This is a genomic window from Duganella sp. Root1480D1 (genome assembly GCF_001427305.1).
Taxonomy (GTDB): domain Bacteria; phylum Pseudomonadota; class Gammaproteobacteria; order Burkholderiales; family Burkholderiaceae_D; genus Rugamonas.
In genome coordinates this window covers 1-56117 of record NZ_LMFZ01000049.1, presented here as the reverse complement: position 1 = coordinate 56117, position 56117 = coordinate 1, and the positions used below count along the sequence as shown (strand labels likewise).

The following is a 56117-nucleotide window of genomic DNA, read 5'->3' as shown; positions in this document are numbered from 1 at the left end:
AACGAGAAAATCATGAACAACATCGCAGAACCAACCGTACAGTTTGACGCAGAGCTGATCAACCGCTTGAGCACTTCCGGCCCGCGCTACACCTCGTATCCGACGGCCGACCGCTTCAAGCCGGACTTCGGCTACTCCAGCTTCATCGAGGCGCAAGCCAACCTGCGCATGCGCGGCGCGCGTGCACCGCTGTCGCTGTACGTCCATATCCCGTTCTGCAACGTGGTCTGCTACTACTGCGCCTGCAACAAGGTGGTGACCAAGGACCGCAGCAAGGCAGTAACCTATCTCGGCTACCTGAAGCAGGAAATCGATATGCAGGGCAAGCTGTTCGCCGGCATGAACCGCGTGGAGCAGCTGCACTTCGGCGGCGGCACCCCGACCTACCTGAGCGATGAGCAAATGGGCGAGCTGCTGGCGCACATGCGCAAGCACTTCGAGTTCGCACCGGACGAAGAGGGCGAGTACTCGATCGAGATCGATCCGCGCACCGTCGATGCGGAGCGTATCCATACGCTGCGCAAGCAAGGCTTCAACCGCGTCAGCATGGGCGTGCAGGACTTCGATCCCGAGGTGCAGAAGGCCGTCAACCGCATCCAGCCTGCCGAGGAAACCCTGGCGGTGATCCAGGCGGCGCGCGACGCCGGCTTCCGCTCCATCAGCGTGGACCTGATCTACGGCTTGCCGAAGCAAAGCATGACCACCATGCAGGCCACCATGGACAAGGTGATCGAGGCCAATCCCGACCGCATCGCGCTGTACAACTACGCGCACATGCCGCACCTGTTCAAGCCGCAGCGCCGCATCGCGGAAGACGAGCTGCCAACGCCGGCCGTGAAGCTGGACATGCTGGCCCTGTGCATCGAGCGACTGACCAAGGCTGGTTATGTCTACATCGGCATGGACCATTTCGCCAAGCCGAATGACGACCTGGCCGTGGCACAGCGCCAGGGCCGCCTGCACCGCAACTTCCAGGGCTACTCGACCCACGCCGAGACTGACCTGGTGGCGCTGGGCGTGTCGGCCATCAGCTCGGTGAACGGCACCTACAGCCAGAATGAGAAAACGCTGGACGAATACTATGCGCGACTGGATGAAGGCCGACTGCCGATCGCACGCGGCTATGCCATGGACAACGACGACCTGCTGCGCCGCATGGTGATCCAGAACCTGATGTGCAATTTCGAGCTGTCGATCTCGGCGCTGGAACTGGGCTACCCGATCCGCTTCAAGCAGTACTTCGCCAAGGAACTGGAAAAGCTGCGCGAGTTCGAGCGCGATGGCTTGCTGGCGATCGAGGATGACTGGATCTCCGTCACGCCGAAGGGCCGCCTGCTGATCCGCAATATCTGCATGGTGTTCGACCGCCACCTGGCTGCCGACCGCGCGGCAGGGACGGCGCCGGGGCAGGTGCATACGCTGCGCTTCTCGCGCACCATTTGAGGAGTCCATGAACCTGCTGCCCATCCTGATTGCCGGCCTGGCCGGCAGTGTGCATTGCGCCGGCATGTGCGGCGGCATCGTCAGCGCGTTCAGCGTTGGCGGTCCGTCCGCCGCGCCGGCGCGCACGCGCGTGATCCCGATCGCGCGCGTGGGCGCGGGTGGTACTGCCACCATGGCATGGGCCGGCGCAAACGCGGCCGAAGTTGTCCACGTGCTGGCCTATAACACCGGCCGTATCGGCAGCTACATGCTGGCTGGCGCGATCGCCGGCGGCATCGCTGGCAGCATCGCCGGCCTGGCGCAAATGGCATCGGCACAGTTGGCGGCCTACTGGATGGCCAACCTAATGCTGGTTGCCATGGGCCTTTACCTGATGGATGCCTGGCGCGGCCTGGCCCGCCTGGAGGCGGCGGGCGGCATCCTGTGGCGCCGCGTACAGCCTTTGGTCAAACCGCTGCTGCCAATGGATACGCCGCTGAAGGCGCTGGCCCTGGGCGGCCTGTGGGGCTGGGTGCCTTGCGGCATGGTCTACAGCATGCTGCTGACCGCCATGCTCTCCAGCTCCGCCCTGGATGGCGCACTGGTCATGGGCGCCTTCGGCCTTGGCACGCTGCCTATGCTGCTGGCGATGGGCATGGCCGGCGCCAAATTGCGCAGGTACCTGCAACAGCGCTCGGTGCGCGTTGCCTGCGGCCTGCTGGTGTTGGGCTTCGGCGTGCTGGGATTAGCCCGCGCTGCCAGCGGCGGCCAGCATGCATGGTTCGACGTACTTTGCCTGACGGTGCAGCCATGATGATGAATGAGATTGCGGCCTGCTTCCATTGCGGCCAGCCGGTAGCCGCAAGCGCCAACTGGCATGTGAACATTGAAGGCGTGGAACGTGCAATGTGCTGTCCTGGCTGCGCGGCTGTCGCGCAAACCATCGTCGATATCGGCCAGGCGAGTTATTACCGCGAGCGAAACGGGCTCGCGGCGCCGGCAGGCACATCGACACTGGTGCCGGCCGCCCTGGCCCTGCCGGAAGACGATCCGAACATCGTCAACGATGGCGATGCCCGCGAAACCACCTTGCTGGTGGAAGGCATCCGATGCGCCGCCTGCGTGTGGCTGATCGAGCACCGGCTGCGCCAGGTCGAAGGCGTACAACAGGCCAACCTGAACGTCGCCACCGAGAAGCTGTTCATCCGCTGGCACAAGGACAAGACCACGGCTGCGGCGCTGCTGGAAGCGGTGCGCAGCATCGGCTACAACGCCTGGCCTTACGACGCCACCCGTCACGATGCGCAGTTGCAGAAAGCTAGCCGCACGCTGGGCCGCCAGCTTTTCGTAGCCGGCCTGTCGATGATGCAGGTGATGATGTACGTGGCTCCCGAATACATGGCTGGCGACGACGGAACGCTGGATGCCAGCATGGCAAGCCTGATGCGCTGGGCCAGCCTGCTCCTGACGCTGCCCGCCATTGCCTATTCCGCCCAACCATTCCTGAAAGGCGCCTGGGCCAGCCTGAAGGCGCGCGTGCTCGGCATGGATGTGCCAGTGGCGCTGGGCATCCTGGCGGCCTTCATCGGTAGCGCGGTATCGACCTTCCGTGGTCATGGCGAGGTGTATTACGACTCCGTCACCATGTTCATTTTCCTGCTGCTGGCCAGCCGCTACCTGGAAATGGTAGCGCGCCGCAAGGCAGCCAGCGCCTTGTCGCGCCTGCGCCATGGCGTGCCGGAGATGGCACAGCGCCTGGCCGCGTGGCCGGACCTGCGCGATGCAGCCCCCGTGCCAGCCAGCGCGCTGGTGGCCGGCGACCATATCGTCGTCAAAGGCGGCGAAGGCGTGGCGGCCGATTGCGTCGTGGTGGAAGGCAGCACGGCTGTCGATCTCTCGCTGCTGACCGGCGAGAGTGCCCCGCAGCGCAAGGCTGTCGGCGACACAATCCCCGGTGGCGCCGTGAACGCCGGCAGCCCGGTCGTGCTGCGTGTCGAGAAGCCAGCCCGCGAAAGCACGCTTGCCGGCTTGCTCAAGCTGATCGAACGTGCCGGCAGCGCCAAGCCGCAGATTGCGCAGTGGGCGGATCGTGCTGCCTCCTGGTTTGTCGCCGCGCTGCTGCTGTTTGCTGCGGCCAGCTTTGGGTTCTGGACCTGGCACGATGCAGCGCGCGCGTGGCCGGTGGCGATAGCGGTGCTGGTGGTGTCCTGCCCATGCGCCTTGTCGCTGGCAACGCCGTCGGCACTGGCCGCGGCAACTGACTGCCTGCTCGGCAAAGGGGCGCTGGTCGTCCAGCCGCATGTCCTGGAGACCCTGCATCGCGCTACCCATATCGTGTTCGACAAGACCGGTACGCTGACCGAAGGCCGGCCGACCGTGCAGAGTGTCGATGCGGTCGACGGTGCGAGGATCATCGGCATCTTGCGCGTGGCGGCGGCGCTGGAAGCCGGCAGCGCTCACCCGATTGCGCGGGCCATCAGCAATGCCGCCGACGCGCATGGCGCCGGCGCGGCTGGCGCCACCTGCCTGCAGGAGCTGGCAGGGCAGGGCATGGAAGGCATGGTCAACGGCGTGCGCTACCGCCTTGGCACCGCAGCCTACGTGGCCGGCATTGCAGGTAGCCCAGTGCCGCCGTTGGGCCGGGCTGTGGCGGAAGGGGCGCCGATGACGACGGTCTGGCTGGGGATGCATGGCCGTTGGCTGGGCCGCTTCCTGATCTCCGATGCGCTGCGGCCGGATGCGCGGCGGACGGTTGAATTCTTCCAACGGCTCGGCAAGGAGGTAGTGCTGCTGAGTGGCGACCAGCAAGCGCTGGCTGAAAACGTGGCAGCGCAGTTGGGCATCAAGGAAGCCATCGGCGACTGCCTGCCCGACGAAAAACTGGCCTATGTGCAGGCCCTGCAAGCGCGCGGCGGCGTGGTGGCGATGGTCGGCGACGGCATCAACGACGCCGCCGTGCTGAGCGCCGCCGATGTCTCTTTCGCAATGGGCAGCGGTGCAACGTTGGCACAAGTGCACGCCGACTGCGTGCTGCTCGACGCGCGCCTGCCGCTGCTGACGGACACCGCCCGCAGTGCAGACAAAACCATGCGCGTGATCCGCCAGAACCTGGCCTGGGCCACGCTGTACAACATCGTTGCCATTCCGGCAGCAGCCTTCGGTGTTTTGAACCCCTGGCTGTCCGGCGTTGGCATGGCGGCCAGTTCCGCCATCGTCGTTCTGAATGCGCTTCGGCTGCGCAGGAATTGATAAGGAAACTGAGAAATGGAATCGCTTTACCTGCTCATACCCCTCAGCGTCGGCCTGGTTTTTGGCGCGCTGTGGCTGTTTTTCAAGGCCTCGGACGACGGCCAATTCGACGATCTTGTAGGTCCTGCAATCCGAGTTTTACAGGACAACGACCGGATTTGATCCACGTCATGTTTTTTTGAAGTGCTCCTCGGTAACCTTTGACATATCTCATCAAAGTGTCTGCCTGGAGAATTCAAAGTGGATCAATCACTGGACTACAACTACAAGGTCGTGAAGCAATTCGCGATCGCCACCATATTGTGGGGCGTTGTGGGCATGCTGGTCGGCGTCATCATCGCCGCCCAACTTGCCTGGCCCGCCCTGAACCTGGACATTCCCTGGCTGACCTACGGCCGCCTGCGTCCCCTGCACACCAATGCAGTGATCTTCGCCTTCGGCATCAGCGGCCTGTTCGCCACTTCGTACTACGTGGTCCAGCGCACCTGCCAGGTCCGTTTATTCTCCGACAAGCTGGCAGCCTTTACGTTCTGGGGCTGGCAGGCCGTGATCCTGGCCGCCGTGGTCACCCTGCCAATGGGGCTCACCCGCGGCAAGGAATACGCTGAACTGGAATGGCCGATCTCGATCCTGATCGCCGTGGTGTGGATCGCCTACGCGACGGTGTTCTTCGGCACCATCATCAAGCGCAAGGTCAAGCACATCTACGTCGCCAACTGGTTCTTCGGCGGCTACATCCTGGCAGTGACCATCCTGCACGTGGTGAACGGCATGAGCATGCCGGCTTCGCTGTTCAAGTCCTACTCGATGTACACCGGTGTGCAGGACGCGATGATCCAGTGGTGGTACGGCCACAATGCGGTGGGCTTCATCCTGACCGCAGGCTACCTGGGCATGGTGTACTACTTCATCCCCAAACAGGCCGAGCGCCCTGTGTATTCCTACAAGCTGTCGATCGTGCACTTCTGGGCGCTGATCTTCACCTATATGTGGGCCGGCCCGCACCACCTGCACTACACCGCGCTGCCTGACTGGGCGCAATCGCTGGGCATGGTGTTCTCCCTGATCCTGCTGGCGCCAAGCTGGGGCGGCATGATCAACGGCATGATGACCCTCTCCGGCGCATGGCACAAGCTGCGCACCGACCCGATCCTGAAGCTGATGATCGTTTCCCTGTCCTTCTACGGCATGGCCACCTTCGAGGGTCCGATGATGTCGATCAAGACGGTGAACGCACTGTCGCACTACACCGACTGGGGCATCGCCCACGTTCACGGCGGCGCGCTGGGCTGGGTGGGCTTCATCACCATGGGTTCGATCTACTACCTGATCCCACGCATGGCCGGACAGACCAGGATGTACAGCACCAAGCTGATCGACCTGCACTTCTGGGTCGCCACCATCGGCATCGTCCTGTATATCGCCGCAATGTGGATTGCCGGCGTGATGCAAGGCCTGATGTGGCGCGCAGTGAATCCGGACGGCACCCTGACCTACACCTTCGTGGAAGGCGTGAAGGCAACCTACCCGTACTACGTGGTGCGCTTCCTGGGTGGCGTGCTGTACCTGGCCGGCATGTGCATCATGGCCTACAACACCTGGATGACCTTGAAGGGCCGCGAAACGACGCGTGCGCGCATCCCTGAAATGAGCCTCGCGGCCTAATGCAGCATATCGGAGCAGAAGATGAAATTTTCCCATGAATGGATTGAGAAGAACCCCTGGCTGCTGATCGCACTGGTCACGCTGGTGGTGTCGGTGGGCGGCGCGGTGGAAATCATCCCGCTGTTTTTCCAGAAGTCGACCACGGAGCCGGTGGCGGGCCTGAAGCCTTATTCCGCGCTGCGCCTGACTGGCCGCGACATCTACGTGCGTGAAGGCTGCTACACCTGCCACTCGCAGATGATCCGCCCGTTCCGCGCCGAGACCGAACGTTACGGCCACTACTCGGTGGCGGGCGAGTTTGTGTATGACCGTCCGTTCCAGTGGGGCTCCAAGCGCACCGGCCCGGACCTGGCGCGCGTTGGAGGCCGCTACAGCGACGAATGGCACCGCACCCACCTGAACAATCCGCGCGACGTGGTGCCGGAATCGAACATGCCCAACTACCCGTGGCTGGCCCAGACCAAGCTGAAGCCGGAAGACGTGGTGCCGAAGATGCGCGCACTGAAACGCATGGGCGACCCGTACACGGAAGAAGAAATCGCCGCCGCACCGGCCGAACTGGCCAACAAGACGGAAGAGGATGCACTGGTGGCTTACCTGCAAGGCCTGGGCACCCTGATCAAGACGAGGAACTGAAATGGAAAACTTTTTTGGCAACGCGAGCAATGTGATGACGGTGATTTCCTTCCTCACCTTCCTCGCGATCGTATGGTGGGCCCAACGCGGTAACTGGGAAGAAGCGGCCAAGCTGCCTTTCGCGGACGAGGAGAAGGACCATGGCTGATTTCACCAGCGAATTCTGGAACCTGTACGTCGTCGTACTGACCGTCATCGGCATCGTCGGCTGCGGCGTGCTGCTGTGGTCCCAGTCGTCCGTTAAAGGTTCGGCCCTGAAGTCGGTGGACGGCAAAGTCGGCACCACCGGCCATATCTGGGATGAAGACCTGACCGAGCTGAATACCCCCATGCCGCGCTGGTGGATGTGGCTGTTCTACCTGACCATCGCCTTCGCCATCGGCTACCTGTGGCTGTATCCGGGCCTGGGCAGCTACCAGGGCTCGCTGGGCTGGACTTCCGCCAAGGAGCACAAGGAAGAACTGGCCAAGGCCGAGAAGGACTACGGCCCGCTGTTCGACAAGTACAAGGGCCAGGACCTGAAGGCCGTTGCGGCAGATCCGCAGGCGCACGCCATCGGCGAACGCCTGTTCCTGACCTACTGCGCACAGTGCCACGGTTCCGATGCGCGCGGCAACAAGGGCTTCCCGAACCTGACTGACAAGGACTGGCTGCACGGCGGCGATCCCGACACCATCAAGCTGACGATCATGAAAGGCCGTCATGGCGTGATGCCTCCGATGGGAGCGGCAGTTGGCTCGGAGAAGGATATCGAGAACGTCGCGCAGTACGTCCTGAGCCTGTCGGACAGCACGCACGACCCGATCAAGTCCGTGATGGGCAAGTCGAAGTTCAGCGCCTGCATGGCCTGCCACGGCGCCGGCGGCAAAGGCAACCCGATGCTGGGCGCGCCTAACCTGAGCGACAAGGTCTGGCTCTACGGCGGCAGTTCCGAAACCATCATGGAAACCATCCGCAAGGGCCGCAACAACACCATGCCTGCATTCGAGGACTTCCTCGGCGAAAGCAAGGTGCACGTGCTGGCCGCCTACGTATGGGGCCTGTCCAACCCTCCAGTCACAGCAATGAAATAGCAGCAAGGTTGTCTTATGAATGCCCCCGCACCACAAGTCATCAAGATGTACGCCAAGCGCGAGGATATTTTCCCGCGCGAGGTGAAAGGCCATTACACCAATCTGCGCTGGATCTGCCTGATCCTGACGCAACTGGTCTTCTACGGAGCGCCCTGGCTGCAATGGAACGGCCGCCAAGCTATCCTGTTCGACCTGGTGTCGCGCAAGTTCTACATCTTCGGCCTGGTCTTGTGGCCGCAGGACTTCATCTACCTGGCGGCAATGCTGATCGCCTGTGCCTGGGGCCTGTTCCTGGTCACGGCGGTCGCCGGCCGCGTGTGGTGCGGCTTCTCTTGCCCGCAAACGGTCTACACGGAGATGTTCCTGTGGATCGAGCGTAAATTCGAAGGTTCGCGCAGCGCGCAGATGCGCCTGGCGAAAGAACCGATGTCGTTCAATAAGGCCTGGCGCAAGGGCGGCAAGCACCTGGCATGGCTGACGCTTTCGCTGTGGACCGGCTTTACCTTCGTCAGCTATTTCTCGCCACTGCACAACCTTGCCGAAGCGGCGCAGACCTTCAACTTCGGCCCATGGGAAACGTTCTGGGTGCTGTTCTACAGCCTTGCCACCTACGGCAATGCCGGCTGGCTGCGCGAGCAGGTGTGCAAATACATGTGCCCCTACGCCCGCTTCCAGAGCGCGATGTTCGACCGCGACACCCTGATCATCACCTACGATGAGAAGCGCGGCGAACCACGCGGCCCGAAATCGGAAGGCTCCTGCATCGACTGCTCATTGTGCGTGCAGGTTTGCCCGACCGGCATCGATATCCGCAAAGGCTTGCAATACGAGTGCATTGGCTGCGCGGCCTGCATCGACGCCTGCGATATCGTGATGGACAAGATCGAACAGCCGCGCGGCTTGATCCGCTACAGCACCGACCGCGCCATGCAGCTGGGCCTGAGCGCGAAAGAGATCCGCAAGCGCGTGATGCGTCCGCGCGTGCTGTTGTACACCGGCGGCCTGCTGCTGTTCATCGTCGCCGTGTTCGCCACCCTGGCCCTGCGCACGCCGCTGAAGATGGACGTGATCCGCGACCGCGGCTCGATGGGCCGTGAAGTGGAGAACGGCATGATCGAAAACGTGTATCGCCTGCAAATCATGAACACCGGCGAACAAGGCCATACCTACCGCATCCGTGCCAGCGGCATCGATACGCTGCAAGTTGCGGTGCCGGATACTGTGGAGGTGGGTCCGACCGAAACCCGCGCTGTACCGATCCGCCTGCGTGTCGATCACGGCCAGGGTACTACCGGTTCCAACAAGATTGCGATTGAACTGACGGCGCTGGACGATCCATCGCTGGCCGTCAAGGAAAAAGCGGTATTTATCGTGCCACGCTGAGGAGTGAGAAATGAATGCTACCGTTGCCGCCCCTGCCGATGCTGCCCCCTGGTACACCCACCGTTGGCCGTGGCTCCTGATGCTCGGCCCCGCCGTCGTGGCCGTGGCAGGCATCGCCACCAGCTACGTCGCTTTCACCAGCCAGGATGCGCTGGTGGTAGGCGACTACTACAAGCAAGGCAAGGCGATCAACCAGGACTTGCGCCGCGACCGCGCCGCTGCGGCCCTGGGCCTGTCGATTGACTTTCGGTACGACGCTGCGGAGGGACTGCTGCACGGCCACGTCGGCAGCGCCAAACCGCTGGTGGATGAAACACTGTCGGTGCGCCTGCAGCACGCCACCCAGCCGAATCGCGATATGGTGCTGATGGCCCGGCCGGACGCGGCAGGCAACTTCAGCGTGACCTTGCCGATGCTGGAACGCTCGCGCTGGCAAGTGCTGGTCGAAGGCAAGCAGCGCGACTGGCGCCTGGAAGGCGCGTGGCAGTGGCCGGCCGAGCGCGAAGTCGCGATCCGCGCGGACGCCGGCACGCCCGGTGCGGCGCGCTAGCCGACCAGGTATTCCCGCGCCAGCGCACGCGCCCGATGCAGGCGGCTCTTGGCAGCCGCCGTCGTCAGCCCCAGCTCCTGCGCGATCTCCGCAATGCTCAACTCCTCGAAATCGCGCAGCAGTACGATCTGCAGGTAATCGCGCGGCAGCGATTCCAGCGCCTGCACCAACTCTGTCCGCAGGACCGCGTCATCCTGCGACGCCAGCCATTGCTCCGCACGCTCCTCGTCATACGGGTCGTAATTCAGGGCGCGCCGGCCCAACCGGCGGCATTCGCGCTGCACCACTTTGAACAGCCACCCGGAAAACGCCGCCAGCACTTTCAGCGACGACAGGCGGCGCGACATCACCAGCAGCACCTCCTGTACCGCATCGTCCACGTCGCTGATCAGGCAATTGCGCTGGGCATAGCGGCGGATATCCGGCTGGCATACGGCCAGCAGCTTGGCCAGCGCCTGATGGTCGCCGCTGTGGGCTGCCCGCAGCACCGGCTGGTGCTGTTCAAGAAGTGCCATTTACCGTCTCGCCTTATTCAGTTTGCGGCCCACCATGGCGCAGGCAGGGCAGAAGCCGAAAAGCCCGGACAGGACGATGCCCGCAGCCGAAAGCGCCAGTACCGTGCCCCACAGTCCGCCCAGGGCCAACACGCTCCACGCCACCACGGCCAGGCCGACGATCACGCGCAAGGCGCGCTCCCAGGTTGGTACATTTTTAACATAGAACATATTGCACTCCTTTTCGTAATTGGAGGGGAATTCCTCACCTGCTAAGAGGAGTCGATGCGGCATTTGGATTCGCGGTTACAAAAATAAATTACACTAACCAGCAGCCCCCTCGCCCAAAGGACGTCAATGAAGCCTCTCGGGATCAATGTGAAGGTCGCCCTTGCCACCAGCATCACGTCCATCGTGATGATCGCCGTGGTGACCGTCTTGCAGGCGCAACGCCTGCGCGAGGACTTCACCAAGGTACTGTTTGCGCAGCAGGACGCCCTGATCACCCGCACGGCCGAAGACCTGGACGACAAGCTGACCGCCCTGCTGGACGTGATCGCCCAGTCGGCGCGCAAGCAGCCGCCCGCCTTGATGAACGACGCCGCCGCCCTGCGCAACTGGTACGAGGAGCGCGCGATGCTGTCGATGTTCGACGACGTTATCGTGATCGACGCCGCCGGCAATGTGGTGGCCGACGTACCGCGTATCGCCGGCAGGGAAAAAGTCTCTGTGGCGGACCGCGAATACTTCAAGAAGGTGCTCGATACCCGCAAGCCCCTGATAGCGGGCCCGATCAAGAGTCGCGTCAGCGGCCAGCCGATCGTGCAGATGGTGGCGCCGATCATGGACGACCATGGCAAGGTGGTCGGCGTGCTGGCCGGCGTGCTGCGGCTGTACAAGGACAATATGCTGGGCCACCTGCGCACCGCCAAGGTCGGCAAGACCGGCTATTACTTTGCCGTGACGCTCAACGAACCGTCGATCTATGTGGTGCATCCCGACGCCAGCCGCATCCTGCAGCCGCGCGCGACTAACTCCAATCCTGCCACCACGCGCGCCATGCGGCAGGGCTTCGAAGGCACGGTGCTCAGTACCAGCGCCACCGGGGTGCCGGGCGTGAGCAGCTACCGGCGACTGAAGTCCACCGACTGGCTGCTTGCTTCCATTTTGCCGGTGCATGAGGCGTTCGAGCCTTTTGAAGGCGTTCAGCTACACCTGCTGGCCTGGGGTGTGGCCGCATCGGTCATCTCCGCGCTCCTGATCGGCTGGATCACGCTCTACCTGCTGGCGCCTGTGGCCAGACTGCGGAACGCGATCCAGGATTTGCGCGCGAAACCGGGCGAGTTCACCCCGATCCCCGTGACGCGCAAAGATGAAATCGGCGAACTGACGGATGCCTTCAATAGCCTGATGCAGGAACGGCAGGCGGCCGAAACCCACTCGCTGTCCCTGATGGCGGAGGCCGACCTGCGGGCGGCAGAACTGGAGCAGGAACGCGATCGCGCTGAAGCGGCCAACCGGGCCAAGAGCGATTTCGTGGCCAATATGAGCCATGAGATCCGCACGCCGATGAACGCGGTGCTGGGCATGGTGTATTTGCTGGGGAATACCACGCTCAGCGCGCAGCAGCGCAAGTACCTCACCATGATCCGCACTTCGGGCCAGTCTTTGCTGGGCATCCTGAACGACGTGCTGGACTTTTCCAAGATCGAAGCGCGCCGCATGGAGCTGGCGCCAATCGATTTCGACCTGGACGAGGCAATGGCGACCCTGGCCACCACCATGACCATGAATGCCGGCGACAAGGAACTGGAACTGGCGATCGTGGTGGCGCCCGACGTGCCCACCCTGCTGCATGGCGACGCGTTGCGCTTGCAACAGATTCTGACCAACCTGGCCAGTAATGCGATCAAGTTCACCGAGCAGGGTGAAGTGGTGGTCTCCGTGTGCACGGCCGTGCGGGTGGCGGACCGTGTGCTGCTGTGCTTTGAGGTGCGCGATACCGGCATCGGCATGACCGAGCAGCAAACCACGCAATTGTTCAACGCCTTCTCGCAGGGCGACGAGAGCATCACCCGCCGCTTTGGCGGCACTGGCCTTGGCCTGGCCATCACGCGCCGCCTGGTGGAGCTGATGGGAGGGCAAGTACAGCTCCAGACGGTGCCGGGCAACGGCAGCACCTTCTCCTTCGAGCTGTGGTTCGGCGTGCTGCCGGAGCGCAGCGAGGCACGGCGCCTGCCGTCCATCGGCCCGCTGAACGTGCTGGTGGCCGACGACAACAGCACCAGCCGCAATATGATCGCCGGACTGCTGCGCGCCTGGGGCTGGGATGCGGACGAAGTCGACTCGGGCGAAGCGGCACTGCAGCGCTTCCGCGAACGACTGGCCGGCCCGCATCCTTACGACGTGGTGTTGACCGACTGGCATATGCCGGGCTCGGACGGTTATGCCTCGGCACGCGAGATACGGCTCGCCGCCGAAGGCCATCGCCAGCCCATCGTGGTGACCATCAATGCCTTCGCTCGCGCCCAGGTCGACGACATCGCCAGTACGCAGGAAGCGGACGTGGTGCTGGTCAAGCCAATCACTGCATCGAGCCTGTTCGACGCCATGCACCAGGCGCTGGCAGCGACCAGCGGCGGCGAAGACAGCTCGGCATCCGCTTCCACACTTGGCAATCGCCTGCACGGCGTGCATTTCCTGCTGGTGGAAGACAACCTGCTGAACCAGGCCGTCGCGCGCGGCATCCTGGAACTTGCCGGGGCCACGCTCGACGTCGTGGGTGATGGCCAGCAGGCTGTAGACGCCCTGCGAGCCAGCGCCAGCCGCTATGACATCGTCTTGATGGATATGCAGATGCCGGTGCTCGATGGCTTCAGCGCCACGCGCATGATCCGCGATGAATTGAGCCTGGACCTGCCGGTGATAGCCATGACTGCAGGCGTGCTCGCCTCCGAGCGCCACCGCTGTACCGAGGCCGGCATCACGGACTTTATCGCCAAGCCGGTGGTGATCGAAGAGATGATGGCAGTTATCGAGCGCAATTTGCGCCGCCACTCGGGCCAAGCGCCTGCCGCGAACGACGCTTCGCAGCCGGCTTTGGAGCCAGCGCCAGCCGAACAGGTGTTCAGCATGGACAGCTTGATGCGTGTGATGGGCAAGGACCAGAAGGGCCGTGCGGTAATGTTCAAGATGGTGCGCGGTGCACTGGAAGGCGGGCTGCAGCCGATGGACGATGCCGATGCCGCAGTGCGCGCGGGCCGGCCCGGCGAGGCCGCGCGCATCCTGCATGGCTTGCGCGGCGCAGTCGGCGTGTTGGGTGCAAAGCGGCTGGTGAAGGCGACACTGGATGCCGAGTCGGCGATACGGGTCGGCAATCCGGACAAGCTGCCCGGCATGCTGGCTGCCGTGCGCTACGAACTGGAACAGGTCCTGGCACACGGGCGCCGCTGGCTGGAGCAGGAGGACCGCTAGCTCTCGTGCCGGTTCAGGTAGGCGCCAGCGGCCAGGCCGACGCCGAAAGCAGCGTAAACCATCAGCAGTGAAGGCCGCGACAGGCGTTCTTCGAAGCCTGGCCGCAGCCGCGGCGGTGTCAGTTGGTAATCGGTGAAGCAGGCGACTGCGCTGGCCGCCGCCGCAACCGTGGCGGTGGCGGCGGCGTCCTTCTTGTCGAGCGTCCTGCAGCAGGATTTCTCAAATAGCGCAGCCCAGAACATCGAAGCGCCGTGGTGGATCAGGTAACCCACCAGCGTGTGCTTGAGCGAAGGGCGGTCGGCGCGCGTGGCCTTGTCACCCCAGAGCCAGTGGCTGACGGCATTCACCCCCGCGAACATGCTGCCGGTCTCGCGTTTGCCGCAGGCCGCCAGCACCAGCATCGAAGCAAGGCTGGCTAGCGCGCCGGGCAATACGCTTTGTTTAAGCGCTCTGCTCCAAGTGTCCATGGCGATTTTCCCTTTTCGTGTAATGTCGGATGGCGGGAGGAGAAGCCGATGCTGGTGCTGCTGACCGGTGCTACAGGGTTTATCGGGTCGCACGTTGCTGCGGCCCTGCTGGCGCGCGGTCATCAAGTGATTGCTGCCGGGCGGCATCCCGGCAGCAATCCCCGCTTGGGCTTTGTTCCTGCCGACTTTGCCCACGATACCGAAAAAGCCGTGTGGGTGGCGCGCCTCAAGGGCGTGGATGTTGTGGTGAATGCGGTCGGGATTTTTCGCGCCGGCGGCGATGCGTCGTTTGCGGCTGTGCATGACGCGGCGCCGCGTGCTTTGTTTGCTGCTTGCGCAGAGGCCGGGGTCCGCTATGTGGTGCAGGTGTCTGCGCTCGGAGCGGATGCTGGTGCGCGGTCGGCTTTTCACGCGAGCAAGAAGGCGGCTGATGATGCGTTGGCCGCCTTGCCGCTGGCCGGATGCATTGTCCAGCCATCACTGGTGTACGGCGCGGACGGCGCCAGTGCGCGGATGTTCCGCATGCTGGCAACCATGCCACTGGCGGTGCAATTGGGCAGCGCACAGCAAATGGTGCAGCCGGTCCATATTGACGACGTAACGGCCGCGATCCTTGCACTCGTCGAGCAGGGCGTGGCGGCGCATCGTGGCGGAGTTTCGCGGCTTGCGCTGGTGGGGCCGGATGCCATGCCATTTGTGGACTACCTGCGCGGACTGCGGTTGGCGATGGGCCTTGGGCGCTGGCGGTTGCCCGTGCTGCGGCTGCCGGACTGGATGGCGCGTGGGCTCGCGGCTATCGGCGGGATGCTTCCGGGTAGCCCTCTCGACCGCGATGCGCTGGACATGCTTGCTCGGGGGAACACCGACGACGCTGCACCCCTAGCCAGCTTACTCGGCCGCCCACTACGCGCGGTGCGCAACTTTATCGCGCAGCCCGGCGCGGCGCGCATCCAGGCACAACTCGACTGGTTAGTCCCCTTGCTGCGCCTGAGCATTGCCGTCGTGTGGATATGGACCGCCATCGTCTCCGCTGGCCTATACCCGGTCGCGGACAGTTACAGCTTACTGACCCGCACCGGCGTGCCGCAAATCCTGGCGCCGCTGATGCTGTATGGCGCATCCGCACTCGACCTGGCTTTCGGCATCGCATCGCTGGCCTGGCCCCGCCGCAGCCGCCGTTGGTTGTGGCTTGCGCAGATCGCATTGATTGCCTTCTATAGCGTCGTCATCGCCTGGCGCTTGCCCGAATTCCTGCTCCACCCCTACGGCCCAATCAGCAAGAACCTGCCCATGCTGGCGGCGCTGTGGATGCTCTACGAACTGGAGAAGCCCCCATGGAATACCTGATCGTCAAATGGCTGCATATCCTCTCTTCAACCCTGTTGTTCGGCACAGGCATCGGCTCTGCGTGGTACCTGCTGTTCGCGGTAATCAGCAAGAATGTGCAGGCGATCGCGGTCGTCACCCGCATCCTGGTCATTGCCGACTGGCTGTTCACCGGCGTCACCATGCTCGTCCAGCCGGCGACGGGTTTTTACCTGATCCACCTCGCCGGCTTCCCACTGAATACGCCATGGATCAAATGGTCCATCGTGCTATTCGTGATTGCCTTGCTATGCTGGCTGCCCGTGGTATGGCTGCAGATGAAGATGCGCGACATTGCTGCTGCAGCGATGCAGCAGGCGGCTGCGTTGCCGGACCAGTTCTGGCGCTACTTCCGGGCCTGGGTCGTGCTTGGGATTCCGGCATTCTTCGCCTTCATCGGCGTGTTCTACTTGATGGTCGTGAAGCCGGCCTGGGGATGAATCGCCTCGCCTCGCTCCAGCATGGCGACGAATTCGCCGATGCGCTTGGCCCGCGTCTCCGCGCGCTTGGCCTGGTGGGTGCGGAACAGGATCGCATAGCGGTTTTGCGAGCTGAGTGCTGCGAACTTGGCCGAGGCCTTGGCGCTGGCATCCAGCGCGGCCCGCAGGTCGGGCGGTACTTCCGCCGCGCTCCAGGAATCGTAGGCCGCGTCCCAGCGTCCATCCTGCTTGGCACGTTCGACTTCCGCCAGCCCGGCAGGCTGCATCAGTCCCTTCTCGACCAGCGCAGCCACCTTTTCCCGGTTGACCTTGGACCAGATGCTGCGCTTCGCGCGTGGCGTGAACTTTTGCAGCCAGTATTGTTCGTCGATGCTTTTCTTCTGCCCGTCGATCCAGCCAAAGCACAACGCCGCATCCAGTGCCTCGGGATACTGTACCGACGATTCGGGCGCACCTTTCTTGGCGATCTTCATCCACACCCCGGGCGAGGCGGCGTGCTGCTTCTGCAGCCACGTCCACCATGCCTTGCCGGTGGCGAACAGGCGCTGTTCCAGTTCCGCTTTAACGCTCATAGCCTGACCTTTCGTGCGACTTCGACAAATGCCTTGGCGGCCGGCGACGCCTGCGCCAGGTTACGCAATGCCAGCCCGACGCGGCGCCGCACTGGCGGCGAGAACGGCCGCACTGCGATATTCGGATGGCTGGACGCGAGATCGACCGGCAGCGCCAGCTCCGCCATGCCGGATACGCCATCGCCGCGCCCCACCATGCCCAGCACCGTCAGCACCTGCGACATGCGGTAGCGCACCTGCGGGCACAGGCCTTGCGCGGAGAAAAGAGGTTCGATCAGGCTCGAACAGCCCGCATCCGGCATGATGAACGGCTCATTCGCCAGGTCATGCGCGCTGACCGACTTCCTGGCGGCCAGATGATGGCCGGCCGGCAGCAACGCCACCATCTGGTCTTCCACCAGGTCGACCGTGTCGAAGCGGTCGTCGGGCTGCTGGATAAAGCCGATGTCGACGCGCCGATCGAGGATCCATTGCAGCGTATCGTCGTCGGTGCCCTCGTCGATACGTACTTCAATGCCCGGGTAGCGCTTCTGGAACACGTCGAGGATGGCGGGAATCAGCTTGAGCGAGGAAGTAGGGCCGAAGGAGCCGATGCGCAGCAAGCCTTTATTCAGACCGCTGGCCGCCGAGACTTCCTGCCGCATCGATTCCGCCAGGCCGAGAATTTCGCGGGCGCGCACCAGCAGGCGCTGGCCCAGCTCCGTCACGTCGGCTGTGGCGCCCTGGCGCTCGATGAGCTGTACGCCCAATTCCTGTTCCAGCGACTTGATGGCATGGGAGATGGCGGACTGGCTTACGCCCAGGCGCATGGCGGCGGCGGTGAAGCCGCGCAATTCAGCCACCAGGGCGAAGATCTCCAACTGTGTGAATGTCATAAGTTCCTCATGAGCTTTTCCTCATTTCTCTATGAGTAAGGATTAGCATTAATGTATAACTTCCTTCACTGACACGCAAGGCCCACTGCCATGATCTACCTGAAACTGATCGCCTGCACCCTGATCTGGGGCGGCACCTTCATCGCCGGCCATATTGTCTCGAATGCATTGCCGCCGCTGACGGCAGCCTCCATCCGCTTCTCGATCGCGGCGGCGCTGCTGCTGGTGCTGGCCTGGAAGCGCGAAGGCGGCTTGCCGAAACTCTCATTGCAGCAATTAGGCGCCACGGCGGCGCTGGGGTTGACCGGTATTTTCCTGTACAACTTCTTCTTCTTTTCCGCGCTGGGGAAAATGGAAGCCAGCCGCTCGGCGCTGTTCATCGCGATGAACCCAATCGTGACGGCGCTGGCGGCCGCCGCCGTGCTGCGCGAGCGCCTGAACTGGCAGAAATGGGCGGGCATCGGCATCGCCTTCGTCGGCGCCACCGTGCTGATCACACGCGGCGAGCCGATGGCAGCGCTGCATGACATCAGCCAGTCGATCGGCATCGGCGAACTGATGATGCTGGGCGCCGCTTCTTGCTGGGCTGCCTACACCCTGGTGGGCCGCGCTGCCCTGAAAGGCCTGTCGCCGATTGCGGCCACCACCTACGCCTCGCTGTGGGGCCTGGGCTTCCTGCTGATTACGGCCTCGCGTGAACTGCCGAATGTGGCCTGGTCGTCGCTGGGCTGGCAGGTGTGGGCGTCCGTCACCTACCTTGGCGCCTTCGGCACTGTGGTGGCGTTCGTGTGGTGGTATGAGGGTGTGAAAGCCCTGGGCCCGGCACGCACGGCGGTGTTCAACAACCTGGTGCCGGTATTTGGGGTATCGCTCGCCGCGCTGATGCTGGGCGAGCAGGTGATGACTTCGATGATTGCCGGCGGCCTGCTGGTAGCCACCGGCGTGACCATCACGAATCGGTAATCAGGCGTAGCGCAGCACGTGGTCCAGCGGGCGGCGTGGCTTTTGCGGCCAGTTGCCCTGGGCGGCGCGGCCGACGGCGACCAGCATCACCGGCACTTCGTCCGCTCCCAGCCCGAATGCGGCGTGCACGGCTTCCGCATCGAAACCGGTCATGGCGCAGCTTGAAAGGCCCATGCCTTCGGCGGCGAAGATCATGGTCATCGCCGCCAGCGAGGCGGAGCGCAGGGCTTCGTCGCGCTGGGCGCGCTCGTCGCCGTTCATCGAGCCCTGTGCCATGCGGGTCCAGCTATCGACAACGGGCTGGATAAGTATGCCTTTATCCACAGCCGGTTTAAGCGCGGAGGCTATCTGGTCCTGCGCCTTCAGCGTGCCGCTGATGATGAAGGTCACTGGCGCGTCGACAACTTTCTGCTGGCCGAAGGACAGGTCGCGCAATTTTTCACGCGCCTCTTTCGAGCGTACTGCGACGAATTGCCAGTTCTGGACGTTGTAGGCGGAGGGCGCCAGCGTGGCCAGGCGCGCCAGCTCCGCTACCTGCTCGTCGCTGACCGGCGCAGCCGGGTCGAAATAGTTGGCCGACACGCGGGATTCGATCAGGTCTTTGATTGCCTTGTTCATTATTTGGGCTCCTGCAGTTTGAATTGAAGTGTCAGTACGCTGCCCAGCACCACGGTCAGGCCGATCATTGCGCTGCCACCGAGCTTTTGGCCAAGCAGGATCCAGCCCAGTACTACCGCAGTGGCGGGGCTCAGCAGGCCAAGCGAAGAAACTGCGACCGGCGACAGGCGGCTCAGGCCGCGGAACCACAGCAGGTAAGCCACCAGGGCGCCAACGAAGGTCAGGTAGGCATAGCCGAGGATTTCGCTGGTGGCCAGCGAGTCTGGCAGCGGTGGATCGGCCAGCAGCGCCAGCGGTGCGAGCATCAGGCCGCCGAGCAGCAACTGCCAGCCGGCCAGTTCTGCCACCGGCAAGCCGGTCTTCCAGCGGCGTGCCAGCCAGGTGCCGACCGCCATGCTCAGGGCACCAGCCAGGGCGGCGGCGACGCCGAGCGCATCCCAGCGGGCGGTTGGCGACAGCAGCAGGGCGGCCATGCCGGCCACGCCCACCGCCGCGGCACCGAGAGCAGCCCATTGCGGACGGCGGCCATCCCAGCCCCAGGCCAGGCCCATGATCACGATCGGCTGGATGGCGCCCAGCACGGCAGCCAGGCCGCCCGGCAAGCGATAAGCGGCAACAAACAGCAAGGCCTGGAACGCGCCAATATTGAGCGCGGCGAGCACGGCAACGCGCCACCAGAGATGACGGGCCAGCATGCGGCCGGCGAACAGCACCAGCAGCAGTCCAGCCGGCAGGGCGCGCACAGCGGCGGCAGTGAACGGGCGCCCGGCGGGCAGGATTTCAGTGGCGACAATATAAGTCGAACCCCAGATGACGGGGGCCAGCGCGGTGATCGCGGTATCGGCCAGGGGGAATTTTTTCATGGCTGCAAAATTATCTTGAAGTCGAGATAAATCGCAGTATAGCAAATTATCTTGAAATCGAGATAAATTGTTATAATCGTCCCGATAGCTAACCTGGAGACGGCTGTGGATAAAGTGGATTTAATCCTGGAGCAATGGGCACGCGAGATGCCCGCCCTGGACGTGGGACCGATGGGCGTGATCGGCCGCCTGAACCGCTGCGCGGCGCTGATGCGGCGGCGTCTCGATGCGACGTTCGAGCAATTTGGACTCAGTAACTGGGAATTCGACGTACTGGCGACGTTGCGGCGCTCGGGCGCGCCTCACCAGCTGGCGCCCACGGCCCTGTTTTCCCAGTTGATGGTGACGTCAGGAACAATGACCCACCGCTTGCAAAGGCTGGAAGCCCAGGGCTGGGTAACGCGCGCGCCAAATCCGGCCGATGCGCGCAGCATGCTGGTGCAGCTCAGTCCCGCAGGGCTGGAGCTGATCGAACGCGCCGTGCAGGCGCACGTGGAAAATGAGAAGAACATCATCGCCCCGCTGGGGGCCGGGGGCGCAGCCGAGCTGGATGCCCAACTGCGCAAACTGCTGGCGATGCTGGAGGCTAGGCAGGAGCCTGGGAAGCAGCCTTGAAGGCGCCGACCTGGGCGCCGATCCGCGCGCCCATCGCCTCACCCAGCGCCTGCAGGCCGCTCAGCGGGCGCACCATCACTTCGAAGTCGACAATCTTGCCCGCCTCATTGAAGCGGATAAAGTCGATGCCCTTGAGCTGCTTGTCGCCGACATTGGCGCTGAATTCCAGCACCACGTTCAAGCCATCGCCGGTCGCCAACTGGCGGTGGTAGGCGAAGTTCTCGAACACCTGGTAAGCGGTGTTCAACACCAGCACCACCGCCTGCCGGCTGGCATAAGGCTTGTTTGCAATCGGCGAGCGGAACACCGCATCCGCGTCGACGATGGAGGGCAGGGTGGACAAATCGCCGCTGGCGACCATCTTGTGCCAGCGTTCGAGCGATTCCGCAACGGCCGGTTGAAGCTGCATGGGCTTACTCCTTAAATGGCGGCAGCCAGTCGGGTGCCTTGGTTGATAGCGCGTTTCGCATCCAGTTCGGCCGCCACGTCGGCGCCGCCGATCAAGTGTACCTTGCAGCCCGCATCGAGCAGGCCTTGCTGCAGCTCGCGCAACGGCTCCTGGCCGGCGCAAACAATCACATTATCCACAGGCAGCACGTGCTGCTGGCCGTCCACAGTCACGTGCAGGCCTGCGTCGTCGATGCGATCATAGCTGACGCCCGACTGCATGTTCACACGCTTGGCCTTCAGCCCGGTGCGGTGGATCCAGCCGGTCGTCTTGCCCAGGCCATCGCCAACCTTGCTGGTTTTACGCTGCAGCAGGTGGACTTTGCGTGGCGAAGCTTCGACCTCCGGGGCGCGCAGGCCGCCGCGATCCTTGTAGCCATTGTCGATGCCCCACTCGGCGTAGAACTTTTCCGGCACCAGGCTGGCGCTCTTGCCTTCGTGGGTCAGGTATTCGGAGACGTCGAAGCCGATGCCCCCGGCGCCGATCACGGCCACGTTCTTGCCGACCGGGGCGCCGTCGCGCAGCACCTGCAGGTAGCCCAGGGCCTTCGGATGACCGATGCCGTCGATGGCCGGGGTGCGCGGGGTGACACCGGTTGCCAGCACCACCTCATCGAAGCCCCCTGCAGCCAGACCGGCCGCGTCGACGCGGGTGTTCAGTTGCAGCTTGACGCCGGTCAGCTCGATCTGGCGGCCGAAGTAGCGCAGGGTTTCGTTGAATTCTTCCTTGCCCGGCACTTTCCTGGCCACGTTGAACTGGCCGCCGATCTCACTGGCGGAGTCGAACAGGGTGACGTCGTGGCCGCGCGAAGCGGCGGTGGTGGCGAAGCTCAGGCCCGCAGGACCAGCGCCGACCACGGCGATGCGTTTGGCTTGTTGGGCCGGGGCGATCACCAGCTCGGTTTCGTGGCAGGCGCGCGGGTTCACCAGGCAGGAAGTGATCTTGCCGGAGAAGGTATGGTCGAGGCAGGCCTGGTTGCAACCGATGCAGGTGTTGATTTCGTCGCCACGGTCTTGGCGCGCTTTCTGCATGAAGAAGGCGTCCGCCAGGAACGGGCGCGCCATCGACACCATATTCGCCGCGCCGTCGGCCAGGATGCCTTCGGCCACTTCCGGCGTGTTGATGCGGTTGGTCGCGACCAGTGGAATGCCGACCTTGCCCATCAGGTTCCTGGTGACCCAGGCGAAACCTGCACGCGGCACCTTGGTGGCAATAGTCGGGATGCGCGCCTCGTGCCAGCCGATGCCGGTGTTGAGGATGGTGGCGCCGGCCGCTTCAACAGCCTGCGCAAGCTGCACCACTTCGTCCAGCGAGGAGCCGCCTTCCACCAGGTCCAGCATGGACAGGCGGTAGATGATGATGAAATCCTTGCCTACGCGCTCGCGCACCTTGCGCACGATTTCGACCGGGAAGCGCATGCGGTTTTCGTAGCTGCCGCCCCATTCGTCGGTACGCTGGTTGGTGCGGGCGGCGATGAATTCGTTGATCAGGTAGCCCTCGGAGCCCATGATTTCCACACCGTCGTAGCCGGCTTCGCGCGCCAGCACCGCGCACTGGGCATAGTCTTCGATCGTCTGCGCCACTTCTTCAGTGCCCAGCTCGTGCGGGGTGAACTGGTTGATCGGCGCCTTGATCGCGCTCGGGCCCACCAGTTTTGGATGGTAGGCATAGCGGCCAAAGTGCAGGATCTGCATCGCAATCTTGCCGCCTTCCGCGTGTACGGCGGCGGTGACCTTGCGGTGCTGCGCTACTTCTTCGGTGGTGGTCAGCTTGGCGCCGGCTTTCCACGGACGGCCCGCCTCGTTGGGGGCAATGCCGCCGGTGACGATCAGGCCCACTTCGCCGCGCGCGCGCTCGGCGTAGAAGGCGGCCATGCGTTCGAAGCCGTCAACTTCTTCTTCCAGGCCGACGTGCATGGAACCCATGATCACGCGGTTTTTCAGGGTGGTGAAGCCCAGGTCGAGCGGGGCGAGCAGGTGTGGGTAGCGGTTCATTGGCGTCCTCATTATGCAACTAGTTGCACAAATATAGCCCGGTTCGCACGTCTCTGCAACTAGTTGCAGAGACGGTGTGGCTTGTCCGCCTCGCGCTGCTCAGGCAAGATGGTGGCATCTTTTTCATTGTTTCCTGCCATGTCTTTGCCCCACGCGCTGTTGACGTCCCTGTCCGAGCGAGCCGGTTCCGGCTCGGAACTGGCGCGGCGCTTCGATAAGTCGATCGGCTTTTTCTGGGCCGCCACCCACCAGCAGATTTACCGCGAACTGGCACGCCTGGAGCAAGCCGGCTGGATCGAGTCCCTGCCCGCCGAGACAGGCCGCGGCCGCAAACGCGCCTACCGCGTGCTGCCAGCCGGCACCGAGGAGTTGCGGCGCTGGGTCGCCGAGGGCGAAGATCCCCGCCCCCAGCGCGACGCGCTGATGGTGCGCATTCGTGCTGAGGCGGCGATCGGCCCGGCGGGTCTGGCGGACGAAATGCGCCGCCACCTGGCCCTGCATGAAGCCAAACTGGCCCTGTACAAGAGCTTTGAGCAGCGCGACGTGGCCGGCGAATCCGATTCGCGCGAGCGGAAGTTGCAATACGTACTACTGAAGGGTGGCATCGCGCAGGAGGAGCTGGCAATCAATATGGCGCGCGAGGCGCTGCGCATCCTGGAAAGCTGACCTGGATCATTTTCCCGGGGAGGGGAGGCGTCTACCATCCGGGCATGGATACCGAATACAAAGACCTGACCCAGGACATCTCCGCCAACCTGGCGCAACTGCGCAAGACCCAGCCCGACGTGATGAAAGGCTTCGGCGACATGGGCAAGGCAGCCATGGCCGGCGGTGCACTTGATCCCAAAACCAAGGAGCTGATCGCGCTGGCGGTTGGCGTTGCTGCCCGCTGCGACGGGTGCATTGGCTTCCACACCAAGGCGCTGGCCCGGCTGGGCGCCACTGTCCAGGAGGTGCACGAAGCGCTGGGCGTAGCGATCTATATGGGCGGCGGCCCGGTGGCCATGTACGCAGCAAATGCCGTGGCCGCTTACCAAGAGTTTTCGGAACTACAAAAAGTGTAGGCAGTGTTATGCTCCAGTTAAGGGATTGCCTGGAGATGAAATGCGTCGTCGCGCCGTGTTGGGTTTCGCGCTGTCTGGCCTGCTGCCGGCCTGGGTAGCGGCGCAAGCTTTTCCGGTGATGAACGTCTCTACCCTGATGGGCGACGACCCTGCCGCCACCGTTTCCGAGCTGGTTCTGCGCGAAGCTTACCGGCGCATCGGCCGCACGCTGGTGGTGCACCAGCTGCCCGGCGAGCGCTCGCTGATGTATGCCAATGACGGCAAGATGGATGGCGAGCTGTATCGCAAGCTTGGCCTGGACCGCGATTACCCCAACCTCGTCATCGTTCCCGTTCCCTTGCTCACCTTCGAGCTGGTAATTTTCTCGCGCGGCACTTCCTTCATCGTCAACAGCTGGGAAAGCCTGCGCCCCTACACGCTGGGCTTTGTGCGCGGGAATAAGATCGCCCAGGAAAACACCAGGGGCATGAAGGTGGAACAGGTGCCGACCATGCATCAGGCTTTCGAAAAGCTGATGATGGGACGCACGGACCTGGTGCTCGGCCATCGCGCCTCGGGCATGGCCGTGGTGCGCAGCCAGAAGCTGGAAGGCGTTACCGTGCTGGAGCCGCCGCTGGCGTCCTTCCCGGTCTATCACTACCTGAATAAAAAGCATGAAGCGCTGGTACCGGAGCTGACCCGCGTACTGAAGCAAATGCAGGCCGATCGGACCATCGAGCGCATTCAGAAGTCCATACCGGGCAACTGACCGGCAATACCACTCGGCGGGTAGCCGAATGCTGGTATTCATCGTTTAACAAAATGTCTCATTTGAGACATGTCCCTCTTCATTCTCAAACAGGCAATTTCACAGGCCTTTGACGACACATGCCATTTTGCAACTGGTCTTATATTGGCAGCACTAATTAAAACCACTTGACTACCAATTGTCCCAATCCCATCCTAGCCCGACAACCACAACCGAAGGAGGGGGAGCATGGAACGAAAGGTTTCGAGAAGTTTTCTGGTCGCCGGTTTGACCAGCAGCCTGCTGGCTGCTTGCGGTGGCGGCAGCGACACTGGCCAGGCTGCGCAGCAAGCCAAGACGCTCGCGGCATCCGCTGTGTCGGAGTCATGTCCGGCCTGGAGCAGCAGCGCGGTATACACCGCGGGCATGTGCGTGACCTATAACGGCTCGGTGTACAAGGCCAAATGGTGGACGCAGAACAATGTGCCGGGCACCGAACAGTATGGGCCCTGGGAGCTGCAGGCGACCACGCCAACGCCAACGCCGACTCCAACACCTACCCCGACGCCGACGCCCGATTGCCCCGCATGGAGCGCAAGCGCGATCTATACCGCCGGCATGTGCGCGAGCTATAACGGTTCCGTGTACAAGGCGAAGTGGTGGACTCAGAATAATGTGCCGGGCACCGATCCGAACGGGCCGTGGGAGCTGCAGTCGACCACGCCAACGCCAACGCCTACTCCGACACCAACGCCAACACCGACACCGACTCCCACACCGACCCCAACTCCTACGCCTACTCCAACGCCAACGCCGACTCCTACGCCCACGCCGACGCCGACGCCAAGCGGCCGCGAGATCGGTTCCTATTTCGCGCAGTGGGGCGTGTACGGCCGCGATTACGAGGTGGCGGACATTCACACCACGAAGACTCCAGTGAATGGCGTGCAGACCAGCGTCGCCGACCAGCTTACCTTCATCAACTACGCCTTCGGCAATGTGTACCAGAAGAACGGCGGCTACGAATGCGACATGGTGACGAAGGCCGAAGTCGGCAACGACAACCCGACATCGCCGGATGCCGGTACCGGCGGCGACTCCTATGCCGACTACCAGCGCCAGCCCCGCCGCACCGTTAATGGCCAATCCGTTCCGTGGGATGCTCCATTGTCCGGCAACTTCCTGCAACTGAAGCTGCTCAAGCAACAGCATCCGAACCTGAAAGTCTTCATCTCGCTGGGCGGCTGGTCGTGGTCGAAATTCTTCTCGGCCGCGGCCAAGACCGACGCGCTGCGCAAGCAACTCGCCAGGTCCTGCGTGAAGATGTTCATCGCCGGCGACCTGCCGGTACAGGACGGACGCGGGGGCCCCGGTGCAGCCAAGGGCGTATTCGACGGCATCGACATCGACTGGGAATATCCGGGCGGCGGCGGGCAGCCGTACAACACCTACGACGCGGTCAACGACAAGCATAACTTCACGCTGCTGATGGCGGAATTCCGTGCGCAGCTCGACGCGCAAGGCGCCACCGACAACAAGCACTATGCACTGACCGCTGCGATCGGCGCCGGCGTCGACAAGATCGCCAACACGGAACCGAACCTGTACGCGCAGTATATGGATTGGGTGAACGTGATGACCTACGACTTCCACGGCGCGTGGGAATCGAGCACCAACTTCCATTCGCCGCTGTACCGCGACCCGGCCGACCCTGCGACCGGCAACCTGGTCAAGTACAACGCCAACGACGCGATCGCTGCGCTGACTGCCGCCGGTATGCCGAAGAACAAGATCCTGCTCGGGATTCCGTTCTACGGGCGCGGCTGGAAAGGCGTCACGGCAGGTCCGAATGGCAATGGCCTGTACCAGGCCGCCACTGGCGGTGCAGCCGGTACGTATGAGGGTGGCATCGACGACTACAAGGTCCTGCGCAACAAGACCGGCCAGCGCTGGTACCACCCGGTAACCAAGCAGTTGTATTTGTACACCAGCACCGGCGAGTGGTGGAGCTATGACGATCCGACCGTGATTGGCACCAAGATGCAGTACGTCCGCGACCAGGGCCTGCGCGGCGCCTTCTCGTGGGAACTGGACGGCGATGCAAGCGGTGCGCTGACCAGCGAAGTCTGGAAAGGACGTTAATCGTCCAGCCCCTGCCGGCGGCGTATTCCGCGCCGCCGGCTTTTCCCATTTGGAGACGCTTATGAAACGTCGTGCGACGGTGCATTCCATTGGCATCAGCGACGAATGGCGGCGCTGGATTGCCGAAAACCTGATGCTGGGCCATTCGCCTACAACCCTGGCAGGCATCCTCGGCCAATCGGGCATTCCTCCCCAGCTCGCGCAAGCCGAAATCACGGCGGCGATGAACAGCCCTTACCTGCACGGCGTGCAGCGCCTGCATAACCGGCTGGCCAAGCGCGATTGGCTGCTGGGAATCCAGGCACGCCTGAACCGCATGGTGCACCAGGAGGTGCCGCGCCGCGAACGCTTGTCGGGCGAGGTTTTCCTGCACGAGCATTACCTGTGCAATCGTCCTGTAATCATCACCGGCATGCTGGACGACTGGCAGGCGCGCGGCAAGTGGTCGCTGGACTGGCTGGCCGCGCAATTCGGCGAGCGCGAAGTGGAAGTGCAGTTCGGCCGCAATGCGGATGCCGATTACGAAATAAACAGCATCGCGCACAAGCGCTGCATGCCGTTCGGCGAGTACGTGGCATTGGTGCGCAGCAGCGCCAGCACCAACGATTTTTACATGACGGCCAATAACGACGGCCGCAACCGGCAGGCATTGGACGAGTTGTGGCAAGACATGCCGCTGCTGCCGGAATACCTGGATGGCGAGCGCAAAGGCTTCTTCTGGCTTGGGCCGGCTGGCACTGTCACACCGTTCCACCATGACCTGACCAACAACTTCATGATCCAGGTGCTGGGGCGCAAACGTGTGCGGCTGATTGCTCCTTGCGAAACGCCGCGCTTGCAGAACCAGCGCCATTGCTTCACGCCCGTCGACGGGCGCGACATCGATTTGCAGCGCTTCCCTTCAATGGCCGGCGTGCCGGTCATTGACGTCGAACTGGCGCCAGGAGAAATCCTGTTCCTGCCAGTCGGCTGGTGGCATTTCGTCCAAGGGCTCGACATCTCTTTAACCATCTCGGCGACGCACTTCCGCTGGGATAACGATTTCTACAGCAGTTATCCGAATAACCACGATTTCTAATAACGGAGACAGCATGAATTTTCGACCGAATTACCTGATGCTGGCGCTGGTCGGCAGCGCCATCGCCGGCTGCGGCGGCGGGACCGATAGCGGGCAAGCCTCACCGGCGGCTCGCACGCTTGCGACCGCAACGGCTTCTGAATCGTGCCCGGCATGGAGCGCCAGCGCGACTTACACTGCGGGCATGTGCGTGACCTATAACGGCACTGTGTACAAGGCCAAGTGGTGGACACAGAATAATGTGCCTGGCGCCGAACAGTATGGGCCTTGGGAAGTGCAGTCGACTACGCCGACGCCAACGCCGACTCCTACGCCAACTCCGACACCAACGCCGGATTGTCCGGCATGGAGCGCCAGCGCGGTCTATACCGCCGGCATGTGCGCTACCTATAACGGGTCTGTCTACAAGGCGAAGTGGTGGACGCAGAATAACGTCCCCGGCACCGATCCGAGTGGCCCGTGGGAGCTGCAGACGTCCACGCCTACACCAACGCCGACGCCGACGCCTACTCCAACGCCAACTCCGACTCCAACACCTACCCCGACTCCGACTCCGACTCCGACTCCGACCCCGACGCCAACTCCAACTCCAACGCCAACGCCGACGCCAAGCCCAGTGGCCTGCCGCCCTGACGGCCTGACTTCGCCGGTGCCAAACATCCCATACTGCAGCGTATACGACGCCAACGGCCGCGAAAAACTGGCAAATGGCCTGAACCGCCGCATCGTCGGCTACTTCACGAGCTGGCGCACCGGCGCCAATGGCCAGCCCTCCTACCTGGTCAACGACATTCCATGGCAGAACATCACCCACGTGAACTACGCCTTCGCCAGCGTCGGCACTGACAACAAGGTGCAAATCGGCAGCGGCGCCAACAACCCCGAAACCGGCATCACCTGGCCCAACATCCCGGCCGCAGCGATGGATCCATCCCTGCCATACAAAGGCCACTTCAACCTGCTCGCGCAGTACAAGAAGAAATACCCCGGCGTGAAGATCATGCTGTCGGTCGGCGGCTGGGCGGGTAGCGGCGGCTTCTACACCGCCACGACCAACTCGGACGGCAGCATCAACACGGCAGGCATCAACACCCTGGCCGACTCGATGGTCGCCTTCCTGCGCCAGTACACCTTCTTCGACGGGATGGACATCGACTACGAGCACCCCACCACCAACAACGAAGCAGGCAATCCGCTCGACTTCCCGGTCTCCAAGCCACGCCTGGCAGGCCTGATGAAGAGCTATAACGTACTGCTGAAAACCGTGCGCGAGAAGCTCGACGCGGCAGCGGCGGTGGACAACAAGTACTACATGCTGACGATTGCCGGTTCCGCATCCGGCTGGGTGCTGCGTGGCGAAGAAAACCTGTCCGGCCTGAAGTATCTGGATTACGCCAGCTTGATGAGCTACGACTTGCACGGCGGCTGGAACCAGTATGTCGGCCCCAACGCACCCCTGTTCGACGACGGCAATGACGGCGAGCTGAGAGCCGGCAACGCCTACCAATACGGCGGCATCGGCTACCTGAACGTGGACTGGGCCTACCGTTACTATCGTGGTGCGCTGCAAGCAGGCCGCATCAACATCGGCGTGCCGTACTACACGCGCGGCTGGAAGGAAGTCAGTGGCGGCAATAATGGCCTGTGGGGCACCAGCCCGGTCGTCAGCGATCCAGTCGTTTGCGCCGGCGTGAAGACCTGCGGCAAAGGTGCCACCGGCATCGATAACGTCTGGTACGACCTGGACAGCAACGGCAAGCCGGTACCGGGCGGAGGCAACCCGCTATGGCATGCGCTCAACCTGCAGAACGCCATCGTGCCGTCGTACCTGGATGCGTATGGCGTGACTGAAAAGACCATCACCGGCACCTACAGCCCGCAGTACAGTGCGACGCTGGCGGCGCCATGGCTTTGGAACGCAACGCGCCAGGTCTTCATCTCCACCGAAACGGCGCAATCCATCGCAGCCAAGACCAGCTACGTCGTGAACAACGGCATTGGCGGCATCATGATCTGGGAACTGGCCGGCGACTACGCATGGAACGCAGCACGCAACGGCGGGGCGGGCGAGTATTTCATGGGCTACACGCTGACCAACAACATTGCCGCCGCGTTCCGCAGCGCTGCCCCGTATGGCGCAACGCGTGCCGAGACGGCCATGCCAGCCAGCAGCGCGAAGGTCAGCATATCGCTCGGCGGCTGGAAGCTGGGCGACAGCAACTACCCGATCAATCCTGTGATGACGGTGACCAACAATACCGCCACCACGATTCCGGGTGGCTCGGCGGTGGAGTTCGACTATCCGGTGTCGGCACCGGCCAATATGAGCGACCAATCGGGCTACGGCCTGACCGTGATCAAGGCCGGCTACAGCGGGCCGAATAATATCGGCGGCTTCAAGGCCAACTTCAACCGCGCAAAGTTCACGATACCAGCCTGGCAATCGCTGGCGCCGGGTGCATCGGTCTCGCTGACGCTGAACTACACCTTGCCGATCAGCGGGCCATCCGCCTACACGATCACGGTGAACGGTGTGCGCTATGCGCTGAGCGAAGAGTATCCGGACCTGCCGGTGGCGCTGAAATAAGCGGGGAACCCTGACATGAGAACTCTCTCTTATGCGGCAATTGCACTGCTGCTGTCCGCCTGCGGGGGCGGTGGCAGCAACACGGAGGGCACGGCGGCTGCGCGCACGCTGGCGCAGGCCGCAGTGGCCAGCGCCACGGCATCCTGCCCGGCATGGAGCGCGAGCCAGGTATATACCGTCGGCATGTGCGCCATCTACCAGAGTAAGCAGTACGAGGCGAAATGGTGGACGCAGGGGAACGCCCCAAGCCAGGCCGATACCTGGGGGCCGTGGAAATACATCGGGGAAGCGACCGATCCTCCCACCGGACCAGGCGACCCACCAACACAGCCCGGCGGCGTGCCGACCAAAGCGCAAGCCGAAGCGCGCGAACAGGCGCTGACCGACAATGACTTCTTCCGTAGCGTCAAGGCGTCGATCCGGACGCTCGACAACGCGGTGGTGGAAGCCGTGGCGCCCGGCGCGGCCAGCAATCCGGCCAACGTGAAGCGCGTCGAGCGTTTGTTGTCATCGGCGAAGTGGGACTACTACTTCTCCCTGCGCGAAGCGAGCTATGAATACCGGCGCTTCCTGCAGGCGGTGGCAAAGTTCCCGGCCGTATGCGGCGACTACAGCGACGGCCGCAATGCGGACAACATCTGCCGCCATTCGCTGGCCACCATGTTCGCCCACTTTGCCCAGGAAACCGGCGAGCACAATGCCAGCCTGCCGTTGCCGCAATGGCGGCAAGGCTTGAAGTACCTGCGCGAGTTGGGTTGTAGCGAAGATGGCCCGGGCTGCGGCTACAACACCGAATGTGCAGACCCGGTGTTCAACACGGTCTGGACCTGCGGCAAGAACGCCGATGGCAGCTACAAGAAGTATTTCGGGCGCGGCGCCAAGCAGCTCTCGTATAACTACAACTACGGGCCATTCTCGCAGGTGATGTTCAACGGCGACCAGTCTGTGCTGCTGAAGAATCCGGACCAGGTGGCGTCGACCTGGCTGAATTTGGCTTCGGCGACGTTCTTCTTTGTCTATCCGCAACCGCCCAAGCCATCGATGCTGCACGTGATCGACGGAAGCTGGGTTCCCAACGCCAGCGATACCGCCGCCGGCGCGGGGAACAACTTCGCCACCACGATCATGATCATCAATGCGGAATGCGGCACCGGCAGCGAGAAGCCGGCGGCACAGAACCGCATCGATTATTACAAGCAGTTCGCGGCGGATCTTGGGTGGAACGTGGCGGGCGAGCAGCTTTCGTGCGCCACCATGCAGCGCTTCGGCCCTTCCAGTTCTGCCGCCTACAACATCTATTGGGAGAAGAACTGGAACAGCGGCGGCGATTTCCAATGCCAGCTTGTGAACTACCAGACGCCTTACAACGCGCTGATCGCCGGCAATTACGTGAAGTGTGTTGAGCGCAACTGGAACGTCACGCTCAACTAGGCCGCATCAGCGCTGGGCAGTAGCGCCGACCGTTCCGAGGGACTCCGCCATTCGTACCATCCTGACGAATTCGGCGCGATAACCGTCACGGTCGGCGCCACGGGCGCCCTCCGCCAGCCTGGCAATATCGCCGTAGCTGAAGTCCGCCACCTGCTGCTCACCGCGCAGGCGCTGGCCGAAAGCTGCCACGGCAACGGCAAAGCGCTGGTCATCCGGCACCGCGTCGAGGGAATTGCGTGCGCTGCCGGCCCGCACGACGTGGTCGACTTGCTTGCTGGCCGGCTGGCCCGGCAGCTTGTAGCGCACTTTCACGAAACACAGTTCATCGTTCTTGCCCGATGCGTCGGACTTCTTCTTGCCCGGCTGTTCGTAACGCAGCGGGTCGACCAGCTTGCCCGCGTTGGCGGCCGGCGTGATTTCGTAGATAGCGGTCACGGTGTGGCCGGCCCCCATATCGCCAGCATCGACCTTGTCATCCTTGAAGTCCTGTCGGTTCAGCATGCGGGTTTCGTAGCCGACCAGGCGGTAGGCTGCGACTTGCGCCGGGTTGAATTCCACTTGTACCTTTACGTCATTCGCGATCGGGAACATGGTCGAACCCAGTTCCTGCGACAGCGCCTTACGGGCTTCCAGCAGGGTGTCGATGTAGGCGGCGTTGCCGTTACCGGACTGCGTCAGGCGCTGGATGAGGGCGTCGTTCAGGTTGCCCAGGCCAACACCGAAGACCGACAGGTAGACGCCGGATTTGCGCTTGTCGACAATGAATTTCTCAAGCTGTTTGGGATCGGTGATGCCGATATTGAAATCGCCATCGGTGGCCAGGATCACGCGGTTCACCGCCTTCGGATCGAAGTTGCGTTCGGCCTGGGCATAGGCGCGTTGCAGGCCATCGCCACCGGCGGTGCCGCCAGCAGCGTGCAGGTTGTTGATCACGTCGATGATCTTCTGTTTGTCCTTGCCGCTGGTCGGCTCGAGTGCGACCGAGGTGCCGTTGGCATAGGTGACGATGGACACCATATCGTCGTCGCGCAACTGCTCGGCGAACAGGCGGAAGCCTTGCTGCAGCAGCGGCAAGCGGTCGCGCGGGCCCATCGAGCCGGAAACGTCCACCAGCAGCACTACATTGGCGCGCGGGCGCGCAGCCGTCTTGATGTCGTAGCCTTTCAGGGCGATATGGACAAGCTGGTTGCCCTGCTGCCAGGGACTGGGCATTACCTCGGTGGTCACAGCGAACGGCTGGCTGGCCTGGGCCGGGGTGGCGTAGTTGTACGGGAAGTAGTTGACCATTTCTTCCACTCGCACGGCTTGCTGCGGCGGCATGCGGCCATCGGACAGCAGGCGGCGCACGAAAGCGTAGGAGGCGGTGTCCACGTCGACGCTGAAGGTCGACACTGGCTGCTCGCTCACCAGGACGGATTTATTGCCGTCCTTGTCGGGGAATTTGTCTGCGGATTCCGGCAGGCGTGCGATCTGCGGCATCGGCGCTATTATGCCGGCCGAGTAATTCATCATCGGTACGGTTTTCGCGGCCTGTTCACGCGTCCGGCCCATGGTGGCACTGCCGGCAATACGCTGGTCGGCCATCGGCACGGGCGCCGCGGACGCGACGGGTGCGGCGGGCGGGGCTGGCATCGGCGCCTCGGCAACCGGTTGAGGTTCGCGCCGTTCCGGCAAGGTGCTGCAGGCAGCCAGTGCAAGCATGCCGACTGCCACGACCGGGGCAAATCCTGTGTTCTTCTTCATGGTGGACGTCCTCTGGAATTGTTGTCTTGCTAAGATGCTCCAGAGGCACGTCCGTTGCAACGAAGGTTACATCTTGTATCCCTTATGCAGTGACGACGTTGATCACAACGTCGATATTGCCGCGTACAGCTTTCGAGTATGGGCAGATCGCGTCGGCGAAATGCGCTACCTCGGTGACGGCAGCGTGGTCGGCACCCGGCGCGAACACGTTCAGCCGCGCTTGCAGGAAATAGCCGCCGCTGCCCTGGCCCAGGTCGACCTCAACTTCGATGTGGGTAGCGGCCGGCAGGACGACTTTCTTTTCCTTGGCTGCCAGGCCAACCGCGCCCGAGTAGCAAGCCGACCATGCACCGGCGAACAGCTGTTCGGCGAGCGGGTGCGGCTGGGTCGCCTGGATATCGATCACGCGGCCAGCCGGATTGCCCGGGGTGGTCAGGTGGATGTCCAGGAGGCCTTCAGGATTGCCGGAAAAGATGGCGGTATCGACAGGGGTGGTGGTGGTTTTGCCGGTGGCGAGGACTTTGGTGATCTTGCTCATTGTGAAGCTCCGTTAGGTCGGTTGATTTGAATCGCATACGATGCAGTCGCATTCGATGAACGGGAGTATAGCTACGCATTTTCAGATGTCAAGCGCATTCGATTACATCGTGTGCGATATTTTTGACGGAGATTCAATTGCGTCAAAAGCAAGCTTAGTAGAATTACCTGGCCAGTGACTTGGCCAGGTTGTTGCGCAGCTTGAGCACCACATCGCGCGTGTCGGCGAACTCGTCGCCCGTCAAGCCGCATGCATCGCGCAGGTTGGCGTTGAAGGCGCGTTCGCGCAGTGCCCGGCCTTCATCGGTCAGGCTGACCAGTACTTGGCGTTCATCGGCGGCGCTGCGCTGGCGCGTGACGTAACCCATGGCTTCCAGCTTTTTCAGGATGGGCGTCAGCGTGTTCGACTCGAGGAACAGCTTTTCACCCAGTTCGCTCACCATCTGGCCCGATTCCTCGTACAAGGCGATGATGGTGATGTACTGGGTATAGGTCAGGCCCAGCTCATCGAGGATGGGCTTGTAGGCCTTGCCGAAGGTGAGGTTGGCAGAATAGATGGCGAAGCACAGGAAGTCCGCAAGTTTCAGGTCTTTCGGGTCCGGTACCGGCTTTGCTTTGCTCATGGTAAGTAGTGACGTTGGTTTAACGTCACTACTTTACCATGTGATCCGATTCAATCGGACCAGCGGCATTACAGGAAGCCGAGATCGCGCGTGGTGTAGTTGGACAGGTTCGGCAGCAGCGCGAGCAAGTCGCTGTCGCTGGCGCCCAGCCATTTACCCATGGTCGCTGCGTACTGGTCGACCGAGGTGCTTGGCAGCAGGCGGCCCTGGCCGACGTCGTCGGCCCCATTATTGGCAACCACGGGCGCAGTGCCGTAGAAGCGCTTGCCTTTCACCGCGCCGCCCATCATGAAGTGCATGCTGCCCCAGCCATGGTCGGAGCCGTCGTTATTAGCCACCAGCGTGCGGCCGAAATCGGAAGCGGTGAAGGTCGTTACCTTGTCGGCCACGCCCAGTTCCACCGTCGCCTGGTAGAACGCGGCCATGGCGTCGCCCAGCTTTGCCATCAGGCCCGGATGGACGGTGGCAAGGTTGTCGTGAGTATCGAAGCCGCCCATTGAAACGAAGAAGACCTGGCGCTTGGCGCCAAGGCTGCCGCTGGCGGAAATCATGCGCGCGACCATCTTCAACTGGTCGCCCAGCGAGTTCGATGCCGGGAATACCGTCTGCAGCGCCGGCGCCGTGGCCAGGGCTGCAGTGAGCGCCGCGTTGGCGTCCACCGAACGGCGCGAAACCCGGTTGTATTCGTTTTCCAGCACGTGCGTGCGCTGCTGCGTAATCAGGGTACGCAGGGCTTCAGTCGCGGTGGAGGAACCGAACAGCGGCGACTTCAGGCCGTTGAACTGCATCGATCCGTTCGCCGAGACCTGGTACTGCACTGCAGTCTTGCCGGCCATGTAGACCGCGTTGCCGGATACGTTAACGCAGGTAAAGGTGGCATTGCCATTGCCCGATTCGAACAGGTCGCCCAAGAGACCGCCCCAGCCGAATCGCGAACCTTCGGGTGCCGACGATTGCCAGATCGATTGCTGGTCGTTGTGCGAGAACAGCTTGGGCGGCAGCGGCACCGACTTGGCCTGGTACTGCGCTTTCGTGGTCGGCTGAATCAGCGGACCGACATTCAACATGACGCCCAGCGCGCCGGCGTTGAAGATCGGGACCAGCGGCGCCAGTGCAGGGGCCAGTGCGAAATCGCGCGCAGCACCAGTGGAATCGAGCACTGGAACGGATGGCGCCAAAGCGGTCGCCGTCAGTGCATCACGCGCTAAAGCGATGGTCGGGCGGAATTGCTGGTACAGCGTGTAGCTGGTGCTGTCGTAGGGGACCACGGTGTTGGCATAGTCGTTGCCGCCGTACAGGAAGACGCAGACCAGCGCCTTGTAGTCGGTTGCGGTGGCGGCTGCCGCCTCGGCGATCGACATAAGGTTGATTGCCCAGGGCGACGCCACGCCTGCCACGCCGAGTGCCGAGGCGCGCTTGAGGAAGGCGCGGCGCGAAGCTTGATTAGTCATGGTGTGGCCTTTATTTCTGCACGATGAATTCAGGGGATGCCATTACCAGCGTGAGCGCCGCATACACGCGGTTGGCGCGCGCGGTGTCGGTGCCGGTTGCCATGCTGGCGACTGCGTTGCGGATCAGCGTGACGGTGTCAGTACTCAACTGGCCGGCGGCCAGCACCAGGTTGATCTCGTCGACCAGGGCCGGTACGTTGTCGGCCAACGGCAGCAGGGTCGAATAGTCGGCCTTGACGTCGCCGATACCCTTGCTGATGGCATTTTGCATGTAGTTGGCGTAGCCGACCACGCTGCTTTCGTTCACGATCTGGAATTCCGGCGCGACCACGCCCAGTGCCGGCGGCACGTAGCCGGGACGGAAGAAGTTGAACACGCTCGGCGAGCGCAGCGGGCTTTGACCCAGGCGGGACGAAGACTCGCTGGTATTGCCAATGGCCCAGGCATCGCTTGGCGAAGTGGCGTTATAAGCGCGTGCCCAGGCGGTGAAACGCAGGATCGGTTCGCGCACCTTGCCGAAACTGGTGGAGCTCAGGTTGGATGCGGAGCGGGCTTCCTGGTCCAGCAGGATCGCCTTGACCACCGCTTTCAAGTCGCCTTTGACGCCGCTGCCGTTATTTTCGAAGACGGCCGCAACGCGCCCCACGTATTCTTTCGCGGGATTGCTGGTGACCAGGCGCTGGATCAGTTGCTTCGAGACGAAGGGCGCCACATTAGGGTGGGCGAAGATCGCGTCGAGTGCCTTGTTCAGGGCAGTTGCAGCGTCGACGCCGCTGGCGATCGTGGTACCGAGGAAGGTTTTCTCGCCAGGCTCGTACTTGGTTCCCACCTGGACCATCGGGCGCTTGCGGTAATCCGGAGTATCGTTGGTGCCGCCGGCGAGGTCATTGTCCCAGCCGGTGAACACGCGCGCCAGGCCGGAAATGTCGGCCTGGGTATAGGTCTCCTGTTCGGTGGCCGTGCCGTTCGGGTTGAGTTTCAGCAGGCCGATGGTGAACAGCTGCAGGATCTCGCGGGCATAGTTCTCGTCCGGCATGGAGCCGGTTTTCGGGTTCGCCTTGGCGTTGCCGCGATAGGTCAGGTATTCGCCCATCGCCGGCGACAGCGTGACCTGCTGCAGCAAGGTACGGTAGTTGCCGAAGGCGTTGGCTTCCAGGATGTCCATGTAGGCGGCGCCGGTGAAGGCGCGCCAGGCGCCGGTGAAGCCATCCAGCGAAGCGACCACGATTTCGGACAAGGCCAGCGTCACGCGCTGGCGCAGGGTATCGGGAGACGTCAGCAGCTTGACCCACAGCGCGGAATCGATGCCGGCCTGGTTGTTCTTGTTCTCGATGGCGTTGAAACCCTTCGCCATCAGCCAGTCCCAGCGCGACTGCGAAGCGGGCATCGCCATTTGCTCGTCCAGCCACTTGCTGTAGCCGAGGGCCTGGACCCGCGTCATCTGTTCATGCGTCGCACCCATCGAAGCCTGGGAGAGAAAGCGTGCAGCCTGGGCGCCGGCAATCGATTCGACTGCGGTCGGCGGCGCGGCGGAAGTGGTGCCGCCGCCATTGGCACTGTCGCCGCCGCCGCCGCAGGCCGTCAGCAGGGTTGCCGCTGCCAGCGTCGCGGGAAGCTTCGCCAAGCTCTCGTTAGATTCGATTGTGTCGTCCATTGTTGCCCCTCGGAAATTTCCTTGAGGGAGCAGTATAACGAGAAATGGTTGAGAAAAACCTATCGTGCGCAGGGTCTGTCTGTTTTATTCAACCCTTTGCAAGCTGTAGTCAGGAGCGACTTTTTTAATGAAAGCTTGTGTGCCGATCCGGAAATTTTCTGTCGCTGCAACCAGGCCGAAATAGTCGGCGCCCAGGCCGGCAGATTCTTCCAGCGTCATGCTCAGGCCGCGATGCAGCGCCTCCCATGTCAGGCGCACCGCTTCCGGCGATTGCTCGAGGATGTCGTACAGGACCGCGCGCGCCGCATCCATCAATTCGTCGGGACTGGCCACCTGCTGTACCAGGCCAATCCGCAGGGCTTCTTCCGCATCGATGGCGCGTCCCCGCAGCAGCATTTCGGCGGCGCGGCCTTTGCCGACCAGGCGGGCCAGCCGCGTGGTGCCGCCGAATCCCGCCACGGCGCCGATGCGCACTTCCGGGTGGCCCAGCTTTGCGTGGCCGGCGACGATGCGGATCATGCAGGCCTCGGCCAGTTCCAGCCCGCCGCCAAAGGCATGGCCATTCAGCGCGGCCAGCACGACTTTGCCGAGGTTCTCGATGCGATTGGTGATGCGCACCGCCAGGCGGGCGAAGTCGCGCACTTCAAGCGGCGAGGCCTGGCTCAGGTACCTGATGTCGGCGCCGGCGGAAAACGCCTTGGTGCCGGTTCCGGTCAGGATGACGGCACCGGCGCTGGAACTGTCGGCAGCCATTTCGAGCATTTCTTCGAGGCGCTGCAATGTTGGCAGGTCGAGGGCGTTGAGTGCGTCGGGGCGGTTCAGGGCGATGACGGCGATGCCGGCGGATTCCCCATACAGGACGGTCATGGCTTTGCTCCGGAAGTGAGATTGGAGTTAGTATAGGTTTCCAAATCTGGCTTCAGTTTGAGGATTTTAGAAAATAGTTTTCCGAAAATGAAAAACCTTGCCTTCGACTGGAACGAGCTGAAATTCTTCCTCGCGGTCGCGCGCGGCGGCGGCTTGAGCGGTGCCGCGGCGGTGCTGGGCAGCAGTGCCTCCACGGTCTCGCGCCATATCGACGCACTGGAACGGCGCACCGGACGGACGCTGTTCCTGCGCCAGCAAAGCGGTTATGCATTGACCGATGACGGTAGCGAGCTGTTGGCACAAGTGGAGCAGGTGGAGCAGGCGATGGCGATCGCCGGGCACACGGCGCGCCATCCGGCGCAGCAGGAGGTGTCCGGCGTAGTCAGGCTGGCGACGACCGAAATGCTGGCGCAATACCTGGTGGTGCCGAAACTGCCGGCATTGCGCGAACTGCATCCGGCCTTGCGCGTGGAGCTCGATATCGCGATGGGTTCGGTCAACCTGTCGCGGCGCGAGGCCGATCTCGCGTTGCGCATGGCCGCTCCCGACGACGGCGCCGGCGACTATATCGCCAAGCGCGTCGGCACGCTGGATTTCGCCCTTTACAGCTCCCGCGGTGCACCGCACGACCACTATGTAAGCTGGGACGGTGCCTGGGATGGCCTGCCGATGGCGACGTCGCTGCGTGCAGCGTTCGGCGGCAAGCCGCCTATCCTCGCGTGCAACAGCCTGCCCGCGCACATCATCGCGGCCAAGGCCGGCGTGGGCGCGGCCATGCTGCCATGCTTCATAGGCGATGCCGAGCCGGCGCTGCAGCGCATGGGACGCCAGGCCGCTCCGGTGTCGCGCGATTTATGGCTGGTCTATCACCGCGACCTGAAGGCCAGCCTGCGCGTACAGGCAATGGCGGCCTTCCTGGCGGAGAGTGCAGCCGTTTGCCACGCCCGAGGCCTTTAATGTACTATTCGGCAATTGGGTGCGCGCGTCCAGTCCTGGATGCGCGTTAAACGGGAAACCGGTGACGCTGCCATGTGCAGCCATTCCGGTGCAGCCCCCGCTGCTGTAAGCCTGACGACTTCGGAATACGCCACTGCGCAAAGCGCGGGAAGGCCCGAACGAGGATGAAGGCGAGCCAGAATACCGGCCCGATACTGCCAGCACCGTTCTCCGGGGTGAGAGGAAGCCGCTGTCGACCGGCTTCCAGCATTCAGTTCGCCCAGCCCCTGTCGACCGTTCCCCTGCTCTCCCTTGATGGTGCTCCCACTGACCATTCGACGGGAGGTTTCGAATGCACATCATGGAAGGTTTCCTGCCGCCCGCACACGCGCTGGGCTGGGCAGCCGTATCCGTTCCTTTCCTGGCCTGGGGCTTGCGCAGCATGGCGCGCGGGCTGCAGGCCCACCCCGAGCGGCGCATGCTGTTGGGCGTTGCATCGGCCTTCGCTTTCCTGCTGTCGGCGCTGAAACTGCCTTCCGTGACGGGCAGCTGTTCGCATCCAACCGGAGTCGGTTTGGGCGCGCTGTTGTTCGGTCCCGCGGCGATGGTGCCGGTGGGCTTCGTCGTGCTGCTGTTCCAGGCATTGCTGCTGGCCCACGGCGGCGTGACGACGCTCGGCGCCAATGTGTTCTCCATGGCGATTGTCGGGCCCTTCGTTTCCTACGGCGTGTTTCGCGCGGTGGCCACCCTGGGCCTGTCGCGTACCGCGGCGGTCTTCATGGCAGCCTTCGCAGGCGACCTGGCGACCTACCTGACCACCTCTGCGCAATTGGCATGGGCTTTTCCCGACCCGGTTGGCGGGATCGGCGCTTCATTCGCCAAATTCGCCGGCATCTTCGCGTTGACGCAACTGCCGATCGCCATCAGCGAAGGCTTGCTGACCGTGCTGGTGGTGAACGCTATGACGCGCTTCAACGCGCATGAACTGCGCATGTTGCCAGTGATGGCGCTGGTGAAGGGGAAAGCGGCATGAAGGCGCGCACTGGATTGCTTTGGACGGCCATCATCCTGCTGACCGTCCTGCCTTTGTGGTTTGCGGCGGCCCCGCCAGAGGGACCGGGAAGCGGGGCGCCGCCAGCATTCAGCGGCGCGGATTCGCGCGCGCAGCAGGCAATCGGCATCATTGCCCCGAACTACAAGCCATGGTTTGCGCCGTTATTCGAGCCGCCGAGCGGAGAGATCGCGTCGCTGCTGTTCGCGCTGCAGGCTGCGATCGGCGCCGGCGTGATCGGCTTCTGGCTCGGCATGTCGGTGGCACGCGAGCGGGAGCGCCAACGCACATCGGCCGCGCCCGAACGGGATGCCAATGCGGATTGACGCCACTGCCTACGCTTGCCGCTGGCATGGCGTCGCTCCAGCCGCCAAGGGCTTGTTCGCCCTGGCTGGCATTGGCGCCGCCTGGCTCGCCCGCAGCCCCGGAACGCTGGCAGTGCTCGCGCTGCTGTCCGTGATCGTCACGCTGGCCGGCGCGCGGGTACCAGTTCGCACCTATCTTGCCGTCGCAATAACGCCACTGGGCTTCCTGTTGCTGTCCTGCCTGACAATGCTGGTCACGCCAGCTGCGGGCGGCGGCTGGCGATGGGCGCCGCAACTGATGCCAGCCGTCGCCTGCATTGCTCTACGCTCGGTCGCCGTGCTGTCAGCCGTGCTTGGACTGGTGTTGACGACGCCGATGCCGGACCTGCTGGCATTGCTGCGCCGCCTGCGCGTGCCCGGGCTTCTGCTGGACCTGATGGCGCTGTGCTACCGCATGCTGTTCGTGCTGCGCCAGGCCTGGGACGAAGGCAGCACTGCGCAAGCCGCCCGCCTCGGGCATCGCGGCATGCGCCAGCAATGGCGCTCAATCGGCCTGTTGGCCGGGCAGATGGCGGTGCAGGTATGGCAACGTGCATCGGCACTGCAGATGGCGGCCGATGCACGCGCCGGCCAGGACAGCCTGCGCTTCCTGGCGGCGTCCTTTCCCCATGCGCGCCGCCAGCTCGCGCTTTCGCTGCTGGCGAGCCTATTCCTGCTCGCATTCGCCTTGCGGGACCGCCTATGACGCCCTTGATCGAACTGCACGCGGTGGAGCACGCATTTGCCGATGGCAGCTCCGGCCTGCGCGGCTGCACGCTGTCGCTGGCGAAGGGACAGCGCCATGCGCTGTTGGGCGCAAACGGTGCCGGCAAGACCACGCTGCTGCTGCATTTGAACGGCTTGCTGCGCCCGAGCGCCGGCAGTTTGCGCTGGCATGGGCGACCTTATGACTACAGTCGCAGCTCGCTTTCCGCGTTGCGCAGCAGCGTCGGCCTGGTATTCCAGAACCCGGACCGCCAGCTCATTTCCGCCCTGGTCGAGGAAGACGTGGCGTTCGGGCCACTCAACCTCGGCCTCGATGACGCCACCGCGCGCAGCCGCGTCGCAACGGCGCTTGTCGCGGTAGGGCTGGGCGGCTTCGGCCGTCGTCCCGTGCACCAGTTGAGCTTTGGCCAGAAGAAGCGCGTCTGCATCGCGGGTGTCCTGGCCATGGAACCTAAAGTCCTGCTGCTGGACGAGCCGATGGCCGGCCTCGATGCGCCGATGCAGGCCGAACTGGAGGCACTGCTGGACCGGCTCGCAGCACGCGGCGTAACGGTCGTGCTGTCCACCCACGACGTCGACTTTGCCTATCGCTGGGCCGACGAAATCCATTTGATGGCTGCAGGGCGCTGCATCGCATCCACTGCGGCGACGGAGCTGGCCTCGCATCACGAGGCCTTGCGCAGCGCCGGCCAGCGCATGCCGCAGGCATTGTCGCTACATGCCGAACTGGCCAGGCACGGCCTGCTTCCTGGCGGCGCCGTTCCGCGCAGCGTCGACGCCCTGCTGGCCGCCCTGCGTGCCCAGCCAGTCCAAGAACCAACAGGAGAACTACAGACATGACATCCGGCACCACAGGCAAAGTCTGGTTTGTCGGCGCCGGCCCCGGCGATCCCGAACTGATCACCGTCAAAGGGCAAAAGCTGCTCGCGCAAGCCGGCGCCGTGCTGTTCGCCGGTTCGCTGGTCGACCGCGCGGCGACCCTCTATGCGCCGCCAGGCTGCGTGATCCGCGATTCGAAAGACATGACGCTGGAAGAAATGACGGCATGGCTGATCGAACAAACCCGCGCCCACGCCACCGTGGTTCGGCTGCAGACCGGCGACCCCGGCCTGTATGGCGCCCTGATCGAAATGGCGCGCCCGCTCAGCGCCGAAGGGATCGAATGGTCCGTCGTGCCGGGCGTCTCATCGGCCATGGCTTCGATGGCCGCCGCCGGCGAATCGATGACGCTGCCCGAGGTAACGCAAAGCGTGATCTTCACCCGCGTTGAAGGCCGCACGCCGATGCCGGAAGGTGAAGACCTGGCCAGCCTGGCAGCGCACCGCACCACCCTGTGCATTTTCCTGTCCATCACCCTGATGTACAAGGTCGAAGCGGCGCTTCGTGCAGCCGGCTGGCCGGAAGACGCGCCGATGCTGGTGGTGCACAAAGCCAGTTGGCCGGGCGAGGAAAAAATCCTGCGCGGAACCCTTGGCGACATCAAGCAGCGCTGCCGCGAAGCCGGCGTCGCCAGCCAGGCCATGATCGTCGCCAGCCCCACACTGGGCGCGCTGCACTGGGAAACCCTGGTGCGCTCCAAATTGTACGACCCAACTTTTACCCACCGTTTCAGAAAGGCCAGCGCATGAACCAATCCATCATGATGCCAGCGATTGCAGCAGCCAGCGATACCATCCTCGTCGTCGGCCATGGCTCCCGCGAGGAGTCCGGCAACCAGGAAATCCGTGAATTCGTGGATATGTGGCGCGCCCGCCGGCCAGGCTGGCGCATTGAATTGTGCTTCATCGAGTTCGCGCCACCCGAACTGAATGCCAGCCTGCAGGCGGTGGCCGCGAGTTCGCGCCGCGTGCTGGTTGTGCCGCTGATCCTGAACGCCGCCGGCCACGTCAAGATGGAAATCCCGGAAGCAATCGAGGGCGCGCGTCTGGCTTTCCCGCAGACCGAATTCCTGCTGGCGCCGCACCTGACAGCCTGCGATCCGGTACTGGCCATCCTCAAGCGCCGCCTGCGCAAGGCGATGGGCACGCTCGACATGCCCGATCCGACCACCACCGGCGTGGTAGTGCTGGGGCGCGGTTCATCCGATCGGGGCGCCAACGGCGAGATGGCCAAGATGGCACGCTGGCTGCTGGAAGAGGGTGACCATGAGCTGGTGGACCTCGCGTTCACCGGCATCACCTGGCCGCGCCTGGAAAAAGTGGTGCAGCGCCAGGTGGCGCTCGGCATGCGCCAGGTCGTCGTACTGCCCTACTACCTGTACACCGGCACGCTGATGCAACGCATCCACCGCCAGGTCGAACACCTGCGCGGCCAGTACCCGCAAGTGCGTTTCGCCTGCACCGAGCATTTCGGTTTTGAAGCTGAAATTTTCGAATTGATGGACCAGCGCGTGGAAGACCTGCGCGCCGGGGTGCCGGATAGCCGCCTGCCTTGCGACGGTTGCACCTACCGCGAAATCGCGCACGATCATGGCCACGGCCACTCCCACGCGCACACGCACGATCAAGCACCAGCGCAGGCGGAGGCGCAGCCGGCATGAGCACCATCAACACCGTCACCGAACAACTGACCCGCGCCGGCCAGGCGATCGAGCATGACAGCTTCGCCATCATCGATGTCGAAGTCGGCGCGCATTCCTATGCCGAATCGCAGTGGCCTATCGTGCGCCGCATGATCCATGCGAATGCGGACTTCGACTTCAACGGGCTGACGGACTTCCATCCGGCGGCAGTGCAGGCCGGTATCGCCGCCATGCTGGCCGGGGGAACGCCCGTGGTGGCTGACGTTGAAATGATCTGCTCCGGACTGTCGCAACCACGCCTGGCGCACTTCGGCATGAAGACGCACCAGTTCATCAGCGATGCCGATGTCATCGAGGCCGCGAAAGTGGAAGACACCACGCGCGCCGTGCAGGCAATGCGCAAGGCACACCGGCTCGGCCTGCTGGAGGGCGCCATTGTCGGCATCGGAAACGCACCAACGGCGTTGATCGAACTGGTGCGCCTGATTCGCGAGGAGGGCCTGCGTCCCGCGCTGGTGGTCGGCATGCCGGTTGGTTTCGTCTCCGCCGCCGAATCCAAGGACCTGATGGCGGAGGTGGCCGAGGTGCCATGGATCGTCATTCGCGGCCGCAAGGGCGGCTCGACGCTGGTGGTGGCGGCCCTGCATGCGCTGCTGGCACTGGCCGAAGCGAAACAGAAAGCAGGGCAGGCATGAAGGAAAAGGCCGCCGCCGAACGCGGTACACGCACCGGTTTCACGACCGGCGCCTGTGCTGCGGCGGCAGCGCGCGCGGCGATACTCGGACTGGCAACCGGCCAGGTGCCGAGCGAAGTCGAAAGCCTGCTGCCAAATGGCAGCCGCGTGCTGTTCGCCGTGCAGGACGGTGGCTGCGACGCGCAGTCTGCACATGCGATGGTGGTCAAGTTCGCTGGCGACGATCCCGATTGCACCGACGGCGCCCACCTGACGGTCGACCTGCGCCTGCTTCCCGGCCAGGCTGGCGACGTGCAGTACGTGGCCGGCGATGGCGTCGGCACGGTGACGATGCCCGGCCTCGGCCTGGAAGTAGGCGGCCCGGCCATCAACCCGGTACCGCGCCGTAATATTGCTGACAACCTGCGCGAGGCAGCACCGGCCTTGCTGCGGGAACATGGCATCGAAGTGACCATCAGCGTGCCTGACGGACAAGTGATGGCCAAGAAGACCACCAATGCGCGCCTGGGCATCCTGGGCGGCATCAGCATCCTCGGCACCACCGGCATCGTCAAGCCGTATTCGACCGCGGCCTGGCGTGCCAGCGTAGTGCAGGGAGTGCAGGTAGCGGCGACCACCGGCCACGAAGTGGTGGCGTTGACCACCGGCGGCCGCACGGAGACCTTTGCCATTGCCACGCTGCGCGCGGAGCGCCCCGAGCTGCCGTCGGCCTGCTTCGTCCAGATGGGCGACTTCCTGCGCTATGCGCTGGACGAAGCGGCCTCGCAGCGCATCGGGCTGGTGGTGCTGGCAGTCATGGTTGGCAAGCTGACCAAGATCGCGCAAGGCGAAACCATTACTCATGCCAATCGCAGCGAAGTCGATACCGACCTGGTGGCGGAAATCGCGCGCAAGATCGGCGCCGCCCCCGAGGACTGCGCCGCCATCGCCGCGGCCGAAACAGCGCGTTTTGGCGCCGAATTGATGGTCGAGCGCGGACTGGGCGACGCCTTCCACCACGCGCTGGCCCAAGCCGCCATCGACACCCTGACCGCGCCTGAGCGCTACGGCCGGGCATTCCAGCTCCGCGTGCTGGTGTGCGACTTCAGCGGCAACCAGGTGGCGGACGTCTGGTCGGCGCCCGCGCTGCCCCAGGAGCAGCAAGCCGATGCAAGGCGCATCGGCATCGACCACATCCTCGATATCGACCCCGAACCCATTTCCGAGTGACTCAATGGATACCTGCTTAACTGATCCCAACCCTTGCCACGTGATCGGCGTGCTGGATGACGGCGCGGCCAGCCTGGGCGCGACCGCCCTGGCATGGCTGCGCAACGCCGACGTGGTGATTGGCGGCGCACGCACGCTTGCGCTGCTCAAGAACGAATTCAAGCCTGGCGCCGTTTGCCGCGACCTGACCGCCCGGCTGAAGGATGTGCCCGAATGGGTGCGCGCCGCACGCGCCGACAACCTGTGCTGCGTGGTGCTGGCCACCGGCGATCCGCTGTGCCACGGCATTGCGCCTTACCTGGCGCAGCACCTATGTGTGCAGGCGCTGGAGATCCTGCCCAACCTGTCGACGCTGCAACTGGCTTGCGCGCGCATCGGGCTGGCCTGGCAGAATGCGCGCATCGTGTCGGTGCACGCACGCGACGCCGGCGAGTGGTCGCGCGGCAGCCCGCCGGGCCATGGCCTTTACACGCTGGCCCAGGCGTTGCGCCAGCATTCGCGCCTGCTGGTGCTGACCAGCCCAGACAATAGCCCGGACCGCATCGCCCGCCTGCTGCTGGCCGAAGGCCTGGGCGACGACTTCCATATGGCAGTGGCGGAAAACCTGCTGCAGCCGGAAGAACGCGTGCTGGCCGAACTCAGTCCGCAAGAGGCGGCGGGGATGCATTTCGCGGCCCTCAACGTGGTGCTGCTGTGGCGCGTAACGCCATTGCCGCTGCCGGTGCGCTTTGGCCTGGCGGATGCCGAGTTCGAGCAACGCCAGCCGGAAAAGGGCCTGATCACCAAGCAGGAGGTGCGCGCGGTAAGCCTGGCGCGGCTGCAGCTGCGGGTGGACAGCGTGATGTGGGACATCGGGGCCGGTTCCGGTTCCGTAGGGTTGGAGGCGGCACGCCTCTGCCCACAAGGTCACGTATTCGCCGTTGAAAAGAACGAGGAAGACTGCGCCATCGCGGGCCGAAATCACGCTGCGTTTGGCCTTTCCAACTACAGCCTGTATCACGCCAAAGCGCCCGAAGGTCTGGATGCCTGGCCGGACCCGGACGCGGTGTTCATCGGTGGCTCGGGAGGCGAACTGGCCGGATTGATTACCGGCGTGTTGCGACGCCTGCGCCCGGACGGCACGCTGGTGATGAACTTTGTCACGCTGGAAAACCTTGCCACCGCCACTGCCGCGCTGCAGGCGCTGGAAGGCGAAGGCATAAGCTGGGACGTGCTGCAATTGCAGGCCGCGCGCAGCAAGCCGATCCTGCACATGCACCGCATGGCGGCCGAAAACCCGGTCTGGATCGTCTGCGCCCGGCGCGTCGGAGGGCCGGCATGAGCGGCACTTTATGGGGCATCTCGCTCGGTCCCGGCGATCCTGGCCTGATTACGCGTGCCGCCTGGGAAGCGCTGCAGCGCCGCGACGCGATCTGGGTCTATCCCGCGCGCAGCGGAAAGACACCGAGCTACGCGCTCGATATCGTGCTACGCGCCGGCCTGGGGCCGCCGGCAGAACATCAGCTGCTGCTGTTCCCCATGACGCACGACGGCGAAAAGCTCGCGCGTGCGTGGCTGAAGGCTGCCGAAACCGTCCTGCCCTGGCTGCGCGCCGGACGCGACGTGCTGTTCCTGGTCGAGGGTGACGCCAGCACCTATGCCACCTTTGGCCACCTGGCACGCACCGTGCGGGCGCTGGACGAACGGGTTCCGGTGCAAATCATCGCCGGCGTCAACGCCTTTACCGCCGCCTGCGCCGAAGTGCCGGTGCCATTCGCGGAGCAGGACGACACGGTCGCCATCGTGCCCGCCGCATATGGCGTGAGCGCCGTCGACCGCCTGCTGCCCGACTTCGACACGCTGGTGCTGATGAAGGTAAAGCCATTGCTCGATGAACTGATCGATTGGCTGGAACGCAAAGACTTGCTGCCTGGCGCGCACTTCATCGAACGCGTCGGAGCACCAGACGAGCGCCGCTTCAGCGGCCACGAAATCCTTGCGCTGCGTGGCACCAAGGTCAGCTACCTCTCGCTGCTGATCCTCAAACATCCGTACCGCATTCGCGGCGAACGAATCAAAGGCTGCCTCAGGAAGGCAGGCCCCCAACCAACCTTACTGGAGACTGCATGAGCAGCTTATCAATTGTCGACACAGCCGCCCCGCGCCTGTGCCTGGTGGCCATCACGAAGCACGGGGCAGCCCAGGCTGCGCGCCTGGCAGCCGACCTGCCCAGCGCCGATATCTGCGCGTCTGCCAAGTTTGCGGCGCAGTTCACCGAGCTGTCGAACAGGGTACGCGCCTATGACGGCGCCCTGCGCGACGAAATTGGCCCGCTGTTCGAAGGCTACGACCAGATCGTGTTCTTCGTGTCGCTGGGCGCCGTTGTGCGCCTGATCGCACCGCACCTGCGCAGCAAGGATGAAGACCCCGGCGTGATCGTGGTCGACGACGCGGGCCAGTTTGTGATTCCGGTCCTGTCCGGCCATGTTGGCGGCGCCAATGAATGGAGCGAACGCGTGGCCGACCTGCTGGGCGCCGCACCTGTGCTGACCACCGCGTCGGACGTCGGCCGCACGATCCCCGTCGATATCCTCGGCCGCCACCTTGGCTGGCGGGTGGAGGCGCCCAAGATCAATATCACGCGTGTCTCGGCGCACGTGGTGAACGGCGAGCCGATCGCCTTCGTGCAGGAAGCGGGCAGCCCGGATTGGTGGACCCGGCCGACACCGCTGCCGGACAATATCCACTTCTTCAAGCGCTTCGACGACGTGCTGCTGGAACGCTATACCGCACTGCTGTGGGTAACCCATGCCGAGGTGCCGCAAGAGCGCTGGAAGGCGCTGCACGAACGCCTGGTGGTCTACCGTCCGCCACTGGACGGTGCGGCGTGAGCACCTTCACCATCGGCCTGGGTTGCGACCGCGGCGCCATGCTGCAAACGGTTCGCGACGCCGTGAGCTACGCCCTGCGCGAAGCCGGCGCCGAGGCCGGACAGGTGGCTGCCGCCGCAAGCATCACGCTCAAGCGCGATGAGGAGGCGCTGCTCGCTTTCGCCCGGGAGCAAGGCTGGCCGTTGCATTTTTTCGCACCGGAGGAACTGGCCGCAGTGCCGGTCCCCAATCCGTCTGAAACCGTGCGCCGCTATATCGGCACGCCCTCTGTCAGCGAGGCAGCCGCGCTGCTGGCCGCCGGCCCAGGTACGCCAATGACCGCTCTGGTCGTCGAAAAATTCAAACTGCGAGGCGTGGATAACCGCAATGTCACCGTCTCGATCGCAAGGAAAAATTCATGAACGCACAACTCGAACAACCCGCCGCCGCGGGCAAGATCATGCTGGTCGGGATTGGTCCCGGCAGCGTGGACCACATGACGCAGCGCGCCCGCGATGCTATCGCCGAAGCCGATGTGGTCATTGGCTACGTCACCTACATCAAACTGGTGGCCGACCTCATTGAAGGCAAGGAAATCATCCGCAAGTCGATGACGGAGGAGCTGGATCGCGCCGTCAGTGCGCTGGAAGCGGCGCGCGCTGGCAAAAAGGTAGCGCTGATCTCCTCCGGCGACGCCGGCGTGTATGGCATGGCCGGCCCGACCTACGAAGTGCTGTTCCAGTCAGGCTGGACTCCCGAGGACCCAGTGCAGGTGGAAATCATCCCCGGCGCATCGGCACTGAATAGCTGCGCCGCCCTGGTCGGTGCACCGCTGACCCACGACTTCTGCGCAATCTCGCTGTCCGACCTGCTGACGCCCTGGCCAACCATTGCGCGCCGCCTGGACGCGGTGGCCATGGCGGACTTCGTGGTTGCCCTGTACAACCCGAAGAGCGGCCGCCGCACGCGCCAGATCGTCGAAGCGCAACGCTTGTTCCTGCGCCATCGCCGCCCTGACACGCCAGTGGCCATCGTCAAGAGCGCGTATCGCCGCCGCGAGAATATCGTGTTCACCACGCTCGACAGCATGGGTGACGCCGACATCGGTATGCTCAGCACCGTCCTGATCGGCAACAGCAACACCTTCGTGCGCGACGGCTTGATGGTCACGCCTCGCGGTTACGCCAACAAGTACGATATGCAGGAGGGCGGGGCAACACGCGAAGGCGAACGCGCCGGGCGCTCGCTGTCCACCGGCCTGCTGGGATGGCTCGACACCCTGCGTGCCGAATACCAGGCCGGCGCCAGCATCGACGCGCTGGCCATGCAGTACCACCTGCCCTCCGACTACATCCAGGCCACGCTGGACGAACCATGGGAAGCAGAGACAGGCAGCGAAGCGGAAGGGAGCGAGGCATGAGCGACACTCCAGTGAAACCGAAGATCGGCAGCTACCACCGCCACCTGCTGATTTGCACCGGGCCGCGCTGCGCCGCCGACGGCCAGTCGCAAGCCTTGTTCGATAGCCTGGGCGACAAATTCAAGGCCGCCGGCTTGAACGAAGGCGAGCTGCGGGTAAAGCGCAGCCGGGTAAGCTGCTTCGCCGCCTGCAAGGGCGGACCGATCGTCTGCGTCCAGCCCGACGGCACCTGGTACTACAATGTGACCCCCGAGAACATGGACCGCATCATCGACCGCCACCTGTGCAACGGCGAGGCCGTCGAGGAGATCGTGTTCCATCAACAGTGAGAACAGAAGTGCAGAGCAGTTTTGACCAGGCGGCAATTGCTGCCGTTTATCGTGTAATTGCCGAACGGCGCGACGTGCGTCACTTCGTGCCCGGTGCAGTGGATGAAGACATCCTCATGCGCCTGCTGGGCGCGGCGCACCAGGCGCCCAGCGTAGGCCTGATGCAGCCCTGGCGTTTCATCCGCATCCAGGATCCGGCATTGCGCGAGCAAATGTACCAGCTGGTCGACGAAGAACGCCAGGCTACTGCCGCGGCCTTGGGCGACCGCAATGAGGAATTCATGCGGCTGAAAGTCGAAGGCATTCGCGAATGCGGCGAAGTGCTGGTGGCGGCCCTGATGGACCAGCGGGAAAAGCACATCTTCGGCCGTCGCACGCTGCCGGAGATGGACCTGGCCTCGGTGGCCTGCGCCATCCAGAACATGTGGCTGGCCGCCCGCGCGGAAGGCCTGGGCATGGGCTGGGTGTCGCTGTTCGACCCGGCCAGGCTGGCGGCATTGCTGGGCATTCCGGAGGGAGGCAAGCCGGTCGCCATCATCTGCCTCGGCCACGTTGCCGGCTTCTATCCGAAACCGATGCTGGAACTCGAAGGATGGGCAATGCGCGGCAAACTGGCCGACCTGGTTTATACCGACCGGTGGCAGGATAACAACAATGCATAGCGTATAATCGCCGCCGTTTGGTGCCTCGCGCGCGTTCAAGCGCGCAGTTAAACGGGAAACACATGGCCATGCCGCTTCTGCCGGCAAGCCAAGGTGTGCTGCCCCCGCAACGGTAAGCAAGCGTCGTTCATCAACGACAGGCCGTCTCTGAAGCCACTGTGCGCAAGCATGGGAAGGCAAGACAGTCCGCCTTGCCAGCCCGGATACCGGCCAGACAGGTGGTGCATGCATCGGCGACGATGCGCGCACTGTTCGGTCGCGCTCACGGGGAGGTGGGCGGGATTGCCGATTCAAACATCCATAATGAAAAAATCACTGATCCCCATGATCGCGGGGGCGTTGTGCGCTGTCGCGCAGGCACAAGAGCAGGAAACACCAGCAAGGGTATACGTTGTTGGCCACCACTACGACAACGGCATTCGCACTTCCGACGCGGCCAGCGAAGGGACTATCACCTCGGCACTGATTGCCAACCGGCCCGCATTGCGGCCGGGTGAAATCCTGGAATTCGTCCCGGGCATGATCGTCGCGCAGCATAGCGGCGACGGCAAGGCGAACCAGTACTACCTGCGGGGCTTCAACCTGGACCACGGCACCGAGTTCGCCACCTTCGTCGACGGCATGCCGGTCAATATGCGCACGCACGGCCACGGCCAGGGCTACACGGACCTGAACTTCCTGATCCCCGAGCTGGTGAGCCGGATCCGCTACCGCAAGGGTCCGTATTACGCCGACGAAGGCGATTTCGCATCGGCCGGCGCGGCGCACATGGGCCTGGCTGACAAATTGAACGAAGGCTTTGCATCGCTGACTGCGGGTGCGCATGCCTATCGCCGCGGCGTCGTGGCGAATTCCGCTGAAGTCGGCAACGGCAACCTGCTGTATGCACTGGACCTGGGCCACAACGACGGCCCATGGCAAATGCCGGAAGCGTTCCACAAGGCGATTGGCGTGCTGCGCTACAGCTCGGGCACCAGCGCCGAGCGTTTCAGTATTACCGGCATGGCTTACAAGGCTGGCTGGCATGCAACCAGCCAGATTCCCCTGCGCGCGGTGCAGGACGGACGGCTCGACGAATTTGGCGCTGCCGATCCAAGCGATGGCGGCCGCACCGCACGCTACAGCCTTTCCACCGAATGGCGCAGGTGCGTTGGCGACAACCTGACGGAAGCACATGCCTATGTGGTGCGCAACGACCTGTCGCTGTACAACGACGTCACATACTTCCTCGACGATCCGGTCAATGGCGACCAGGTGCAGCAGACCGAACGCCGCAAAATGACCGGCTTCGACCTGTCCCATACCTGGTTTGGACAACTCGGTGAGCGTTCGATGGAAAACAGCGCAGGCGTGCAGGGGCGCTTCGACCGCATTGCGCCAGTCGGCCTGTATGCAACGACGCAGCAACGCGTGCTGCACCCCATCGCCGAGTCGCGCGTGACCGAAGGAAGCGTGGCGGCGTGGTTCCAGAACACCGTGCAATGGACACCCTGGCTGCGTTCCATCGCCGGCGTGCGCTACGACCGCTACAGCTTCGATGTCGACAGCTCGATTGCGGAAAACACTGGGAAGGTGAGCGACCATATCGCCTCGCCCAAGCTTTCGCTGATCTTCGGGCCCTGGAGCAAGACCGAGTTCTTCGTGAACTATGGCGAAGGCTTCCACAGCAACGACGCGCGCGGCACGACGGCGCGGCTGTCGCCGCGCGAACGCGAACCTGTCGATCCTGTCACGCCGCTGGTGAAGACCCGCGGCGCGGAAATCGGCGCACGCAGCGAGATCGTGCCGGGCCTGCAAAGCTCGATGGCATTGTGGCGCCTGCGTTCCGGCTCCGAACTGGTGTTCTCCGGCGACGCTGGCGACACAGCGCCAAGCCGCGCCAGCAAGCGTTCCGGCATCGAGTGGAACAATCACTATGCAGCCACCAGCAAGCTGCTGCTGGACTTCGACCTGGCTTACTCCCGCGCGCGCTACACCGAGTTCGACCCGGCCGGCGACCGCGTTCCGGGCGCTGTGGAAAAGGTGGCGTCATTTGGCGCCACCTTGAACGACCTCGGCCCATGGTCCGGCGCGTTCCAGTTCCGCTATTTCGGACCGCGCCCGCTGATTGAAGATAACAGCGTTCGCTCGTCCGGCACAGCCATTGCCTACTTGCGGACCACCTATCGCTTCGACCGCCGCTGGCAGTTGACGGCCGACGTGTTCAATCTGTTCGACCGCAAGGCGAGCGATGTCGATTACTACTACGCCTCACGCCTTGCAGGAGAGCCGGCGGAGGGAATATCCGACATCCATTTTCATCCCGGTGAACCACGCACGCTGCGTTTGACCCTGCGCGCCGTGTTTTGAGCTGCCAGCCCGGCCAGGTATGCACACAGCATATCGGCCAGGGCGCCCGCATAGGCGGTGATTGCTTCGTCCGCGCGGGGTTCTTGTGAAAACTGCTGGCCAACGGCGCTGAGCGTATCCATCACGAGGTCGCTCGCCAATGTGCGCTGCGCATCGGAAGCGTTTGGCAGCACCTCGTCGATGAAGGTCCGGAACATCTGGTCGCCGGCGGCTTTGGTTTCGATTGCCTCCGGCGCGTCGCGGTACAGCGGCGCGGCGTCGTTAAGCGCCGTGCGTACCGCCGCCTCCTCGCACTCCGAGCGCACAAAGGCGTGGACCAGGTTGCGCATGCGTTCCAAAGGCGGTTTCGCCGCATCTTGCAGGATTTCGGACAGCATGGCCGAGGTTTGCTGCCACTCATCGCTCTGCAGGCGGAACAGGATCGATGCCTTGTTGGGGAAGTACTGGTAGATCGAACCCACGCTGACGCCCGCACGCTCCGCCACCCGTGTGGTAGTGAAGCGGCGGGCGCCTTCTTTCGCCAAAACCTGAATAGCCGCCTGCAGGATGGCGCCGACAAGGTCGTTGGAGCGGGCCTGTTTTGGCTTTCTTCGCGAGGAAACACGGGCGTTTTTGCTGTCGGTCATGGTGGGCGTTGGGAATGCGAATATGAAACGTGAAGGATTATTCATATTATTCCTGCTCTTACACAAGAAAGGAATACCCCCATGATTACCCTGACATCCGCTCCTGTCGCTCCCTTGCTCAATCGCCTGTTTGCTGAAGCCGAAAACACTGAAGTACCGGCCTTGGCCGAGTTCGCAGCTCTGCCCGTGGCGGAGCGCGGCCGCATCTTGAGCAGCAAAACCGATTACAAGCAAATCTACGCAAGCCTGAAGGATGCCGCGATCCCAGTGTCTCGCGAAACGGGATTGCTGCTGTACCTGTTGGCGCGTAATGCCAAAGCCCGCGTGATCGTCGAATTCGGCACATCGTTCGGCATCTCGACCGTGCACCTTGCCGCAGCCCTGCGCGACAATGGCGGCGGCCAGTTGATTACCACTGAATTCGAGCCGTCCAAAGCGCAGCGCGCGCGCGACAACCTCTCCGCCGCCGGCCTTCTCGATTTGGTGGAGATCCGCGAAGGCGATGCGCTCGAAACGCTGCGCACTAACCTTCCGGAACAGATCGATCTGCTGCTCCTCGATGGCGCCAAGGGTCTGTATTTCGACGTCCTGCGCCTGGTTGAAGATCGCCTGCGGCCCGGGGCCCTGATCATCGCCGACAATGCAGACTACTGCCCCGAATATGTGGCGCTGGTGCGCACCTCGGAGGGCTACCTGTCCGTGCCCGTTGCCGACGATGTCGAACTGTCGATGAAGCGCGACTAGCGCTAAAGCTGGCTTTGGAGCATGGCTGCAAAGCGGTCAGGGCTCCACTTCTTCCGATCGGATACTTGTCCGTCGCCCAGTTCGATCAGCCTTAATTGGCCAGATTTCGAGATTACTGTGTCGAGTGAGAAGAACGGGCTTGGGATCAGTGCAGCCAGTTCATGCACTAAAGGCGGGACGTTTCCGTCCCGGGAGAACGCCATACGGTCAAGTACGAAGTAGCGTTCTTCAGTTTCAGGAAGGAGCTCCTCGAATTTGCGAATGCATAGGGCATGCGCGCTTCCAACTCATCGACCGCGAGGTGTTGAGCCCTCTCCTTCGATGATGCCCGCATACGAAATAATTTTAGCCTTCTAGGAATTCCGCGTCCCACTGGACGACTCGTTCGTGATGCACCCGCTCCAAGGCGCGCAGACCTCTATCCGGTCGACATGTCTTGAGGGGTGAGTAACGGGATATCTAGTCCGGTCTGAATAATTCAAATTCCGTTGGCGCGTAGCCGGCATGGTGCGAAGGCCAAGGCAGCGCATTCGCGGGCTTGATCCCATCCAGGCCACAGGAATCATCCCATCCAGGCCACAGGAATC

The 56117-nt window shown here is 63.5% G+C and carries 57 protein-coding genes and 2 riboswitches; of the genes, 40 read left to right on the top strand and 17 right to left on the bottom strand.

The window, feature by feature from the left end; translation table 11 throughout:
• Positions 1-12 precede the first annotated feature (12 nt).
• The 10 genes from hemN to ASD58_RS28180 all read left to right on the top strand — a co-directional run bounded on the left by hemN (position 13) and on the right by ASD58_RS28180 (position 9978).
• Positions 13-1443 (top strand): oxygen-independent coproporphyrinogen III oxidase, encoded by a 1431-nt coding sequence (gene hemN, locus ASD58_RS28220; RefSeq protein ID WP_057265493.1) that lies wholly within the window; start codon positions 13-15, stop codon positions 1441-1443.
• A 7-nt stretch (positions 1444-1450) separates the two neighbouring features.
• Complete coding sequence (locus tag ASD58_RS28215; protein ID WP_057265491.1) at positions 1451-2236, top strand: sulfite exporter TauE/SafE family protein; 786 nt, start codon at positions 1451-1453, stop codon at positions 2234-2236.
• Complete coding sequence (locus ASD58_RS28210; RefSeq protein ID WP_229210134.1) at positions 2200-4671, top strand: heavy metal translocating P-type ATPase; 2472 nt, start codon at positions 2200-2202, stop codon at positions 4669-4671. The genes ASD58_RS28215 and ASD58_RS28210 overlap by 37 nt, the downstream gene beginning before the upstream one ends.
• Positions 4672-4686: 15 nt before the next feature.
• The gene (gene ccoS / locus ASD58_RS28205; RefSeq protein WP_055939276.1) at positions 4687-4833 is read left to right on the top strand and encodes a cbb3-type cytochrome oxidase assembly protein CcoS; all 147 of its coding nucleotides are present in this window, start codon (positions 4687-4689) and stop codon (positions 4831-4833) included.
• Positions 4834-4911: 78 nt separating this feature from the next.
• Entirely contained in the window at positions 4912-6336 is a 1425-nt protein-coding gene (ccoN, locus tag ASD58_RS28200) for a cytochrome-c oxidase, cbb3-type subunit I (protein WP_057265489.1), read from the top strand.
• A gap of 21 nt (positions 6337-6357) precedes the next feature.
• Positions 6358-6972, top strand: a complete 615-nt coding sequence (ccoO, locus tag ASD58_RS28195; protein WP_057265487.1) for a cytochrome-c oxidase, cbb3-type subunit II — start codon at positions 6358-6360, stop codon at positions 6970-6972.
• Between the two features lies 1 nt (position 6973).
• Entirely contained in the window at positions 6974-7120 is a 147-nt protein-coding gene (locus ASD58_RS30935; RefSeq protein ID WP_082565752.1) for a cytochrome C oxidase Cbb3, read from the top strand.
• Positions 7113-8045 (top strand): cytochrome-c oxidase, cbb3-type subunit III, encoded by a 933-nt coding sequence (gene ccoP / locus ASD58_RS28190; protein WP_057265485.1) that lies wholly within the window; start codon positions 7113-7115, stop codon positions 8043-8045. The genes ASD58_RS30935 and ccoP overlap by 8 nt, the downstream gene beginning before the upstream one ends.
• Before the next feature lie 15 nt (positions 8046-8060).
• Positions 8061-9428, top strand: coding sequence for a cytochrome c oxidase accessory protein CcoG (ccoG, locus tag ASD58_RS28185; RefSeq protein ID WP_057265483.1), 1368 nt, complete (start codon positions 8061-8063; stop codon positions 9426-9428).
• Positions 9429-9438: 10 nt separating this feature from the next.
• Entirely contained in the window at positions 9439-9978 is a 540-nt protein-coding gene (locus tag ASD58_RS28180) for a FixH family protein (RefSeq protein WP_057265481.1), read from the top strand.
• On the opposite strand, the gene ASD58_RS28175 is transcribed toward ASD58_RS28180, so the two are convergent.
• Complete coding sequence (locus tag ASD58_RS28175) at positions 9975-10493, bottom strand: RNA polymerase sigma factor (RefSeq protein ID WP_057265479.1); 519 nt, start codon at positions 10491-10493, stop codon at positions 9975-9977. The two genes, ASD58_RS28180 and ASD58_RS28175, sit on opposite strands and share 4 nt — an antisense overlap.
• Positions 10494-10703, bottom strand: coding sequence for a DUF2892 domain-containing protein (locus ASD58_RS28170; RefSeq protein WP_057265477.1), 210 nt, complete (start codon positions 10701-10703; stop codon positions 10494-10496). It lies immediately after the preceding gene.
• A 126-nt stretch (positions 10704-10829) separates the two neighbouring features.
• Here ASD58_RS28170 and ASD58_RS28165 point away from each other — a divergent pair, with 126 nt between their 5' ends.
• Positions 10830-13946 (top strand): response regulator, encoded by a 3117-nt coding sequence (locus ASD58_RS28165; protein ID WP_057265476.1) that lies wholly within the window; start codon positions 10830-10832, stop codon positions 13944-13946.
• Here ASD58_RS28165 and ASD58_RS28160 read toward each other — a convergent pair.
• Complete coding sequence (locus ASD58_RS28160; RefSeq protein ID WP_082565751.1) at positions 13943-14413, bottom strand: hypothetical protein; 471 nt, start codon at positions 14411-14413, stop codon at positions 13943-13945. The two genes, ASD58_RS28165 and ASD58_RS28160, sit on opposite strands and share 4 nt — an antisense overlap.
• A gap of 48 nt (positions 14414-14461) precedes the next feature.
• Between ASD58_RS28160 and ASD58_RS28155 the strand changes: the two genes are divergently transcribed.
• Positions 14462-15760: an SDR family oxidoreductase gene (locus tag ASD58_RS28155; RefSeq protein WP_057265474.1), complete on the top strand. Its 1299-nt coding sequence runs from the start codon at positions 14462-14464 to the stop codon at positions 15758-15760.
• Positions 15748-16218 carry a DUF2269 domain-containing protein gene (locus ASD58_RS28150; RefSeq protein ID WP_057265471.1) on the top strand — a complete coding sequence of 157 codons (471 nt, stop codon included), beginning with the start codon at positions 15748-15750 and terminating at the stop codon, positions 16216-16218. Before ASD58_RS28155 ends, ASD58_RS28150 begins: the two co-directional genes overlap by 13 nt.
• Here ASD58_RS28150 and ASD58_RS28145 read toward each other — a convergent pair.
• Entirely contained in the window at positions 16185-16790 is a 606-nt protein-coding gene (locus tag ASD58_RS28145; RefSeq protein ID WP_057265469.1) for a YdeI family protein, read from the bottom strand. The genes ASD58_RS28150 and ASD58_RS28145 overlap by 34 nt on opposite strands.
• A complete protein-coding gene (locus ASD58_RS28140) occupies positions 16787-17665 on the bottom strand; it encodes a LysR family transcriptional regulator (RefSeq protein WP_057265467.1) in 879 nt (292 codons plus the stop codon). The genes ASD58_RS28145 and ASD58_RS28140 overlap by 4 nt, the downstream gene beginning before the upstream one ends.
• 90 nt (positions 17666-17755) lie before the next feature.
• Between ASD58_RS28140 and ASD58_RS28135 the strand changes: the two genes are divergently transcribed.
• Positions 17756-18628 (top strand): DMT family transporter, encoded by an 873-nt coding sequence (locus ASD58_RS28135; RefSeq protein WP_057265465.1) that lies wholly within the window; start codon positions 17756-17758, stop codon positions 18626-18628.
• Here the strand turns inward: ASD58_RS28135 and ASD58_RS28130 are convergent, their stop codons facing one another.
• Together ASD58_RS28130 and ASD58_RS28125 are read right to left on the bottom strand one after the other, a co-directional pair.
• Positions 18629-19246 (bottom strand): nitroreductase family protein, encoded by a 618-nt coding sequence (locus ASD58_RS28130; protein ID WP_057265462.1) that lies wholly within the window; start codon positions 19244-19246, stop codon positions 18629-18631.
• Complete coding sequence (locus tag ASD58_RS28125) at positions 19246-20109, bottom strand: EamA family transporter (RefSeq protein WP_057265459.1); 864 nt, start codon at positions 20107-20109, stop codon at positions 19246-19248. The genes ASD58_RS28130 and ASD58_RS28125 overlap by 1 nt, the downstream gene beginning before the upstream one ends.
• 147 nt (positions 20110-20256) lie before the next feature.
• Between ASD58_RS28125 and ASD58_RS28120 the strand changes: the two genes are divergently transcribed.
• Entirely contained in the window at positions 20257-20724 is a 468-nt protein-coding gene (locus ASD58_RS28120; RefSeq protein ID WP_082565774.1) for a MarR family winged helix-turn-helix transcriptional regulator, read from the top strand.
• On the opposite strand, the gene ASD58_RS28115 is transcribed toward ASD58_RS28120, so the two are convergent.
• Both ASD58_RS28115 and ASD58_RS28110 read right to left on the bottom strand, forming a co-directional pair.
• Positions 20696-21133 carry a nuclear transport factor 2 family protein gene (locus ASD58_RS28115; protein WP_057265454.1) on the bottom strand — a complete coding sequence of 146 codons (438 nt, stop codon included), beginning with the start codon at positions 21131-21133 and terminating at the stop codon, positions 20696-20698. The two genes, ASD58_RS28120 and ASD58_RS28115, sit on opposite strands and share 29 nt — an antisense overlap.
• Positions 21134-21144: 11 nt before the next feature.
• Entirely contained in the window at positions 21145-23166 is a 2022-nt protein-coding gene (locus ASD58_RS28110) for an NADPH-dependent 2,4-dienoyl-CoA reductase (protein WP_057265452.1), read from the bottom strand.
• Between the two features lie 138 nt (positions 23167-23304).
• On the opposite strand from ASD58_RS28110, the gene ASD58_RS28105 reads away from it, so the two are divergent.
• The 7 genes from ASD58_RS28105 to ASD58_RS28075 all read left to right on the top strand — a co-directional run bounded on the left by ASD58_RS28105 (position 23305) and on the right by ASD58_RS28075 (position 32195).
• Positions 23305-23832 carry a PadR family transcriptional regulator gene (locus ASD58_RS28105; protein ID WP_057265450.1) on the top strand — a complete coding sequence of 176 codons (528 nt, stop codon included), beginning with the start codon at positions 23305-23307 and terminating at the stop codon, positions 23830-23832.
• A gap of 44 nt (positions 23833-23876) precedes the next feature.
• Positions 23877-24230, top strand: a complete 354-nt coding sequence (locus ASD58_RS28100; RefSeq protein ID WP_057265448.1) for a carboxymuconolactone decarboxylase family protein — start codon at positions 23877-23879, stop codon at positions 24228-24230.
• A 40-nt stretch (positions 24231-24270) separates the two neighbouring features.
• A complete protein-coding gene (locus ASD58_RS28095; RefSeq protein ID WP_057265446.1) occupies positions 24271-24978 on the top strand; it encodes an ABC transporter substrate-binding protein in 708 nt (235 codons plus the stop codon).
• Between the two features lie 228 nt (positions 24979-25206).
• Entirely contained in the window at positions 25207-27099 is a 1893-nt protein-coding gene (locus tag ASD58_RS28090) for a glycosyl hydrolase family 18 protein (RefSeq protein ID WP_082565750.1), read from the top strand.
• 61 nt (positions 27100-27160) lie between these two features.
• The gene (locus ASD58_RS28085; protein WP_057265443.1) at positions 27161-28177 is read left to right on the top strand and encodes a cupin-like domain-containing protein; all 1017 of its coding nucleotides are present in this window, start codon (positions 27161-27163) and stop codon (positions 28175-28177) included.
• Between the two features lie 13 nt (positions 28178-28190).
• Positions 28191-30764, top strand: coding sequence for a chitinase C-terminal domain-containing protein (locus tag ASD58_RS28080; RefSeq protein ID WP_200951743.1), 2574 nt, complete (start codon positions 28191-28193; stop codon positions 30762-30764).
• 15 nt (positions 30765-30779) lie between these two features.
• Entirely contained in the window at positions 30780-32195 is a 1416-nt protein-coding gene (locus ASD58_RS28075) for a glycoside hydrolase family 19 protein (protein WP_082565749.1), read from the top strand.
• A gap of 6 nt (positions 32196-32201) precedes the next feature.
• On the opposite strand, the gene ASD58_RS28070 is transcribed toward ASD58_RS28075, so the two are convergent.
• The 6 genes from ASD58_RS28070 to ASD58_RS28045 form a co-directional block, all read right to left on the bottom strand.
• The gene (locus tag ASD58_RS28070) at positions 32202-33938 is read right to left on the bottom strand and encodes a von Willebrand factor type A domain-containing protein (RefSeq protein ID WP_057265441.1); all 1737 of its coding nucleotides are present in this window, start codon (positions 33936-33938) and stop codon (positions 32202-32204) included.
• An 82-nt stretch (positions 33939-34020) separates the two neighbouring features.
• Positions 34021-34476, bottom strand: a complete 456-nt coding sequence (locus ASD58_RS28065) for an Ohr family peroxiredoxin (RefSeq protein WP_057265439.1) — start codon at positions 34474-34476, stop codon at positions 34021-34023.
• A gap of 163 nt (positions 34477-34639) precedes the next feature.
• A complete protein-coding gene (locus tag ASD58_RS28060) occupies positions 34640-35098 on the bottom strand; it encodes a MarR family winged helix-turn-helix transcriptional regulator (protein WP_057265437.1) in 459 nt (152 codons plus the stop codon).
• Positions 35099-35166: 68 nt separating this feature from the next.
• Positions 35167-36549: a DUF1501 domain-containing protein gene (locus tag ASD58_RS28055; protein ID WP_057265435.1), complete on the bottom strand. Its 1383-nt coding sequence runs from the start codon at positions 36547-36549 to the stop codon at positions 35167-35169.
• A 10-nt stretch (positions 36550-36559) separates the two neighbouring features.
• Positions 36560-38203 (bottom strand): DUF1800 family protein, encoded by a 1644-nt coding sequence (locus tag ASD58_RS28050; protein WP_082565748.1) that lies wholly within the window; start codon positions 38201-38203, stop codon positions 36560-36562.
• Positions 38204-38287: 84 nt separating this feature from the next.
• Positions 38288-39070, bottom strand: a complete 783-nt coding sequence (locus ASD58_RS28045; protein ID WP_057265433.1) for an enoyl-CoA hydratase/isomerase family protein — start codon at positions 39068-39070, stop codon at positions 38288-38290.
• An 87-nt stretch (positions 39071-39157) separates the two neighbouring features.
• On the opposite strand from ASD58_RS28045, the gene ASD58_RS28040 reads away from it, so the two are divergent.
• The 17 genes from ASD58_RS28040 to ASD58_RS27960 all read left to right on the top strand — a co-directional run bounded on the left by ASD58_RS28040 (position 39158) and on the right by ASD58_RS27960 (position 54160).
• Positions 39158-40027, top strand: a complete 870-nt coding sequence (locus ASD58_RS28040; protein WP_057265431.1) for a LysR family transcriptional regulator — start codon at positions 39158-39160, stop codon at positions 40025-40027.
• Positions 40028-40234, top strand: a riboswitch (cobalamin riboswitch).
• A 124-nt stretch (positions 40235-40358) separates the two neighbouring features.
• Positions 40359-41039, top strand: coding sequence for an energy-coupling factor ABC transporter permease (locus ASD58_RS28035; RefSeq protein ID WP_057265429.1), 681 nt, complete (start codon positions 40359-40361; stop codon positions 41037-41039).
• Complete coding sequence (locus ASD58_RS28030) at positions 41036-41383, top strand: energy-coupling factor ABC transporter substrate-binding protein (protein ID WP_057265427.1); 348 nt, start codon at positions 41036-41038, stop codon at positions 41381-41383. The genes ASD58_RS28035 and ASD58_RS28030 overlap by 4 nt, the downstream gene beginning before the upstream one ends.
• Positions 41373-42107: a cobalt ECF transporter T component CbiQ gene (cbiQ, locus tag ASD58_RS28025; protein WP_057265425.1), complete on the top strand. Its 735-nt coding sequence runs from the start codon at positions 41373-41375 to the stop codon at positions 42105-42107. Before ASD58_RS28030 ends, cbiQ begins: the two co-directional genes overlap by 11 nt.
• Positions 42104-42967, top strand: a complete 864-nt coding sequence (locus ASD58_RS28020) for an energy-coupling factor ABC transporter ATP-binding protein (RefSeq protein WP_057265423.1) — start codon at positions 42104-42106, stop codon at positions 42965-42967. Before cbiQ ends, ASD58_RS28020 begins: the two co-directional genes overlap by 4 nt.
• Positions 42964-43755: a precorrin-4 C(11)-methyltransferase gene (gene cobM, locus ASD58_RS28015; RefSeq protein WP_057265421.1), complete on the top strand. Its 792-nt coding sequence runs from the start codon at positions 42964-42966 to the stop codon at positions 43753-43755. Before ASD58_RS28020 ends, cobM begins: the two co-directional genes overlap by 4 nt.
• Complete coding sequence (locus ASD58_RS28010) at positions 43752-44666, top strand: sirohydrochlorin chelatase (RefSeq protein WP_229210133.1); 915 nt, start codon at positions 43752-43754, stop codon at positions 44664-44666. Before cobM ends, ASD58_RS28010 begins: the two co-directional genes overlap by 4 nt.
• Entirely contained in the window at positions 44663-45343 is a 681-nt protein-coding gene (locus ASD58_RS28005; protein ID WP_057265419.1) for a precorrin-8X methylmutase, read from the top strand. The genes ASD58_RS28010 and ASD58_RS28005 overlap by 4 nt, the downstream gene beginning before the upstream one ends.
• On the top strand, positions 45340-46551 hold the full coding sequence (locus ASD58_RS28000) for a cobalt-precorrin-5B (C(1))-methyltransferase (protein WP_057265417.1): 1212 nt from the start codon (positions 45340-45342) through the stop codon (positions 46549-46551). Before ASD58_RS28005 ends, ASD58_RS28000 begins: the two co-directional genes overlap by 4 nt.
• A gap of 4 nt (positions 46552-46555) precedes the next feature.
• On the top strand, positions 46556-47872 hold the full coding sequence (locus tag ASD58_RS27995) for a bifunctional cobalt-precorrin-7 (C(5))-methyltransferase/cobalt-precorrin-6B (C(15))-methyltransferase (RefSeq protein ID WP_057265415.1): 1317 nt from the start codon (positions 46556-46558) through the stop codon (positions 47870-47872).
• Positions 47869-48660, top strand: coding sequence for a precorrin-2 C(20)-methyltransferase (gene cobI / locus ASD58_RS27990; protein WP_057265413.1), 792 nt, complete (start codon positions 47869-47871; stop codon positions 48658-48660). Before ASD58_RS27995 ends, cobI begins: the two co-directional genes overlap by 4 nt.
• Positions 48657-49421 (top strand): cobalamin biosynthesis central domain-containing protein, encoded by a 765-nt coding sequence (locus ASD58_RS27985; protein WP_200951740.1) that lies wholly within the window; start codon positions 48657-48659, stop codon positions 49419-49421. Before cobI ends, ASD58_RS27985 begins: the two co-directional genes overlap by 4 nt.
• On the top strand, positions 49418-49822 hold the full coding sequence (locus tag ASD58_RS27980) for a cobalamin biosynthesis protein (protein ID WP_057265412.1): 405 nt from the start codon (positions 49418-49420) through the stop codon (positions 49820-49822). Before ASD58_RS27985 ends, ASD58_RS27980 begins: the two co-directional genes overlap by 4 nt.
• A complete protein-coding gene (cobJ, locus tag ASD58_RS27975) occupies positions 49819-50820 on the top strand; it encodes a precorrin-3B C(17)-methyltransferase (protein ID WP_229210132.1) in 1002 nt (333 codons plus the stop codon). Before ASD58_RS27980 ends, cobJ begins: the two co-directional genes overlap by 4 nt.
• Positions 50817-51149: a ferredoxin gene (locus ASD58_RS27970; protein ID WP_057265410.1), complete on the top strand. Its 333-nt coding sequence runs from the start codon at positions 50817-50819 to the stop codon at positions 51147-51149. Before cobJ ends, ASD58_RS27970 begins: the two co-directional genes overlap by 4 nt.
• Before the next feature lie 8 nt (positions 51150-51157).
• On the top strand, positions 51158-51811 hold the full coding sequence (gene bluB, locus ASD58_RS27965) for a 5,6-dimethylbenzimidazole synthase (RefSeq protein ID WP_057265408.1): 654 nt from the start codon (positions 51158-51160) through the stop codon (positions 51809-51811).
• Position 51812: 1 nt separating this feature from the next.
• Positions 51813-52041, top strand: a riboswitch (cobalamin riboswitch).
• 73 nt (positions 52042-52114) lie between these two features.
• Positions 52115-54160, top strand: a complete 2046-nt coding sequence (locus ASD58_RS27960; RefSeq protein WP_229210131.1) for a TonB-dependent receptor — start codon at positions 52115-52117, stop codon at positions 54158-54160.
• On the opposite strand, the gene ASD58_RS27955 is transcribed toward ASD58_RS27960, so the two are convergent.
• Positions 54109-54831, bottom strand: coding sequence for a TetR family transcriptional regulator (locus ASD58_RS27955; RefSeq protein WP_373994485.1), 723 nt, complete (start codon positions 54829-54831; stop codon positions 54109-54111). The two genes, ASD58_RS27960 and ASD58_RS27955, sit on opposite strands and share 52 nt — an antisense overlap.
• 36 nt (positions 54832-54867) lie before the next feature.
• Between ASD58_RS27955 and ASD58_RS27950 the strand changes: the two genes are divergently transcribed.
• Entirely contained in the window at positions 54868-55530 is a 663-nt protein-coding gene (locus tag ASD58_RS27950; protein ID WP_057265406.1) for an O-methyltransferase, read from the top strand.
• 2 nt (positions 55531-55532) lie between these two features.
• Here ASD58_RS27950 and ASD58_RS32985 read toward each other — a convergent pair whose 3' ends face one another.
• A complete protein-coding gene (locus ASD58_RS32985) occupies positions 55533-55733 on the bottom strand; it encodes an ATP-grasp domain-containing protein (RefSeq protein WP_057265404.1) in 201 nt (66 codons plus the stop codon).
• Positions 55734-56117 lie beyond the last annotated feature (384 nt).

Coding starts and splice junctions, on each gene's coding strand:
- hemN (WP_057265493.1), top strand. CDS start 13: ATGAACAACATCGCAGAACCAACCGTACAGTTTGACGCAGAGCTGATC.
- ASD58_RS28215 (WP_057265491.1), top strand. CDS start 1,451: ATGAACCTGCTGCCCATCCTGATTGCCGGCCTGGCCGGCAGTGTGCAT.
- ASD58_RS28210 (WP_229210134.1), top strand. CDS start 2,200: ATGGTTCGACGTACTTTGCCTGACGGTGCAGCCATGATGATGAATGAG.
- ccoS (WP_055939276.1), top strand. CDS start 4,687: ATGGAATCGCTTTACCTGCTCATACCCCTCAGCGTCGGCCTGGTTTTT.
- ccoO (WP_057265487.1), top strand. CDS start 6,358: ATGAAATTTTCCCATGAATGGATTGAGAAGAACCCCTGGCTGCTGATC.
- ASD58_RS30935 (WP_082565752.1), top strand. CDS start 6,974: ATGGAAAACTTTTTTGGCAACGCGAGCAATGTGATGACGGTGATTTCC.
- ccoP (WP_057265485.1), top strand. CDS start 7,113: ATGGCTGATTTCACCAGCGAATTCTGGAACCTGTACGTCGTCGTACTG.
- ccoG (WP_057265483.1), top strand. CDS start 8,061: ATGAATGCCCCCGCACCACAAGTCATCAAGATGTACGCCAAGCGCGAG.
- ASD58_RS28180 (WP_057265481.1), top strand. CDS start 9,439: ATGAATGCTACCGTTGCCGCCCCTGCCGATGCTGCCCCCTGGTACACC.
- ASD58_RS28175 (WP_057265479.1), bottom strand. CDS start 10,493: ATGGCACTTCTTGAACAGCACCAGCCGGTGCTGCGGGCAGCCCACAGC.
- ASD58_RS28170 (WP_057265477.1), bottom strand. CDS start 10,703: ATGTTCTATGTTAAAAATGTACCAACCTGGGAGCGCGCCTTGCGCGTG.
- ASD58_RS28165 (WP_057265476.1), top strand. CDS start 10,830: ATGAAGCCTCTCGGGATCAATGTGAAGGTCGCCCTTGCCACCAGCATC.
- ASD58_RS28160 (WP_082565751.1), bottom strand. CDS start 14,413: ATGGACACTTGGAGCAGAGCGCTTAAACAAAGCGTATTGCCCGGCGCG.
- ASD58_RS28155 (WP_057265474.1), top strand. CDS start 14,462: ATGCTGGTGCTGCTGACCGGTGCTACAGGGTTTATCGGGTCGCACGTT.
- ASD58_RS28150 (WP_057265471.1), top strand. CDS start 15,748: ATGGAATACCTGATCGTCAAATGGCTGCATATCCTCTCTTCAACCCTG.
- ASD58_RS28145 (WP_057265469.1), bottom strand. CDS start 16,790: ATGAGCGTTAAAGCGGAACTGGAACAGCGCCTGTTCGCCACCGGCAAG.
- ASD58_RS28140 (WP_057265467.1), bottom strand. CDS start 17,665: ATGACATTCACACAGTTGGAGATCTTCGCCCTGGTGGCTGAATTGCGC.
- ASD58_RS28135 (WP_057265465.1), top strand. CDS start 17,756: ATGATCTACCTGAAACTGATCGCCTGCACCCTGATCTGGGGCGGCACC.
- ASD58_RS28130 (WP_057265462.1), bottom strand. CDS start 19,246: ATGAACAAGGCAATCAAAGACCTGATCGAATCCCGCGTGTCGGCCAAC.
- ASD58_RS28125 (WP_057265459.1), bottom strand. CDS start 20,109: ATGAAAAAATTCCCCCTGGCCGATACCGCGATCACCGCGCTGGCCCCC.
- ASD58_RS28120 (WP_082565774.1), top strand. CDS start 20,257: ATGCCCGCCCTGGACGTGGGACCGATGGGCGTGATCGGCCGCCTGAAC.
- ASD58_RS28115 (WP_057265454.1), bottom strand. CDS start 21,133: ATGCAGCTTCAACCGGCCGTTGCGGAATCGCTCGAACGCTGGCACAAG.
- ASD58_RS28110 (WP_057265452.1), bottom strand. CDS start 23,166: ATGAACCGCTACCCACACCTGCTCGCCCCGCTCGACCTGGGCTTCACC.
- ASD58_RS28105 (WP_057265450.1), top strand. CDS start 23,305: ATGTCTTTGCCCCACGCGCTGTTGACGTCCCTGTCCGAGCGAGCCGGT.
- ASD58_RS28100 (WP_057265448.1), top strand. CDS start 23,877: ATGGATACCGAATACAAAGACCTGACCCAGGACATCTCCGCCAACCTG.
- ASD58_RS28095 (WP_057265446.1), top strand. CDS start 24,271: ATGCGTCGTCGCGCCGTGTTGGGTTTCGCGCTGTCTGGCCTGCTGCCG.
- ASD58_RS28090 (WP_082565750.1), top strand. CDS start 25,207: ATGGAACGAAAGGTTTCGAGAAGTTTTCTGGTCGCCGGTTTGACCAGC.
- ASD58_RS28085 (WP_057265443.1), top strand. CDS start 27,161: ATGAAACGTCGTGCGACGGTGCATTCCATTGGCATCAGCGACGAATGG.
- ASD58_RS28080 (WP_200951743.1), top strand. CDS start 28,191: ATGAATTTTCGACCGAATTACCTGATGCTGGCGCTGGTCGGCAGCGCC.
- ASD58_RS28075 (WP_082565749.1), top strand. CDS start 30,780: ATGAGAACTCTCTCTTATGCGGCAATTGCACTGCTGCTGTCCGCCTGC.
- ASD58_RS28070 (WP_057265441.1), bottom strand. CDS start 33,938: ATGAAGAAGAACACAGGATTTGCCCCGGTCGTGGCAGTCGGCATGCTT.
- ASD58_RS28065 (WP_057265439.1), bottom strand. CDS start 34,476: ATGAGCAAGATCACCAAAGTCCTCGCCACCGGCAAAACCACCACCACC.
- ASD58_RS28060 (WP_057265437.1), bottom strand. CDS start 35,098: ATGAGCAAAGCAAAGCCGGTACCGGACCCGAAAGACCTGAAACTTGCG.
- ASD58_RS28055 (WP_057265435.1), bottom strand. CDS start 36,549: ATGACTAATCAAGCTTCGCGCCGCGCCTTCCTCAAGCGCGCCTCGGCA.
- ASD58_RS28050 (WP_082565748.1), bottom strand. CDS start 38,203: ATGGACGACACAATCGAATCTAACGAGAGCTTGGCGAAGCTTCCCGCG.
- ASD58_RS28045 (WP_057265433.1), bottom strand. CDS start 39,070: ATGACCGTCCTGTATGGGGAATCCGCCGGCATCGCCGTCATCGCCCTG.
- ASD58_RS28040 (WP_057265431.1), top strand. CDS start 39,158: ATGAAAAACCTTGCCTTCGACTGGAACGAGCTGAAATTCTTCCTCGCG.
- ASD58_RS28035 (WP_057265429.1), top strand. CDS start 40,359: ATGCACATCATGGAAGGTTTCCTGCCGCCCGCACACGCGCTGGGCTGG.
- ASD58_RS28030 (WP_057265427.1), top strand. CDS start 41,036: ATGAAGGCGCGCACTGGATTGCTTTGGACGGCCATCATCCTGCTGACC.
- cbiQ (WP_057265425.1), top strand. CDS start 41,373: ATGCGGATTGACGCCACTGCCTACGCTTGCCGCTGGCATGGCGTCGCT.
- ASD58_RS28020 (WP_057265423.1), top strand. CDS start 42,104: ATGACGCCCTTGATCGAACTGCACGCGGTGGAGCACGCATTTGCCGAT.
- cobM (WP_057265421.1), top strand. CDS start 42,964: ATGACATCCGGCACCACAGGCAAAGTCTGGTTTGTCGGCGCCGGCCCC.
- ASD58_RS28010 (WP_229210133.1), top strand. CDS start 43,752: ATGAACCAATCCATCATGATGCCAGCGATTGCAGCAGCCAGCGATACC.
- ASD58_RS28005 (WP_057265419.1), top strand. CDS start 44,663: ATGAGCACCATCAACACCGTCACCGAACAACTGACCCGCGCCGGCCAG.
- ASD58_RS28000 (WP_057265417.1), top strand. CDS start 45,340: ATGAAGGAAAAGGCCGCCGCCGAACGCGGTACACGCACCGGTTTCACG.
- ASD58_RS27995 (WP_057265415.1), top strand. CDS start 46,556: ATGGATACCTGCTTAACTGATCCCAACCCTTGCCACGTGATCGGCGTG.
- cobI (WP_057265413.1), top strand. CDS start 47,869: ATGAGCGGCACTTTATGGGGCATCTCGCTCGGTCCCGGCGATCCTGGC.
- ASD58_RS27985 (WP_200951740.1), top strand. CDS start 48,657: ATGAGCAGCTTATCAATTGTCGACACAGCCGCCCCGCGCCTGTGCCTG.
- cobJ (WP_229210132.1), top strand. CDS start 49,819: ATGAACGCACAACTCGAACAACCCGCCGCCGCGGGCAAGATCATGCTG.
- ASD58_RS27970 (WP_057265410.1), top strand. CDS start 50,817: ATGAGCGACACTCCAGTGAAACCGAAGATCGGCAGCTACCACCGCCAC.
- ASD58_RS27960 (WP_229210131.1), top strand. CDS start 52,115: ATGAAAAAATCACTGATCCCCATGATCGCGGGGGCGTTGTGCGCTGTC.
- ASD58_RS27955 (WP_373994485.1), bottom strand. CDS start 54,831: ATGAATAATCCTTCACGTTTCATATTCGCATTCCCAACGCCCACCATG.
- ASD58_RS27950 (WP_057265406.1), top strand. CDS start 54,868: ATGATTACCCTGACATCCGCTCCTGTCGCTCCCTTGCTCAATCGCCTG.
- ASD58_RS32985 (WP_057265404.1), bottom strand. CDS start 55,733: ATGGCGTTCTCCCGGGACGGAAACGTCCCGCCTTTAGTGCATGAACTG.